A 55,792-nucleotide genomic window follows, 5' to 3' on the forward strand; every position below is an offset into this window, starting at 1 on the left:
GGACCACCGCCGAACACGCTCCCGCGGGGGAGTGAAACGGCACATACGCCGCCCCCGAGGGCGAGCGGAGCTTGCCGACCCCGTACTCTCGTCCCTTGTGAGTACGCGCGCGGCACAGGCACTTCGGCACGGTGACGATGTCGTGTGCGCGGTGCGCGGACTGACCAAGACCTATCCGGCGGTACGTGGCCGGCGCGGGGTTCCCGCGACCCCCGAGGTGCGTGCCACCGACGATGTGCGGCTCGACATCCGGCGCGGCGAGATCTTCGGACTCCTCGGGCCGAACGGCGCCGGCAAGTCCACCCTCGTACGGCAGCTCACCGGGCTGATGCGGCCCGACCGGGGCAGCGTCGAGATCCTCGGCCACGACATCGTGCGCCACCCGGAGCGGGCCGCGCGGATCCTCGCCTATCTCGGCCAGGAGTCCACCGCCCTGGACGAACTGACCGTCTCGCTCGCCGCCGAGACCACCGGGCGACTGCGCGGACTCGAGGCACGCGCCGCGCGGGCCGAGCGGGACGCCGTACTCGACGAACTGGGCCTCACCTCGCTCGCCGGACGGGCCATCAACAAGCTCTCCGGCGGTCAGCGGCGGCTGGCGTGCCTCGCCGCCGCGCTGGTCGGCGAGCGGCCGCTGCTGGTGCTCGACGAGCCGACCACCGCGATGGACCCCGTCGCGCGGCGGGCCGTCTGGTCCGCCGTGGACCGGCGGCGGGCCGAGCGCGGGACGACCGTACTACTCGTCACCCACAACGTCATCGAGGCCGAGACCGTCCTCGACCGGGTCGCCGTCCTGGACCAGGGCAGGGTGATCGCCTGCGACACCCCCGTCGGGCTCAAGGAGCAGGTCGCCGGGGAGGTCCGGGTCGACCTCGTATGGCGCGAGGCCGCTCCGCTGCACGTCCCCGAGGTCGCCGCGCTCCAGGACCGGGCCGTCGCCTCCGGGCGCCGCTGGACGCTGCGGCTCGCGCCCGAGGAGGCGCGGGCGGTCGTCGCGACGGTGACCGGGGGAGCGGCCTTCGCCGCCCTCGACGACTTCACCCTGGCCACGCCGAGCCTGGAGGACGTCTACCTGGCGCTCGGCGGGGCGGCGCAGCAGGGGCTGGTGAAGGCGTGAGCGCGATGCGGGACCTTGAGCCGGGCTTGAGTGCGCGGGCCGTAGCATCCGTACGGAACAGGACGAACGCCGGAGTGAACCCGTCTGTGAGAGGGAGCAGCGCCACGTGAGTGTCGTACCCGCCGAGGTTCTGCCGGGCAGCGCCCGGGCCGTCGAGGAGACGGTCCGCGGCGCGGCCGAGCTCGGGCCGCGTGCGCGGCTGTGGCCGTCGCTCGCGGCCGTGTACCGGGCGCAGCTGTCCCGTGCGCGGGTGGCGCGCATCCCGCTGCTGTTCGTGGCGACCTTCCAGTCGGTCGGGATCATGGTCCTCATGCGGGGGGTCGTGGACGGCGGGGCCGAGGCGCAGGCCGTCGTCGCGGGATCGTCGGTGCTCGTCGTGGCCTTCGTCGCGCTGAACCTGCTCGCGCAGTACTTCGGACAGCTGCGGGCCAGCGGCGGGCTCGACCACTACGCCACGCTGCCGGTGCCGCCGGCCGCCGTGGTGCTCGGGGCCGCGGGGGCGTACGCCTCCTTCACCGTGCCGGGGACCGTGGTGACCGCGGTGTTCGGGTGCGTGCTGTTCGGGCTGCCGCTGGCGCATCTGTGGGTGCTCCTCGCCGTGATCCCGCTGGCGGGAGCGGCCCTCGCCGGGCTCGGGGCGGCCTTCGGGCTGCTCGCGCCGCGGCCGGAACTGGCCACGGTGCTCGGGCAGTTGGGGATGTCCGCGGCGCTGCTGCTCGGCGTGCTGCCGGCCGACCGGATGCCGGAGGCGGTGCGGTTCCTGCGGGATCTGCTGCCGTCGACCTACGGCGTGGAGGCGTTCGCGCGGACGTTCGGACCGGATCCCGACTGGGCGTTCGTGGTCGGTGACCTCGCCGTGTGCGGGGTCGTGGGGGTTGTGTCGCTGGCCGTCGCCACCTGGGCGTACCGTCGGGCGGCCGTCCGGTGACGCGCCGCACAGGCGGGCCTGGCACGATGTCAGGGTGACCGCACCGTTGACTCCGCCCCCGCCGCCGCACGAACAGCCCCCGCACGCCGCGTGGCAGTCGCCTGCCGCCGGGTACAAGGCTCCCGCGTCCCACGAGGCCGCGTACGGCGGTCCCGGCATGGCGACCGAAGTACGCGAGGCCGTCGTCGTCGCCCTCGCCGTGGCGCTCGGCGGGGTGCTGCTCGGGGTGTTGTGGTGGTGGCTGGCGCCGCATGTGCCGCTGGTCGGGGACGTCGTCGACAAGAGCTGGGTCGTCTACCTCGGGGACACCGAGGGGGAGCAGGCGATCGGGGTCGACGGAACGTTCACTCTGCTGGGGCTGGCGTTCGGTCTCGTGAGCGCGCTCGTGGTGTTCCTGGTGCGGCGGCGCGGTGGTGTGCCGCTGGTCGTGGCGCTGGGTGTCGGGGGGCTCCTCGGGTCGCTGCTGGCCTGGCGGGTCGGGATCTGGCTGGGGCCCGCGCAGGATGTGATCGCCCATGCGAAGTCCGTGGGCAAGGGGGTCACCTTCTCGGCGCCGCTGAAGTTGTCGGCGAAGGGGGCGTGGCTGGCGTGGCCGTTCGGGGCGCTGGTGGTGCATCTGGGGCTCACGGCGCTGTTCGGGCCGCGGGATCCTGAGCCGTATCCGCCGCAGGGGCCGTACGGGCCTCATGGGGCGCCGTCGGTGTAGGGCTTCGGTGGGCGGTGGCCGCGGCGAGGGTTTCCTCGCCCCCGCCGCCCCTACCCGTCCCGTCCCTGGGGACTGCGCCCCCAGACCCCCGCTGCCGGCCCTGAACGGGCCTTGTCCTCAAACGCCGGACGGGCTGAGATTGCCTGGACCGGCGTCGAGAGGTGCACGTGACCGGAACGAGTGCTAGGCCGGTCGCCTGCCGTGGTTTGCTCGGCCCTTTTTCATGCGCCACTTTCGCTTTCGCGTTTTCTTCGACATGTCCCTCGTGCTTAGCCGAGGAAGTCAGCCGCGTCGAGAGGTCAGGCGCGGCCGATGGGGGCCAGGATCGCCTGGGTCAGTGCGGAGAGGGACTCGGGGGTGAGTTCGACCTCCAGGCCTCTGCGGCCCGCCGAGACGCAGATCGTGGGGTGGGCCGAGGCCGAGGCGTCCAGGACCGTCGGGAGCTTCTTGCGCTGGCCCAGCGGGGAGATACCGCCCCGGACGTAGCCCGTGGTGCGTTCGGCCAGAGCCGGGTCGGCCATGGCGGCGCGCTTGCCGCCGACCGCCGTGGCGAGCGCCTTCAGGTCCAGCTGGCCGGCGACCGGGACCACGGCCACCGTCAGGGCGCCGTCGACGTCGGCCACCAGGGTCTTGAAGACGCGCTCCGGGGAGACGCCCATCGCCTCGGCCGCCTCCTCGCCGTAGGAGGGGTGGGCGGGATCGTGGTCGTAGGCGTGGACCGTGTACTCCACGCCCGCCGCCGTCAGCGCCACCGTCGCGGGCGTGCCGCCCGACTGCTGCTTCTTCGACTTCTTCGCCATTCGGGGCCCCGGCTCAGTTCAGGCTCGTCGGACCGCGCGTCAGGTCCGACGCCGGCAACGACGGCAGGTTACGGATGATGGACGTCTCCGAGCGAAGGAGTTTCAGCTCGTCGCGCAGGCGGGACGCGGAGTCGGGAGCCTGGAGCAGGCGCTGCCTGGTCGGGGTGTCCAGCATCATCGCCGCGGCCACCAGGTAGGACACCACCGAGGGTTCGTCCGGCAGCTCCGAGCCCGTCGTGAGCGAGCGCTCGCGGGCGCCCGCCAGACGCTTCTGGTACTGCCGGAAGGCCCTGAGAACGCCCTCCGCCAGCGCGCCCGCCCCTTCGCCCGGCTCCTCCGGGAGCTCTTCCAGCTCCGCCGTCAGAAACGGACCCGAGGCGTCCACCGACAGCAGACGCACGCGCGTGGTGCCCGTCGCCAGCACCTCGAACGTGCCGTCCTCACGCTCCCGGATCGTCGCCGCGTCGGCCACGCAGCCGGTGCCGTGGAACGCCTTGAGCGGGTCCGTGCCGAAGCCCGCCGCGGGCCCGCGTTCGGGCAGGGCCGTCGGGTCGGGCATGCCGGGGGAGCTCACGGCGACCTCGAGGCCGTCGCGGATCGCCACGACGGCGAAGCGGCGCGATTCGTCCTCGGGGGTTTTGAGCAGTTCGCGCATCATGGCGCGATAGCGCTCCTCGAAGACGTTCAGCGGCAGCACCAGCCCCGGGAACAGAACCGAGTTCAGAGGGAAGAGGGGAAGACGGACGGTGGTCACGGCGCAGAAGCCTAATGGTCGCCGGGGTGTGCACGTTCCGTGTGCCCACTCCGTGGATGTCCGGAGGCCGCGTGCAGGCGGACCTCTTCGCGCAGTTCCAGGAACCGGCCCAGCGGATCGTCGGAGAGCCGGTCCCAGGGGAATGACGTGGCGTACGGGCCGATGAGCCTCACCTGCTCGAGCGCGTCCGTCCAGCGGCCCAGGCGGGACAGGACGTAGGCCAGCTTGTTCCGCATCTCCGCCGGCCAGGGGTCGGCCGCCGGGAAACGGGCCGACAGCGCGATCGCCCGGTCCGCCGCCGCGTCCAGCCGCTCGTGCGCCACGTCGGGTCCGCAACCGTCGGTCAGATAGGCGAGGGCGGCACGCGTCGGCAGCGCCTGGACGAGGGAGTCGGCGGGGGCGTCCTGCGCGGCCGTCTCGGCGAAATCGAAGCACTCTTGGTGGGAGCCGTGCCAGCTGTCGGCGAGGTAGCGCATGGCGGCGGCATGGCAGCCGTAGTGGTGCGGGGCGCGGCGGATCGCCGCCTCCCACAGCTCCTCGAAGTATTTGTGCCCGGCGTTCGAGCCGTGTGCGTGGTCCAGCGCTATCCGCCACGGCACCGGATCGCGGTCGTCGCCGCGCGCGGCGGCCGTGATCAGCGGGCTCACCTCGCGCAGCAGCTCCGCCCTGGCCGGCGACTGCCAGGCGCGGGCCACCGCGAGCTGGGCGCCGACCAGCAGCATGTCCGGGTCGTGCGGGGCGGCCGTACGCCAGTCCTCGAACCACTCGGCGCGCGACTGAGCGAAGGACGCCAGTCGTACGGCGTACCGGTCGCGGTTCTCCCACGCGGCGCCCTCGCGGGTCGCGGCGAGCAGCCGGGACGCGGTCTGCCAGGTGCCCTGCCCGGCGGCCACGAGGGCGGGGCCCAGGTGGTCGTCCGGCGCGTCGAGGAGCACCTCGTCGTCGGCGGGGAGCGCGACGGCGGGGTGCTGGACGGGGGTCCTGGCCGTCCTCGGGGAGCGGACGAAGGGGGGCAGCAGAGCCATGGTGTCGACCATTGAAAAGCCGCTGGTCCGGGATGCGCCAGAGGTTTCGAGCAAAGTGTGGAAAGTTGTACGACGGTAAGTCAAGAGTCGGTAAAGCGTTTACTGTTCAACAACTGTTCGCCCGCTGTGCCCGGCGGCCTAACTCCGCCGCAGCAGCCTCGTCGCCCCGGCCGCCACCGTCGTCGCCAGGATCCAGCCCAGCAGGATCATCACCGCGGCCAGCCACTGCCAGCCGCCCCTGAGCTGCCAGAAACCGACCTGGCCCAGGTCGATGACCGGCAGGAGCAGGTCGAGGGCGAACAGGGCCGGGTTCCAGTACGGCGCCTCGCCGCTCTTGATCGGCGGATGGTTCGCGTGCGCGAAGGCCAGCGAGGCCGCCGCCCACAGCACCGCCATCCACACCAGGGCCCGCCCCGGCCGGTACCCGTAGGCGACCGTCCAGTCCTGCGCGTACCCCCACAGCTTGGCGGCGGGCGGCAGCGTCTCGCGGCGCCGGCGCTGCTTGGCGAGCAGCACCTCGCGCGCGTCCTCGTCCTCGCCGCCGGACCGCAGCACGGTCGCCAGCCGCTCGTACGGCTCCGGGTTGTACTCGGCGGTCGCCGCGGTCACCCACTCCAGCCGCTCGGCCAGCGGGAACGGGCCCCTCGGCACCAGGTTCTCGTAGCTGAAGCCGCCCATGTGCAGCCGCCCCGGACCCGGCCAGCTGTCCGTGCGGTCCATCAGGTTCACCACTCGCGCCCCCGACAGCACGACCGTGCCGCGCGCCGGATGCTCCCCGAGGAAGCGCAGCTCGGGCGTCTGGATGCGGCGCAGCGACACCTCCTGGTCGTCGGTGAGCGTGAACCGCGCCCGCTCGAAGTCGAGGGCGTCCCCGAACCGCCCGTCGTCCAGGCGCAGTCCGCCCTCGCACGTGAACCGCTGGATACGCGTCCCGCGCGCCGGAGTCGCCCCGCTCAGCAGCGCGTTGCCGATGCCCGCCGGGGTCAGGTACATCGAGCGCTCGACGGTCAGCTGCGGCGCGTTCAGCGCGAGCCGTGTGTACGGGTTGGCCAGCTTCGCGCCGCGCAGGCTCAGCGAGACGCCGATCTTGGCGCTGCGCAGGCTCAGTTCGCCGTGCGACTCGAGGAGCTCGGCCTGGAGATCCTGTCCGACGGTCATGCCGTCGGCGGCGATCGAGCGGCCGCTGCGGTCCCGGTAGACGATCGCCTGGTTGAGCAGCAGGTCGGTGCCGATGTGGGCGTCGGTCAGCCGTACGCCGTTGTGGAAGCGGCAGCGGGGGAGGTGCAGGTCGCCCTCCGTGTGGATGCGGGCCGCCTCCAGGCGCGGCACCGAGCAGTCCACCATCCGCATGGTCGTGAAGCGGGCCTCCGGCATCAGGACGTCCCGCTCGAAACGGCAGCCCCGCATCTCCATGTACGGCACCACGATGCCGCCGGCCAGCTCCAGCATGCCGCTGATCTGCACCCCGCTCAGCTTCAGGGACGACACCCGGCCCGCGAGCGCGGGCGGCCCGTCCAGGAGCAGCCAGCACACGATGCGGGCCCGCACGGTCCGCTCGGGTCCCCACGGATGCCCGCCGTGCGGATCGTCGACGACCGAGTCGCCGCTGCTCAGGTCGTACACGCTGCCGTTGCGGAAGGCCTGCCACATCCCGGCCTCGGCGTCGGTCAGATCGCCCGGCAGGTCCCCGTCCCGGATGCCGGCCCCGTCGGTCACGGCTCTTCCGTCCCTCTCCGTCGCTCACTCGTTTCGCACAACTGTTCATGCTGGTCATGCCCGCTCGGTGACGCCCTGAACGCTAGACGTGAGGGGGATCTTCCAGGTTGCGTATCAGCCACTGGAATGCCCGAACGACGCCGAACCGCGGTCTGAGAGAATTGACCCCGTGATCTCCCGAATCGATCTGCGCGGCGACGCCCTCCCCGAGGGCCCCGCCCTGCGCGACCTGCTGCCCCGAGCCGACTTCGACGTCTCGGCCGCCCTCGAGAAGGTGCGTCCGATCTGTGAGGCCGTGCATCATCGGGGTGACGCGGCGCTGATCGACTTCGCCGAGAAGTTCGACGGCGTGCGGCTGGAATCCGTACGGGTCCCGGCCCAGGCGATCAGCGACGCGCTGGAATCCCTCGACCCGGCCGTGCGCGCGGCCCTCGAGGAATCCATCCGCCGCGCCCGTCTCGTCCACCGCGAGCAGCGTCGCAGCACCCACACGACCCAGGTCGTGCCCGGCGGTTCCGTCACCGAGAAGTGGGTGCCGGTCGACCGGGTCGGGCTGTACGCGCCCGGCGGGCGGGCCGTCTACCCGTCCTCCGTGATCATGAACGTCGTCCCGGCCCAGGAGGCCGGCGTCGAGTCCCTCGCCCTCGCCTCTCCGGCGCAGGCCGACTTCGGCGGCCTGCCGCACCCGACGATCCTCGCCGCGTGCGCGCTGCTCGGCGTCGACGAGGTGTACGCCGCCGGTGGCGCGACCGCCGTCGCGATGTTCGCGTACGGCACCGAGTCCTGCGCGCCCACCACCATGGTCACCGGCCCCGGCAACATCTGGGTGGCCGCGGCCAAGCGCTACTTCACCGGCAAGATCGGCATCGACTCCGAGGCCGGTCCGACCGAGATCGCGATCCTCGCGGACGACACCGCCGACCCGGTGCACGTCGCCTCCGACCTGATCAGCCAGGCCGAGCACGACCCGCTCGCGGCGGCCGTCCTGGTCACCGACTCCGTCGCGCTCGCGGACGCGGTCGAGAAGGAGCTGGAGCCGCAGGTCGCGGCCAGCAAGCACATCGACGAGCGGATCCGCCCGGCCCTGGAGGGCAAGCAGTCCGCGATCGTCCTCGTCGACGGCATCGACGAGGGCCTGCGGGTCGTCAACGCCTACGGCGCCGAGCACCTGGAGATCCAGACCGCCGACGCCACCGCGGTCGCCGAGCGGGTCCGCAACGCGGGCGCGATCTTCATCGGCCCCTGGGCACCCGTGTCGCTCGGCGACTACGCCGCCGGGTCCAACCACGTCCTGCCCACCGGCGGCTGCGCCTGCCACTCCTCCGGGCTGTCGGTGCAGTCCTTCCTCCGGGGCATCCACATCGTCGACTACACGAAGGACGCGCTGGCCGACGTGGCGCATCACGTGGTGACGCTGGCGGAGGCGGAAGACCTGCCCGCGCACGGCGCGGCGATCAAGGCACGGTTCGGGTGGAAGGTTCCTGAAGGCAAGTGACTGACATCGACGATCTCCCCGTACGGGACGAGCTGCGCGGCAAGTCCCCTTACGGCGCACCCCAGTTGGACGTCCCCGTACGGCTGAACACCAACGAGAACCCCTACCCCCTGCCCGAGCCGCTGGTCGAGCGCATCACCGAGCGGGTCCGTGAGGCCGCCCGGAACCTCAACCGCTACCCGGACCGGGACGCCGTGGAACTGCGCACGCAGCTCGCGAAGTACCTGACGGACACGTCCGGTCACGAGGTGGGCCTGGCCAACGTGTGGGCCGCGAACGGCTCCAACGAGGTCATCCAGCAGCTGCTGCAGACCTTCGGTGGACCGGGCCGTACGGCGATCGGCTTCGAGCCGTCGTACTCGATGCACGGGCTCATCTCGCGCGGCACCGGCACCGGCTGGATCTCCGGTCCGCGCAACGAGGACTTCACGATCGACCTCGCCGCCGCCGAGAAGGCGATCGCCGAGAACCGGCCGGACGTCGTCTTCGTCACCACCCCCAACAACCCCACCGGCACCGCGGTCCCGGCCGAGACGGTCCTCGCCCTGTACGAGGCCGCGCAGGCCGCCAAGCCCTCGCTGGTCGTGGTCGACGAGGCGTACATCGAGTTCAGCCACGGCGCCTCGCTGCTGCCGCTGATCGAAGGTCGGCCGAATCTCGTCGTCTCCCGGACGATGTCGAAGGCCTTCGGCGCGGCCGGCCTGCGCCTTGGCTACCTCGCCGCGCACCCGGCGGTCGTCGACGCCGTACAGCTCGTACGACTGCCCTACCACCTGTCGGCGATCACCCAGGCGACCGCCCTGGCCGCCCTGGAACACACCGACACGCTGCTGAAGTACGTCGAGCAGCTGAAGGCGGAGCGGGACCGGCTGGTCGCCGAGCTGCTGGCGGCCGGGTACGAGGTCACGGCGTCGGACGCCAACTTCGTGCAGTTCGGGCGGTTCGACGACTCCCACACCGTGTGGCAGAAGATCCTCGACCGGGGTGTCCTGGTCCGGGACAACGGAGTGCCGGGCTGGCTGCGGGTCACCGCCGGCACCCCCGAAGAGAACGACGCGTTCCTCGACGCGGTCCGTGAACTGAAGAAGGAGCAGAGCGCATGACTCGCGAAGGTCGCATCGGAAGAATCGAGCGGGTGACGAAGGAGACCTCGGTCCTCGTCGAGATCGACCTCGACGGGTCCGGCAAGGTCGATGTGTCGACAGGTGTCGGCTTCTACGACCACATGCTCGACCAGCTCGGCCGCCACGGTCTGTTCGACCTGACCGTGAAGACCGAGGGCGACCTGCACATCGACTCGCACCACACCATCGAGGACAGCGCCCTCGCCCTCGGCGCCGCCTTCAAGCAGGCGCTCGGCGACAAGGTCGGCATCTACCGCTTCGGCAACTGCACGGTCCCGCTGGACGAGTCCCTCGCCCAGGTCACCGTCGACCTGTCCGGCCGCCCCTACCTCGTGCACACCGAGCCCGAGAAGATGGCGCCGATGATCGGCGAGTACGACACCACGATGACCCGGCACATCCTGGAGTCCTTCGTCGCCCAGGCCCAGATCGCGCTGCACGTGCACGTGCCGTACGGTCGCAACGCGCACCACATCGTGGAGTGCCAGTTCAAGGCGCTGGCCCGGGCCCTGCGCTACGCCTGCGAGCGCGACCCGCGCGCGGCCGGCATCCTCCCGTCCACGAAGGGCGCGCTGTGAACGGGCTGTCGACCGTCCTGATCGTCGTCGGCCTCTTCCTGGCCGGCGGGATCTACTCCTTCGTCAAGCAGGGGATGCCGAAGCAGCTCATCGTGCTGCTCTCCATCGGCGCCGCGATGTGTCTCGTCGCCGGCGTCATGAGGCTGGAGGTGTGGAGTTGAGCGCGTCCGCCAAGAAGGTAGTCGTCTTCGACTACGGCTTCGGCAACGTCCGTTCCGCCGAACGGGCCCTCGCACGCACCGGGGCCGAGGTCGAGATAACGCGTGACTACGACAAGGCCATGAACGCCGACGGCCTGCTGGTGCCCGGCGTCGGCGCCTTCGCCAGCTGCATGAAGGGCCTCAAGGAGGCGCGCGGCGACTGGATCATCGACCGCCGGCTCTCCGGCGGGCGCCCGGTCATGGGCATCTGCGTCGGCATGCAGATCCTCTTCGCGCGCGGCATCGAACACGGCGTGGAGACCGAGGGCGTCGACGAGTGGCCCGGCTCGGTCGAGCCGCTCCAGGCCGACATCGTGCCCCACATGGGCTGGAACACCGTGGACGCGCCGGCCGGCTCCCAGCTGTTCGCCGGCCTGGACGCGGACGCCCGCTTCTACTTCGTGCACTCCTACGCCGTCCACGACTGGACCCTGGAGACCTCGAACCCGGCGATGCGGGCACCGCTCGTGACCTGGTCCACGCACGGCAAGCCCTTCGTGGCCGCCGTGGAGAACGGCGCCCTGTGGGCCACGCAGTTCCACCCCGAGAAGTCCGGCGACGCCGGTGCGCAGCTGCTGAACAACTGGATCGGAACCCTCTGATGCCTTCGAACCCCGCACGGCTCGAACTCCTTCCCGCCGTCGACGTCCGTGACGGCCAGGCCGTCCGTCTCGTGCATGGCGAGTCCGGCACGGAGACTTCGTACGGCTCCCCGCTGGAGGCCGCCCTCGCCTGGCAGCGGGCGGGCGCCGAGTGGCTGCACCTCGTCGACCTGGACGCCGCGTTCGGCACTGGCGACAACCGGGACCTGGTCCGCCAGGTCACCGAGGCCATGGACATCAAGGTGGAGCTGTCCGGCGGCATCCGCGACGACGCCTCCCTCGCGGCGGCCCTCGCCACCGGCTGCACCCGCGTGAACCTCGGCACCGCCGCACTGGAGACCCCCGAGTGGGTCGCCAGGATCATCGCCGAGCACGGCGACCGGATCGCGGTCGGCCTGGACGTACGCGGCACCACCCTCAAGGGCCGCGGCTGGACCCGCGACGGCGGCGACCTCTACGAGACGCTGGAGCGCCTCGACAAGGAGGGCTGCGCGCGGTACGTCGTCACGGACATCGCGAAGGACGGCACGCTGCAGGGCCCGAACCTGGAGCTGCTCCGCAACGTCTGCGCGGCCACCGACCGGCCGGTCGTGGCCTCCGGCGGGGTGTCGTCGCTGGACGACCTGCGGGCCATCGCCGAGCTGGTACCCCTCGGTGTCGAGGGCTCCATCGTCGGGAAGGCCCTGTACGCGAAGGCGTTCACCCTGGAAGAGGCACTGGAGGCGGTGGCCGAGTGAGCGATCTGCGACGCGTTTCGACCGGCGCGCCCTGGGAGGAGGCCTTCGGGTACTCCCGCGCGGTGGAGCTGCCCAACGGCCTGGTGCTGGTCTCCGGCTGCACGTCGATCGTGGACGGTGAGATCGCCGCGGGCGATCCGTACGAGCAGGCGGTCAACTCCTTCAAGGTCGCGTTCGCGGCGCTGGAGCAGTTGGGACTCGGCCCGGCGGACGTCGTGCGGACGCGCATGTACCTCACCCACGGCCGGGACGTGGAGGAGGTCGGACGCGCTCACAAGGAGCTGTTCGACGCCGTCCGGCCCGCCGCATCCATGATCATCGTCTCCGGCTTCGTGGACCCCAGCCTGGTCGTCGAGGTCGAGGTGGAGGCATTCCGCTCCGGCGGAGAACCCGGAGTGTCCGCATGACCCTCGCCGTACGAGTCATCCCCTGCCTGGACGTGGACAACGGCCGGGTCGTCAAGGGCGTCAATTTCCAGAACCTGCGCGACGCGGGCGACCCCGTCGAGATGGCCAAGGTGTACGACGCCGAGGGCGCCGACGAGCTGACGTTCCTGGACATCACCGCCTCGTCGGGCAACCGCGAGACCACGTACGACGTGGTGCGCCGCACCGCCGAGCAGGTCTTCATCCCGCTGACCGTCGGCGGCGGCGTGCGCACCGCCGAGGACGTGGACAAGCTGCTGCGGGCGGGCGCGGACAAGGTGGGCGTGAACACGGCCGCCATCGCGCGCCCCGAGCTGATCAAGGAGATCGCGGAGCGGTTCGGGCGCCAGGTCCTGGTGCTGTCGGTGGACGCGCGGCGCACTCCCGAGGGCACCTTCGAGGTCACCACCCACGGTGGCCGCAAGGGCACCGGCATCGACGCCGTCGAGTGGGCGCACCGGGCCGCCGAGCTGGGCGCGGGCGAGATCCTGCTCAACTCGATGGACGCGGACGGCACGAAGGACGGCTACGACCTGGAGATGATCGCCGCCGTCCGCAAGCACGTGACGGTTCCGGTGATCGCCTCCGGCGGTGCGGGCAAGCTCGCCGACTTCGCTCCGGCCATCGAGGCGGGGGCGGACGCGGTGCTGGCGGCTTCGGTCTTCCACTTCGGGGATCTGCGGATCGGCGAGGTGAAGGACGCGTTGCGAGGGGCCGGACACCCCGTGCGGTGACGTGTATGAGGCATTGAGGTAAGCCCCGGGCACCTGGTGGCCGGGGCTTACTTGTGGACAGATGCGAAAGAGAAGTTGCGCAAAATTCATTGCGCAACTTTTCTTTCGTATCTACCGTGGAGGCATGACAGGCAAGGAACGGGACCGGCGGATCACGGACGTGGGCACCCTCAAGGCGCTCGCGCACCCGTTGCGGATGAGGCTGTACCGGAATCTGACCCTGGCCCGGGTCGCCACCGCCTCGCAGCTGGCCGAGGCGGTCGACGAGGCCGTCTCGCTGGTCAGCTACCACCTGCGCAAGCTCGCCGAGCACGGCCTGATCGAAGAGGCCCGGCCGCAGAGCGCGGACGGCCGGGAGAGGTGGTGGCAGCCCGCCTCGGACGGCGTGAGCATCCGCGACGAGGACTTCCGCGACGCCCCCGAGGAAGCGGCCGCGCACACCGCGGCCAGCAGGCTCTTCGCCGAGCAGCGCATGGACATGTACCGCCGCTGGCTCGACGAACGCGCCCACTGGAGCCACGAGTGGAACCGGACAGCCGAGTCCTCCGAGGCCGCACTCCGCCTCACCGCGGACGAACTGGCCGAGCTGAACAAGGAGATGCTCGCGCTCCTGCACCAGTACGACGAGCGGGGCCGGGCCGCCGACGCCGCAGGCGACACCGAGGGTCGCGAGAACGTCGCGGTGCACACGTACGCGTTCCCCTTCCGCGCCTGAGAGGACCCGGTTCCGTGCCCGCCACGCTCATCTCCGCGCCCGACGTCACCCCCCGCCCCGCCCACCGCGACGCCAACGTCCTGCGCTGGCTCGCCGCCTACACCTCCTCGATGGTCGGCGACAGCGTGTACTACATCGCCCTGTCCTGGGCCGCCGTACAGGCCGGAAGCCCCTCGCAGGCCGGCCTCGTGATGTCGGCGAGCGCGCTGCCGCGGGCGGTCCTGATGCTGGGCGGGGGAGTGATCGCCGACCGGCTCGGACCGCGCAGGGTCGTCATCGGGAGCGACGTGGTGCGCTGCGCGGCGGTGCTGGCGGTGGCGGCGCTGCTGCTCCCCACCAGCCCGGGGCTGTGGCCGCTGGCCGTGCTCGCCCTGGTCTTCGGCGCCGTCGACGCGGTGTTCGTCCCGGCCGTCGGCGCCCTCCCCGCGCGCGTGACGTCACGCGACCAGCTCGCGCGCGTGCAGGGCATGCGAGGTCTCGGCATCCGCATCGCGAGCGTCGTCGGCGGACCGCTCGGCGGGCTCGGCGTGGCGGTCGGCGGCTCGGCGGCGGCGTTCGGCCTCGCGGGGCTGCTGATCGCCGTGTCCGTGCCGCTGCTGGTCTCCGTGCGCATACGGGAGGTGCCCGCCGGCGACGGGACGCCCGGGGCACGAGGCACCGCCTGGGGCGACCTGACGGCCGGCCTGCGCCACATCCGCGGCCACCGTGTCCTCGCCCCGCTGATGCTGGCCATCGCCCTCGGCGACCTCGGCTTCGTCGGCCCCCTCAACGTCGGTCTGACCCTCCTCGCCGACGAACGAGGCTGGGGCGCCGCGGGGATGGGCTGGATACTCGCCGGGTTCGGCGTCGGCGCGGGTGCCGCGGCCCTGCTGCTCACCGTCCGCGGGCGGCTGCCGCACGCGGGGCGGGTGGCGGCGGGCACGATCATCGCCGGGTCGGTCGCGATCGGGGCCCTCGCCCAGGCGCCGAGTATCGGCGTCGCCGTCGGCACGGCCCTGCTGGTCGGGCTGCTCGCCGGGCTCAGCGGCGCGATGTGCGGGGCCCTGCTGCAGACCCAGGCCGACCCCGCCTACCTGGGCCGGGTCACCGCCGTGGCCAGTCTGATGAGCCTGGGTTTCGCCCCGCTGAGCATGCCGCTGTCCGCCGCGGCCATCGGAACGTGGGGTACGGGCCCCGTGTTCGCCGTCAGCGCGGCGGTCTGCGGGCTCGGCGGGGTCGTGGCCCTGTGCGCCAGGGACCTGCGCCGCGCCGAGCTCCCGAAGTAGCGCCTAGATCCCCAGCTCCTTCGCCTCGTGCAGCTTGGCGATCGCGTCCTTGTCGCCGTCCAGCTCGACCTGCGCGGCGTTGTGCCGGCCGTACAGGAACAGCAGGAGCTCCGAGGGTTCGCCGGTCACCGTCACGACCGGGGCACCGCGGTGCGCCACCGCCGTCTGGCCGTCCGGGCGGCGCAGGACGAGGCCCGTGGGAGCGCTGCGGCCCATCAGGCGGGCGGTGCGCTCCAGACGCGTCCAGAGCGCGTCCTGGAAGACCGGGTCGAGCTCGCGCGGGGTCCAGTCGGGCTGGGCACGGCGGACGTCCTCGGTGTGGACGTAGAACTCGATCGTGTTGGACGCCTCGTCGATCTGCTTGAGGGAGAAGGGCGAGAAGCGCGGCGGGCCGGTACGGATCAGCTGGATCAGTTCCTCGTACGGCTTGGCCGTGAACTCCCCCATCGCCTTGTCCAGACGGGAGGCGAGCTGCTTGATGAGCAGACCCCCGGCGGCGTCGGGGCGGCGCTCGCGCACCGCCACGTGCGCCGCCAGGTCCCGGGTCTGCCAGCCCTCGCACAGGGTCGGTGCCTCGGGACCGGCGGTCTCCAGAAGATCGGCGAGCAGAAGTCGTTCACGCTTGGCGAAAGTCGACATGCCGTCAGCCTACGACCGCACACCGGGTCCGCACAGTGGACACCGCGCCAGACCTGTCGGTGGCGCGCGGCACAATGGCAACCATGACCAGCACGCCCCCTCCCAGCAACCTCGACCCCGAGATCGCCGACCGCCTCAAGCGCGCCGCCGACGGGCTCGTCCCCGCCATCGCCCAGCAGTACGACACCGGTGAGGTGCTGATGCTCGGCTGGATGGACGACGAGGCGCTGCACCGCACGCTGACCACCGGCCGCTGCACGTACTGGTCGCGCAGCCGCCAGGAGTACTGGGTCAAGGGCGACACCTCCGGCCACTTCCAGTGGGTCAAGTCGGTCGCGCTCGACTGCGACGCCGACACCGTGTTGGTCAAGGTCGACCAGGTCGGCGCCGCCTGCCACACCGGCGCACGCACCTGCTTCGACGTCGACGTGCTGCTCAAGGACGCCGATTCCGGCGTGTCCGCCCCGGATCAGTAAGGTCAGCCGCCATGGACCTCGAGACCTTCCGCAAGCTCGCCACCGACCGGCGCGTCATCCCGGTCACGCGCAAGCTCCTCGCCGACGGCGACACCCCGGTCGCCCTCTACCGCAAGCTCGCCGCCGAGCGCCCCGGCACCTTCCTGCTGGAGTCCGCGGAGAACGGCCGCACGGCTTTTCAATGGTCTCGCTACTCGTTCGTGGGCGTGCGCTCCGCCGCGACCCTCACATCGAGGGACGGTCAGGCCCACTGGCTCGGCGCCCCGCCCGTCGGCGTCCCCGTCGGCGGCGACCCCCTCGCCGCCCTGCGCGCCACCATCGAGGCCCTGCACACCCCCCACCAGGACGGCATGCCGCCCTTCACCGGCGGCATGGTCGGCTACCTCGGCTACGACATCGTGCGCCGCCTGGAGAAGATCGGCCCCGGCGAGCGCGACGACCTGGGACTGCCCGAGCTGACCATGCTCCTCACCAGCGACCTCGCGGTGATGGACCACTGGGAGGGCTCGGTCCTGCTGATCGCCAACGCGATCAACCACAACGACCTCGACACCGGCGTCGACGAGGCCTACACGGACGCCGTGGCCCGCCTGGACGCCATGCAGGCGGACCTGACCCGCCCGGTGGCCCAGCCGCCCGCCGTCCTCCCGCCCTCCGAGCTCCCCGAGTACACCGCCCTGTGGGGCGGCGAGGACTTCCGCGAGGCCGTCGAGGACATCAAGGAGCGCATCCGCGCGGGCGAGGCCTTCCAGGTCGTCCCCTCGCAGCGCTTCGAAACACCCTGCACGGCAAGCGCGCTGGACGTGTACCGGGTCCTGAGGGCCACCAACCCCTCCCCGTACATGTACCTGTTCCGCTTCGACGGCTTCGACGTCGTCGGCTCGTCCCCCGAAGCCCTCGTGAAGGTCGAGGACGGGCGGGCCATGGTCCACCCCATCGCCGGCACCCGGTGGCGCGGAGCCACCCCGCAGGAGGACCAGGCTCTCGCCGACGAACTGCTCGCCGACCCCAAGGAGCGCGCCGAGCACCTGATGCTGGTCGACCTGGGCCGCAACGACCTGGGGCGCGTCTGCGAGCCGGGCTCCGTGGAGGTCGTGGACTTCATGTCCATCGAGCGGTACTCGCACGTGATGCACATCGTCTCGACGGTGACCGGCAAGGTCGCCCCGGGCCGCACCGCCTTCGACGTCCTGACGGCATGCTTCCCGGCGGGCACCCTCTCCGGCGCCCCCAAGCCGCGCGCGATGCAGATCATCGACGAACTCGAACCGTCCCGGCGCGGGCTGTACGGCGGCTGCGTCGGCTACCTCGACTTCGCGGGCGACTCCGACACGGCCATCGCCATCCGCACGGCCCTCCTCCGCGACGGCACGGCCTACGTCCAGGCCGGCGCCGGAATCGTCGCCGACTCCGACCCGGTCGCCGAGGACCAGGAGTGCCGGAACAAGGCGGCCGCGGTGCTGCGCGCGGTGCACACGGCGAACCGACTCGGGCAATAGGGCGCTTCTCATACGAACCCCGGGTGACACTTCGCCCGGGGTTGGGGCGATAGTGGACTGGTGACTGCTGTTCCTCCCCCCCGTTCCGAAGCCGCCGGACCCGCCAGGGCCGGCCGGCTCAGCCTCGCCGTAGCCCTACTCTCCGGCGCGCTCGGCGCGGCCGTGGCGCTGCTCGCGACCCGTCAGCAGTGGTCGGAGGGCACCGCGACCGTCGCCGGCGGCGACTTCCCGCTCACCGCCAAGGGCAGCGACGTCACGGGCGTGCCCGCGGCCCTCGCCATAGTGGGCCTCGCCGCGCTCGTCGCCGTCTTCGCCGTCCGCAGGGCCGGCCGTTTCGCGGTCGCCGCGCTGCTCGCGCTCTCCGGCGCCGGGATCATCGCGGCGGCGCTCCTCGGTGTCGACGACGCGTCCGCGCTCGACGAGCAGGCCGCGAAGGCCTCCGGCGACGCGTCCGCGACGGTCGCCGCGCTGAGCCATACCGCCTGGCCGTATGTCGCCGCCGCCGGCGGGGCGTTGATTCTGCTGGCCGGGTTGCTCGCGCTGCGGTACGGGCGGCTGTGGCCCGCGATGTCCGGTCGCTACGAGCGCAGTGGTGGGCCGCGTCCGGTTCGCAGGCCGAAGGCGGCCGATCCTGACCGGCCCGAGGAGATGTGGAAGGCCCTGGACCGAGGGGAAGACCCCACCGGGGCGTAGCGGGGTTGACTTTCGGCTGCGCGCCGGTGGGGGCCGTCGCGCCCGCGCGGCGGAGCCGCATATTCGATGCAGCCCCGCGCCCCTTAGGTTGGTTGGACCACCCCCGATCACTTTGCGCGCGTGCGTGCGGAACAATGGCCCTGAGCGTCCGGCTCAGACACGTTTACAGCAACGAGGAGCAAGTCATGGCGGGCAGCAGCCACGGTCACACCCCGGCCGCCTGGACCGGTGTCACTATCGCCTTCATCGGTTTCTGCGTCGCGGGCGCCTTCATGGTGCTGGCCGAGCCGCTGGGATTCTGGGCGGGCATGGTGATCGTGGTCGCCGGCGGCATCATCGGCTGGATCATGAGCGCCATGGGTCTGGGCATGCCGAAGGACGCGCACAAGCCGCTCGTGACCTCGGCGCAGAGCGAGAGCTGATCGCCGTAGGGCAGTCACGTACGACGTCCCGAGGGGCGGCCCCGTGCCGCCCCTCACGCGTGTCCGGGCCCGGGCGAGGCACAATGCAAGGCGTGAACGCCGACAGCCACAGGGTGACGTCGTACGCGGCGAGGACGGGACGGCTGGCCGTGCCCGCGGGGGTCCTCGCGGCCGTCGCGGGGGCTTTCGCGTACGTCGCCGCCGTGGATCCCAACGAGCCGGGCCACTACCCCGTCTGTCCGCTGCTGCGCCTGACGGGCCTGTACTGCCCCGGCTGCGGGGGACTGCGCAGCGCGCACGCGTTCGTCCACGGGGACTTCCTGACCGCGCTCCAGGCCAACGCGCCCGCCGTGCTCGGCTATCTGGGCTTCGCCGTGCTGTGGACCGTCTGGGTGGTCCGTGCCGCGCGAGGGCGACCGCTGCGGCTCGATCTGCGGCCCGTGCACCTCTGGGTCGTCGGCGCATCGCTGCTGGTCTTCACGGTTGTCCGGAACCTGCCGTTCGGTGGCTGGCTGCACCCTTGATCAATTGGCGAACGTCCAGGTAGTGGGACCGGCGTCAACCGGATGCGAGGCCTACGCCTTCCTCCGGATACCATCGCAGTGACCACCTCTTTTCTCTGGTCGCTGGAACTGTCAACCGTCTGGAAGGGGGCCGCTCGCGTGAGTGTGCTCGACGAGATCATCGACGGAGTCCGTGCCGACCTCGCGGAGCGGCAGGCGCGCGTCAGCCTCGACGAGCTCAAGGAGCGCGCGGCGAAGGCTCCCGCGGCCAAGGACGGCGTGGCCGCACTGCGCGGCGACGGCGTCAAGGTCATCTGCGAGGTCAAGCGCTCCAGCCCCTCCAAGGGCGCGCTGGCCGCGATCGCCGACCCGGCCGGGCTCGCCGCGGACTACGAGGCGGGCGGCGCGGCCGTCATCTCCGTCCTCACCGAACAGCGCCGCTTCGGCGGCTCGCTGGACGACCTCGAGGCCGTCCGCGCGCGTGTGGACATCCCGGTCCTGCGCAAGGACTTCATCGTCACGTCGTACCAGCTGTGGGAGGCCCGCGCGTACGGCGCCGACCTGGCCCTGCTGATCGTGGCGGCCCTCGACCAGCCGGCCCTGGAGTCCCTCATCGAGCGCGCGGTGTCCATCGGACTCACCCCGATCGTCGAGGTCCACGACGAGGACGAGGTCGAGCGCGCGGTGGACGCCGGCGCCAAGGTCATCGGCGTCAACGCCCGCAACCTCAAGACCCTCGAGGTCGACCGCGGCACCTTCGAGCGCGTCGCCCCCGAGATCCCGGACCACATCGTCAAGATCGCCGAGTCCGGCGTCCGCGGCCCCCACGACCTCATCGCCTACGCCAACGCCGGCGCCGACGCGGTCCTGGTCGGCGAGTCCCTGGTCACCGGCAAGGACCCGAAGTCCGCGGTCTCGGACCTGGTCGCGGCGGGCGAACACCCGGCATTGCGGCACGGACGCAGCTGATCATTCGATAGGCTTGCCGACGATGACTCCGACCGCCTCTGCCGCTGCTACGGACCGCTACGCCCGCCTCGCGCGCGGCTGCCGTCCGCGCGGCTGCCGCGCCCCCGCACGCCGGGTGCACGGCCGCCGGGTGCGGTACGTGATCGGAGATGAGCCGGGGCAGGTAAACGGTATGCGATGGCAGCGCCCCGTCAGGGGCGCGGGGAACTGCGCGACCAGCCACTAACGGCCCGCAGTCGACTGACAACCCCACGCCCCACGGCGATCAGGTATTTCCCAAACTCACCGTGAGGTTTCCGCATGCCCAGCGAGTTCTTCATCCCCGACCCCGAGGGTCAAATCCCCAGCGCCGAAGGCTACTTCGGCGCGTTCGGCGGCAAGTTCATCCCGGAGGCCCTCGTCGCCGCCGTGGACGAGGTCGCCGTCGAGTACGACAAGGCCAAGCACGACCCCGAGTTCGCCCGCGAGCTCGACGACCTGCTGCTCAACTACACGGGCCGCCCGTCGTCGCTGACCGAGGTCCCCCGTTTCGCCGCGGAGGCGGGTGGCGCACGGATCTTCCTGAAGCGGGAAGACCTCAACCACACCGGCTCACACAAGATCAACAACGTGCTCGGCCAGGCCCTGCTCACCAAGCGCATGGGCAAGACCCGTGTCATCGCCGAGACCGGCGCCGGTCAGCACGGCGTGGCGACGGCGACGGCCTGCGCCCTGTTCGGCCTCGAGTGCACGATCTACATGGGTGAGATCGACACCCAGCGCCAGGCCCTCAACGTGGCCCGGATGCGCATGCTCGGCGCCGAGGTCATCGCCGTGAAGTCGGGATCGCGCACCCTCAAGGACGCGATCAACGAGGCGTTCCGCGACTGGGTCGCCAACGTCGACCGCACGCACTACCTCTTCGGCACGGTCGCGGGGCCGCACCCCTTCCCGGCCATGGTCCGTGACTTCCACCGGGTCATCGGCGTCGAGGCCCGCCGTCAGATCCTGGAGCGGGCCGGTCGGCTCCCCGACGCGGCCGTCGCCTGCGTCGGCGGCGGCTCCAACGCCATCGGACTCTTCCACGCCTTCATCCCGGACGCGGACGTACGCCTCATCGGCTGCGAGCCCGCCGGGCACGGCGTGGAGACCGGCGAGCACGCGGCGACCCTGACCGCGGGCGAGCCCGGCATCCTGCACGGTTCGCGCTCCTACGTCCTCCAGGACGAGGAGGGCCAGATCACCGAGCCGTACTCGATCTCGGCCGGTCTGGACTACCCGGGCATCGGCCCCGAGCACTCCTACCTCAAGGACAGCGGCCGCGGCGAGTACCGCGCGGTCACCGACGACGCGGCCATGCAGGCCCTGCGCCTGCTGTCGCGCACCGAGGGCATCATCCCGGCCATCGAGAGCGCCCACGCGCTGGCCGGCGCCCTGGAGGTCGGCAGGGAGCTGGGCAAGGACGGGCTGATCATCGTCAACCTGTCCGGCCGCGGCGACAAGGACATGGACACGGCCGCGCGCTACTTCGGCCTGTACGACACCGACGCCGAGGTCGCGGCGAACGCCGCCGACACCGCCGAGATCGAGGGGGACGCCAAGTGAGCGGGAACATCCAGCTGCTGACCGACACCCTCGCCGGTGCCAAGGCCGAGGGCCGCTCCGCCCTCATCGCCTACCTCCCGGCCGGGTTCCCGACCGTGGACGGCGGCATCGAGGCGGTCAAGGCCGCCTTCGACGGCGGTGCCGATGTCGTCGAGGTGGGTCTGCCGCACAGCGACCCCGTCCTCGACGGCCCGGTCATCCAGACCGCCGACGACATCGCCCTGCGCGGCGGCGTCAAGATCGCCGACGTCATGCGGACGGTGCGCGAGGCCTACGAGGCGACCGGGAAGCCGGTGCTCGTGATGACGTACTGGAACCCGATCGACCGCTACGGCGTCGAGCGCTTCACGGCCGAGCTCGCCGAGGCGGGCGGTGCCGGGTGCATCCTGCCCGACCTGCCCGTGCAGGAGTCGGCGCTGTGGAGGGAGCACGCGGAGAAGCACGGGCTCGCCACGGTCTTCGTGGTCGCGCCCAGCAGCAAGGACGCGCGGCTCGCCGAGATCACCGCGGCGGGCAGCGGGTTCGTGTACGCCGCCTCGCTCATGGGCGTCACCGGCACCCGTGCGTCGGTGGGCGCGCAGGCGCAGGAGCTGGTCGAGCGCACCCGTGCCACCGGCAGCGGCCTGGCCGTCTGTGTCGGGCTCGGGGTCTCCGACGCCGCGCAGGCCGCCGAGGTGGCCGGCTTCGCGGACGGGGTGATCGTCGGCTCGGCGTTCGTGAAGCGGATGCTGGACGCGCCGGACGACAAGGCCGGCGTCGAGGCCGTCCGCGAGCTCGCCGGTGAGCTGGCGAAGGGCGTACGCGGGCAGGCGTAGAACCGCTCGTGGATCCCGGCCGTGGTCGGGACATTTCGTACGGGTCACTCGAACGGGTGGACCTGGGACCGGGGAGGCGCGGTGCGCCTCCCCGGTTCGTTCTGCGGGTGTGAGCGAGAAGAACCGTGAGGGAAAGCGCACCGCCCGCGAGCGGCTGGCGGTCGAGCGAGAGAAGCAGAAGACCGCGGAGAAGCGACGGCGGACGCTGATCGTGGGTGCGAGCGTGGTCTGTGTCCTGGGCCTCGCGGCGGTGATCGGAGTGGTCGCCGCCAACGCGGGCAAGGACGACCCCGCCGACTCCGCGGACGGCCCGGTCGTGGCGCCCTCGGGGGCCAACGGCGACGACAACCTCGCCATTCCGGTCGGAAAGGCGAATGCCAGGTCCACGCTCACGATCTGGGAGGACTTCCGCTGCCCTGCCTGCAAGTCCTTCGAGGACGCCTACCGCTCGACGATCCATGAGCTGACGGGCTCCGGCGAGCTGAAGGTGCAGTACCACCTCGCGACGATCATCGACGGCAACATGGGCGGCTCCGGCTCCCGCAAGGCGGCCAACGCGGCGGCCTGCGCCCAGGACGCGGGCAAGTTCACCGCCTACCACGACGTGCTGTACGAGAACCAGCCGCAGGAGACCGACGACGCCTTCGCCAAGGACAGCAAGCTCATCGAGCTGGCGAAGAAGGTCGACGGCCTGGACACGACCACGTTCCGCACCTGTGTCGAGGACGGCACCCACGACACCTGGGTCACCAAGTCCGCGGCGGCCTTCAGCAAGGGCGGATTCTCCGGCACCCCGACCGTCCTCCTCGACGGCAAGAACATCTATCAGGACCAGACCATGACCCCGGCGAAGCTGAAGCAGCAGGTGCAGGAGGCGAACTAGGGCCTGCCCGGCGGATCAGGCCGGCTGCAAGGAACGGTGCAGGTCAGGCAACCCGAGCGGGGTCTGGTGCGTGCAGCTGCAAGGCGGAGGAGGGAGTCGACGCGGAGCGTCGGCGAGTGACGACAACGCGGCAGATGTGCGTGCCAGACCCCGCGACGCCGGCATGATCCGCCGGGCAGGCCCTAGGGGTAAGGGTCTTCCGGCCCTCCCGTTATGGACCCGTAGCCGGGCTGCCTGCCGTGGGCGGCGCCCGGCACGGTAGCGTCGGACCTGCCATGGAACTTGCCTACATTCCCAGCCCGTCGCACGGGGTTTACCACCTCGGCCCCATTCCGCTGCGCGGCTACGCGTTCTGCATCATCATCGGCGTCTTCGTCGCAGTCTGGCTCGGCAACAAGCGCTGGATCGCCCGGGGCGGACGGGTCGGCACGGTGGCCGACATCTCCGTCTGGGCCGTGCCCTTCGGTCTGCTCGGCGGCCGGCTCTACCACGTGATCACGGACTACGAGCTGTACTTCAGCGAGGGCCGCGACTGGGTGGACGCCTTCAAGATCTGGGAGGGCGGTCTCGGCATCTGGGGCGCGATCGCGCTCGGTGCCCTGGGCGCCTGGATCGGCTGCCGCCGCCGGGGCATCCCGCTGCCGGCCTACGCCGATGCCATCGCCCCCGCCATCGCCCTCGCCCAGGCGATCGGCCGCTGGGGCAACTGGTTCAACCAGGAGCTGTACGGGCGGGAGACGGACCTTCCGTGGGCCCTGCACATCACGTCCTCGACGGACGGCCGAGTGCCGGGTTACTACCACCCGACCTTCCTGTACGAGTCCCTGTGGTGCGTCGGCGTCGCCGTCCTGGTGATCTGGGCCGACCGCCGCTTCAAGCTCGGACACGGGCGGGCGTTCGCGCTGTACGTCGCCTCGTACTGCGTGGGCCGGTTCTGGATCGAGTACCTCCGCGTCGACGACGCCCACCACATCCTGGGTCTGCGCCTGAACAACTGGACCGCGCTGGTCGTGTTCCTGCTCGCGGTGGTCTACATCGTGGTGTCGGCGAAGAAGCGGCCGGGCCGGGAAGAGGTCGTGGAACCCGAGGCCGACGGTTCGGACGGTTCCGACGGAGAGACCGCGGCTGAGGAGAAGGCCGAGGACGCCGACTCCGCCGCGGCCGCGGAAGAGGCGAACGACGACGTCAAGGACGAGGCGGAGTCCGCGAAGAAGACCTGAGAATCCGTCGTACGACGGTGAGGGGCGCCCCAGGATCCTGGGGCGCCCCTCACCGTCGTACGGGATCAGATCCGGTGGGCCAGGGACAGGGTGCGTAGTGCCGTCGCCACCACCGCCGCGTCGATGAACCGGCCGTCGGGCAATGCCTGGGCGCCCCGTTCCACCGCGGCCGCCTTCACGACGGTTTCCGCCTGTTCGATCTCCCATGCCGTGGGGAGGTAGGCCTGCTCGATCACCGGGAGCTGGCGGGGGTGGATGGCGGCCCGGCCCAGGAAGCCCAGGGTGCGGCCGTGGGCGCAGGAGGCTGCCAGGCCCTCCAGGTCGCGGATGTCGGGGTGGACGGACTGGGGCGGGGGAGGCAGGGACGCCGCTCTGGCCGCCAGGATCACCCGGGAGCGGGACCAGTCGAGGCCCGGGTCGTCCCGTACGCCCAGGTCGGCCCGTAGGTCCGTCTCGCCCAGGGCGATGCCGCGCAGGGACGGGTGGGCGGCGGCGATCTCGTAGGCGCGCTCCACGCCGAGGGCTGTTTCGAGGAGGGCGTACAGGGCGCCGGCGGCGGGGGCCGTGTGTGCGGCGATGCGGGTGATCTGCTCCGGGGAGGTCACCTTGGGCAGCCGCAGGCCGGCCAGGCCGGGGAGGGCGGCCAGCGCTTTCAGGTCGGCGGCCGCGAGGGGACCGTCCAGGGCGTTGACCCGGACGTGGACGGGCAGCGGCTGCGGCTCGGCGAGGAGTTCCGCGGTGGCGTCACGGGCGTAGGCCTTGCGCTCGGGGGCCACCGCGTCCTCGAGGTCGATCACCACGACGTCGGCGCCGGCTGTCAGGGCCTTCGCCACCACAGGGGGACGGTCGCCCGGGACGTACAGCCAGGTGAGCGGTGTCATACCGCGCCCTCCTCCCGCAGCCTCGCCAACTCGCCCTCCGACAGGCCCAGTTCCGCCAGGACCTCCTGGGTGTCCGCGCCGTGCGGGCGGCCCGTCCAGCGGATCGCGCCGGGGGTGCCGGAGAGGCGGAAGAGGACGTTCTGCATACGGAGGGGGCCCAGCTCGGGGTCGGCGACGGTGGTGATGGTGTCCAGGGCCTCGTACTGGGGGTCCGTCATCACGTCCCGGACGTCCTGGATCGGGGCCACGGCCGCCTCCGCCTTCTCGAAGGCGGCCAGGACCTCCGTGCGGGTGCGCTCGGCGATCCAGCCGCCGACCGCCTCGTCGAGGACATCGGCGTGGCGGGCCCGGTCGGCGCCCGTGGCGAACCACGGCTCGGCGGTCAGGTCCTCGCGGCCCACCAGACGCAGCACGCGTTCCGCGACCGACTGGGCCGAGGTGGAGACGGCGACCCAACTGCCGTCCGCGGTGCGGTAGGTGTTGCGCGGGGCGTTGTTGGCGGAGCGGTTGCCGGAGCGTTCCTGGACGTAGCCCAGCTGGTCGTACCAGGTCGGCTGCGGGCCCAGGGCCATCAGGATCGGCTCGATGATCGCCATGTCCACGACCTGGCCCTCGCCCGTGCGCTCGCGGGCGGCGAGCGCCGTCATCACCGCGTACGCCGTCGCGAGGCCCGCGATGGAGTCGGCGAGGCCGAAGGGTGGGAGCGTCGGGGGTGCGTCCGGTTCGCCGGTGATCGCGGCGAAGCCGCTCATCGCCTCGGCGAGGGTGCCGAAGCCGGGGCGGTGGGCGTAGGGGCCGAACTGACCGAAGGCGGTCACGCGGGTGAGGATCAGACGGGGGTTGGCCGCGGAGAGTTCGTCCCAGCCCAGGTCCCACTTCTCCAGGGTGCCGGGGCGGAAGTTCTCGATGACGACGTCCGCGGTCGCGGCGAGGCGCATGAGGGTCGCCCGGCCGCCCGGCCTGGAGAGGTCCAGGGTGATCGTGCGCTTGTTGCGGCCGAGGACTTTCCACCACAGGCCGATGCCGTCCTTCGACGGGCCGTGGCCACGGGAGGGGTCGGGCTTGGAGGGGTGCTCGACCTTGATGACCTCCGCGCCGAAGTCGCCGAGCAGCGTGGCGGCGCCGGGGCCGGCGAAGAGGGTGGCGAGGTCGAGGACGCGGAGGCCGGTGAGGGGGGCGGTGCCCTGCGGGACCTTCATGCCGTGCACTGCTTGTCGATCTCGGGGCGATACGGCATCGACACCGAGGCACCCGCCCGCTGGACCGAGATGGCCGCCGCCGCGGCCGCCCACTTCAGGGCCTCGCGCATGGGCCGGCCCTCGCCGAGCGCCACCGCGAGGGCGCCGGCGAAGGTGTCGCCCGCGCCGGTCGAGTCCACGGCGGTGACCTGGGGGGCGGGGACGGTGAGGGGCTCGGCGTAGCGGGACACGTAGAGGCTGCCCGCGGAGCCCAGGGTGACGACCACCTCCGGTACCTCGTCGAGGAGGGCGATGGCCGCGGCGTGCGGGTCGGTGCGGCCGGTGAGGGTGGACGCCTCGTGCTCGTTGGGGATCAACAGGTCGGTGGCGGCGAGGAGTTCGATGGGCAGGGGCTGGGCGGGAGCCGGGGTGAGGATGGTACGGACGCGGTGGGCGCGGGCCGCCTCGGCGCCCGCGATGGCCGCGGCCAGCGGGATCTCCAGTTGGAGGAGCAGGGCGTCGGCGCTGGCGATGAGGCCGTCGTCGCCGGGGGCGAGGTGGTCGACCGTGCCGTTCGCGGCGGGGATCACGACGATCGCGTTGCCGCCCTCGTCGTCGACGACGATGTGGGCGGTGCCGGACGGGCCCTCGACGGTGCGGAGGTGGTCTGTGTCGACGCCGGAGTGTTCGAGGGTGGAGCGCAACTGGGTGCCGTAGGCGTCGTTGCCGACGGCACCGATCATCGAGACGGTGGCGCCCGCGCGGGCCGCGGCGATCGCCTGGTTGGCGCCCTTGCCGCCGGGGATCGTGCGGAACTCCCGTCCCGTCACGGTCTCTCCGCGCTGCGGGGCCTTCGCGACGTAGGCGACGAGGTCCATGTTCGTGCTGCCGAGTACGGCGATGTGCGTCATGGGCGGGAAGCCTCCAGGTGGGTGAGGTGGGCGAGGGCGTCGAAGCCGGTGCCGTCGAAGTCGGCGACCGAGGTGGCGAGGCGGTTCTTGAGAGGGGTGGTCCAGCGGTCGGGGAGTCGGTCGGGGGCGCCGGTGAGGAGGCCGGCGATGCTGCCCGCGGTGGCGCCGTTGGAGTCGGTGTCCCAACCGCCGCTCACCGCCCGGCAGATGGAGCCGGTGAAGTCGCCGTCGGCGTGGGTGAGGGCGGCGGCGATGAGGGCGGTGTTGGGGATGGCGTGGACCCAGTGGTGGGTGTCGGCGTAGGTGGCGTGGAGTTCGTCCACGACCTCGTCGAAGTCGTCGGTGTGCCGGGCCAGCCGGATCGCGTGGTGGACGGCCCGGGAGAGGCGGGAGGCCGGGGGGATCACGGTCAGGCCGGTGCGCAGGCAGGAGTGGATGTCGTGGCTGCCGGTGGACGCGGTGGCGATCGTGGCCGCCGTGAACATCGCCGCGTAGACGCCGTTGGCGGTGTGGGTGAGGGTGGCGTCCCGGTGGGCCTGTGCCGCCGCGGCTGCCGGGTCGCCGGGGTTGGTCCAGCCGTGGACGTCGGCTCGGATCAGGGCGCCGATCCATTCACGGAACGGGTTGCGGTGGCGGGCCGTGTGCGGGGGGTTCAGGCCGAGGAGGAGGTTGCGGTAGGCGATGCGTTCGGCGGTGAAGGTGCGGCCGGCGGGGAGTTCGTCCAGCCAGAGGCCGGCCACGTCCGTGGGGGTGAAGTCCCTGCCGTGGCGCTGGAGCAGGAGGAGGTTGAGGAGGGGGTAGTTGAGGTCGTCGTCCTCGGGCATGCCGTCGATGTTCTCGGCGAGCGAGGTGAGGGCCGAGCGGCGGTTCCAGGGGTGGGCCCGCAGGAGGTCGGAGGGGACTCCTCGGGCGGTGAAGTAGGTGTTCAGGGGCCAGTTGCCGGTGGACCTGGCCAGGTCGCGGATGGCTTCCAGGGGGAGCTTCTCGACGGGTTTGCCCAGAAGGCACCCGATGGCCCGTCCCAGCCAGGCGGCTTCGTAGCGGGAGCAGGGAACGAGGGGTACGGCGTCGGTGCCGGACGGCCAGTCGGGGCACAGTCGTCTGATCTTCGCCAGGTCCGTCGGTTCGTGGTCCTCCAGCCTGCTCGGCAGATCCGCGAGTTCGTCCAGCAGGTCCTTGGCCAGTTGCCGGAGATACCTGGACGGGGGCTCCGGGGAGGCGCCCGCCCGCAGCGGGGCCTCCTCGCCGCCCGCCGCCTTCCATCGCGCCGCGATCACCGAGGCCTCGCGGCCGTCCAGTGCCGCCTGGCGGAGTTCGTGGCCCAGGAGGTCCTCGGGCTGGACCCAGGTCAGTCGGAGCATCTCGGGCCTTCGATCGCGGTGAAGGCGGACTCGTGGGCGCGACGGCGGCGTACGTCCCGTTCGAAGATCTCCCGGGTCACCTCGGTGAGTGTGGTCGCCGGGTCCCAGAGGTCCAGGCGGCTGGCCTCCGCGACCTGCTTGGCCCAGTCGTCCGGGGGTGGTGAGCCGAGGGCGCCCGCGATCGCGCCCGCCATCGTCGCGGTCGAGTCGCAGTCGCGGCCGTAGTTCACCGCGCCCAGGACCGCGTGCCGGTAGTCGCCGCCGGCCACCAGCAACATGCCGAGTGCGACGGGGAGTTCCTCGATCGCGTGGAGGCGGGAGGGGCGGCGGGCGCCGAGGGAGGGGGCGCGGTAGTCGGGGCCCACCGTGTCGTACGGCGCGACCGCCTCCCTCAGCGGCTTCAGGGCCGACTCGACGTCCGTGTGGTCCTGGGCCGCCTCGCAGACCTTCAGGATCGCCGTCCGGGTGCCGTCCTTCGCCAGGGACAGACAGGCGGTCACGACCGACTCGGGGGTCGCGTCCGGGGCGCAGGCCGCCGCCACGGCCGCCGCGAAGACGCCCGCCGCCTCACGGCCGTACGACGACTGGTGGGCGCCCGCGATGTCCAGGGCCTCGGCGTAGGCGGTCCGTGGGTCGGCCGCGTTGACCAGGCCGACCGGGGCCATGTACATCGCGGCGCCGCAGTTGACGATGTTGCCCACGCCCGCCTCGCGGGGGTCGACATGGCCGTAGTGGAGGCGGGTCACCAGCCACTTCTCCGCCAGGAAGACGCGGTGGAGGGGGAGAGCCTCCTGTTCGAGCTCCGGGATCCAGCGCGGCGTTGTCATCAAGTCCGGGACCAGGTGGTCCGCGATCGCGTACGCGTCCAGGTGGTCGCGGACCTTGGCGTAGACCCTGACCAGGGCGTGCGTCATCAAGGTGTCGTCGGTGACGTGGCCGTCGCCCTTGTGGTACGGGGCGATCGGGCGGGCGGTGCGCCAGGCGTCGCCGCTCCAGGGACCGACGATGCCGTGGACGCGGCCGGCGTGCCGTTCGAGGATCTGGTCGGGGGAGTAGCCCTCCACCGGGCCGCCGAGGGCGTCGCCGACGGCCGCGCCCACGAGGGCGCCGGTGATCCGGTCCTCGAGGCTGGTTTCTGATTCTTTGGGCGTCATGCCCGAATCATCCTCCCGGTGTGGCCGGTTGCGTGGCTTCCAGGAGTTCGGCGAGTTCCACGAGGTCGGTGCCGGTGAGCCGGGGGAGGGCGCAGCCGGAGAGGGTGCGGCAGGCGTCCCGCCAGGTGGCGGGGATCGCTTGTCCACCGCCCAGTGCGCCGGTGAGGGCGCCGGTCAGGGCGGGGGCCGAGTCGGCGACCCGGGAGAGACAGGCCGCCGCCGGTACGGCTTCCGCGATCCGGCCGTCCGCCGCGGTGGCCAGGGCCAGGGCGACCGGGACCGTTTCGGCCGCGGCGATGCCGTAGCTGTAGACGTGGTCGACGATCTGGTGTTCCAGGAGGGGGATCAGGGCGAAGGCGCTCTCGGCGTCGTGGGCCAGCTTGAGGGCGTGGCGGGCGTTGCGGTCGATCTCGGTTCCCTCGGGGAGTTCGGTGAGGGCGGCCGCGGTGCAGGTGTGGATGTCGGCGCCGGTGAGGGCGAGGGAGAGGGCCGCGGCCATGGCTCTCGCGCCGTGCACGCCGTCGCCGTCCTGGGTGTAGCGGGCGTCGAACTCGGCCAGGTCCGCCGCGAGTCGGGGGTTGCCGGGGTGGGCCGCGGCGAGGACGCAGGCGCGGACGCAGGCCGCGTCGTCGAAGTAGTGGGGGTTGTCGTGGCCGGTGGCGGGCGGGCGCAGGCCGGTGGCGAGGTTGCCGAGGCCCGCTCTCACCGAGATGCGGGCGCGCAGGGGGAGGACGGCGGACTCGATCTCGGGGGCGCGGTTCGCCGCGGCGGCGACCTCGCTGGCGAGGGCGTTCCAGGTGAGGTCGATCGCGGCTCTCGCGCGGCGTTCTCGGCTGAGGTCGCCCAGGGCGGTGTCGTCGCCGGCGCGGAGCAGGGCCTCCGCGGTGAAAGCCGCCCATTCCGCGTCGTCCGATGGGCCCAGGCGGAGGGGCTCGGGGGGCTGGTTCAGGGCGATGGGGACGGGGAGGGTCGTCGTCGCGTTCTGTTCGGCGAAGGTGTCGAGTTCGCGGGTCAGGCGGCGGGTCCAGTCCGGCATGCGGGCGGCGCGGTGCCTGGCGGCGGGCCAGCCGGCGGCGTCGCCTGCGGCGAGCCCGAGGAGGAGGCCTTCGATACGCCGGTCCTGGGCTACGCCTTCGGCGCGGATGTTCCCGCCCGCACCACCCGTGCAGCTTTCGTGGCCGGGTCCGGGTGGCCCTTGCGGGGCTTGCTCGCCGTCGGCGGCTGCGGCTGTGCTTGTTCCTTCTCCCCATGGTCCCGGTGGTCTCATTCCGCCACCTCCGCCGCCAGCGTGAACGCCGTCGGGTCCGGGGGCGGCCAGGGGGTCTCGGGTGCGGGAGCGGCTCGTCGTACCGCCTCCGTCAGCCGGTCCGCCACGTCCAGTACGTGATGGCCTGCCATCGCCGGGAGGCAGCTGCCCCTCGCCGGGCCGATCGCCGCGGCCCAGTCCGCCGGGATCGCGGACGCGCCGTTCGTCGCGCCTGCCAGGGCCCCGGCCACCGCTGCCGTCGTGTCGGCGTCCCTGCCCATGTTCACGGCGGTCAGGACCGCGTCCACGAAGTCGCCGTCGGCTGCCGCGTACGCGCCGAAGGCCAGGGCGACCGCCTCGGGGGCCAGGTCGGTCCAGGGGTAGCCGCCGATCACCACGGCTGAGCGGACCGCGCGTTCGCCTCGGTGGGCGACCGCCACCGCACGGCGCAGCGATCTCGCCGTCCAGGAGTCGTCCGGGACCACCGCCAGCGCCGAGGCCACCACCGCGATCGTGGGGGCGCCCGCCATCGCCGCCGCGACGCCCGCCGCGACCGCCTGGCCGCCGTAGATGCCCTCGCCGTCGTGGCTCACCGAGCCGTCGATCGCCACCAGCCGTGCCGCCTCGGCCGGGCGCCCCGCCGCGAAGACGCCGAAGGGGGCCGCCCTCATGGCCAGGCCGTCGCTCCAGGCGTGGCGGTGCTGGGCCGAGATGGGCGCAGCCAGCCCTCTGCGGAGGTTCTCCAGGGTGCCGCGTTCGCTGAAACCGGCGCCCCGGAACGGGCCCTCCTCCCGGTCCGCGATCCACTCGTGCCACGCCGCCTCCACATGGGACGGCGTCAGCGCCGAGCCGTGGCGGGCCAGGAGCAGCCCCGAGAAGATCGCGTACTCCGTGTCGTCCGTGCCCGCCGGATTCTCGGCCACGTATCCCGTGATGCGGCCCCAGCGGGCCCGGATCTCCGAGGGCTTCATGTTCTCCGCAGGCGCGCCCAGGGCGTCGCCCACGGCCAGGCCCAGCAGTGCGCCGCGGGCCCGCTCGCGGAGTCCGGCGGCGTCCCCGGGTGCCGGGACCGAGGGAATGCAGGCGATGGATGCCATACGCGGCCTCTCCTACGGAGGCTCCGCACAGGGCGCGGGGCCTTTGCGGATGTGTCCCACCGGCACACGTCACCAGAGCATCAGGGGATCCAGCGTCACCCGGTCGACATCTGAGCGGACTGCCGATCGTATGCGCATTCGACGGTAAACCCGCAGGTTAGCCCAGCCTTTCCTTGCTGGCGGGCGGGAATTTCAGCGTCTAGAGTCTGGTTGTCGATAATTAGAATCAGTCCAAACTTAGCTTTGGCTCAGCTTCCTGGGGGATCCCGCATGGCCATCATCGAGACCGAGGCGCCACTGCACGAGGCGCACCGTGACAACCACACGCACCGGGATGTGAACGGGGGGTGGCTGCGGCCCGCCGTCTTCGGGGCGATGGACGGGCTCGTCTCGAACCTCGCCCTCATGACCGGTGTCGCCGGCGGAGCCGTCGGGCAGCAGGCCATCGTGCTGACGGGCCTTGCCGGGCTCGCCGCCGGCGCCTTCTCCATGGCCGCCGGTGAGTACACCTCCGTCGCCTCGCAGCGCGAGCTCGTCGAGGCCGAGCTGGATGTCGAGCGGCGCGAGCTCCGCAAGCATCCGCAGGACGAAGAGGCCGAGCTCGCGGCCCTCTACGAGGCCCGGGGTGTCGAGCCCCGGCTCGCCCGCGAGGTGGCCAGGCAGTTGTCGCGGGACCCCGAGCAGGCCCTGGAGATACACGCGCGCGAGGAGCTCGGGATCGATCCCGGGGATCTGCCGTCCCCGCTCGTCGCCGCCGTGTCCTCGTTCGCCGCGTTCGCGCTGGGAGCCCTGCTTCCCGTACTGCCTTATCTGCTGGGTGCCACCACGCTGTGGCCCGCTCTGCTGCTCGCGCTGGCCGGGCTCTTCGCCTGTGGTGCCGTGGTGGCCAAGGTGACCGCGCGGAGCTGGTGGTTCAGCGGACTGCGGCAGCTCGCGCTCGGTGGTGCCGCGGCCGGTGTGACGTGCGCCCTGGGCAGTGTCTTCGGAACGGCCGTAGGATAGGCCGACTGGAACTTATGCGTTGGGCCGCATAAGTAGCCGTTACTCACTGGTTTCGAATGCTTAACCACTGGGCATGAGCCGTAAGCGCTGTGGGCAATGACGCCTGCCGCGCACCCGCGAGGTGGGCGACGTCGCTCCCCCCGCCCCCTGGGCCGATGGACACCGATCTGTCCTGTTCGGTCCCACATACTTCGAGCCACGTCCGCGACACCCGCTTCGCGACCTCCGTGGCGTCCGCATGTTGGAACGGGGTATCCGGTTCCCGAGATCCGCTCCATCATGTAACCTGCACGAAATTTTGCGCACACGCAGAGGGCCAACGTCGTCCCTCGGCACGCAGATATGCCACTTGAGACGACGACGGGAGAGCCGATGCGTACGCCGCGCCAGCCGTCCCAGCACTCCGCGAATGGCCAGAAGTGGTCCTTCATGGATGCTCGCCCTGCTGCGCAGGGTATGTACGACCCCCGCAACGAAAAGGACGCCTGTGGCGTCGGTTTCGTGGCCACCCTCACCGGCGAGGCGAGCCATGCGCTGGTCGAGCAGGCGCTGACCGTTCTGCGCAACCTGGAGCACCGCGGTGCCACCGGCTCCGAGCCCGACTCGGGTGACGGCGCGGGCATCCTGACCCAGGTCCCGGACGCGTTCTTCCGCGAGGTGGCCGAGTTCGAGCTGCCCGAGGCCGGTGCGTACGCCGTCGGTATCGCCTTCCTGCCGGAGGACGGCACCGAGGACGCCACCGCGCAGATCGACGCCATCGCCGCCGAAGAGGGCCTCACCGTCCTCGGCTGGCGTGAGGTTCCCGTCGCGCCCGGACTCCTCGGCGCCACCGCGCGTTCGACGATGCCCGCCTTCCGCGAGCTCTTCGTCGCCGACGGCACCAGCACCGGCATCGACCTCGACCGCAAGGCGTTCGTGCTGCGCAAGCGCGCCGAGCGCGAGGTCGACGTCTACTTCCCCTCGCTCTCCGCGCGCACGATCGTCTACAAGGGCATGCTGACCACCGGCCAGCTCGAGCCCTTCTTCCCGGACCTGTCCGACCGCCGCTTCGCCTCGGCCATCGCGCTCGTCCACTCGCGCTTCTCCACGAACACCTTCCCGTCGTGGCCGCTCGCGCACCCCTACCGCTTCGTCGCGCACAACGGTGAGATCAACACCGTCAAGGGCAACCGCAACTGGATGGTCGCCCGCGAGTCGCAGCTCGTCTCCGACCTGTTCGGCAACGACGACAAGGCCCTCGAGCGCGTCTTCCCGGTGTGTACGCCGGACGCCTCCGACTCGGCGTCCTTCGACGAGGTGCTCGAACTGCTCCACCTCGGTGGGCGTTCGCTGCCGCACTCCGTGCTGATGATGATCCCGGAGGCGTGGGAGAACCACGACTCCATGGACCCGGCCCGGCGCGCGTTCTACCAGTTCCACGCCACGATGATGGAGCCGTGGGACGGCCCGGCCTGTGTCACCTTCACCGACGGCGTCCAGGTCGGCGCGGTGCTCGACCGCAACGGTCTGCGCCCCGGCCGCTACTGGGTCACCGACGACGGCCTCGTCGTCCTCGGCTCCGAGGTCGGCGTCCTCGACATCGACCCCGCCAAGGTCGTCCGCAAGGGCCGCCTCCAGCCCGGCAGGATGTTCCTCGTCGACACCGCCGAGCACCGCATCATCGAGGACGACGAGATCAAGGCGCAGCTCGCCGCCGAGGCCCCCTACGCGGAGTGGCTGGAGGCCGGCGAAATCGAGCTCTCCGACCTGCCCGAGCGCGAGCACATCGTGCACACCCACGCCTCGGTCACCCGCCGCCAGCAGACCTTCGGCTACACCGAGGAAGAGCTGCGCATCATCATCGCGCCGATGGCCAAGACCGCCGGCGAGCCGCTCGGTTCGATGGGTACGGACTCGCCGATCGCCGCGCTGAGCGAGCGTCCGCGTCTCCTCTTCGACTACTTCACCCAGCTGTTCGCGCAGGTCACCAACCCGCCGCTGGACGCCATCCGCGAGGAGCTCGTCACCTCGCTGCGTTCCTCGCTGGGCCCGCAGGGCAACCTGCTGGAGCCGACCGCCGCGTCCTGCCGGACCGTCACCCTGCCCTTCCCGGTCATCGACAACGACGAGCTGGCCAAGCTCATACACATCAACGCCGACGGCGACATGCCCGGCATGAAGGCCGCTACGCTCTCCGGCCTCTACCGGGTCTCCGGCGGCGGTGACTCCCTCGCCGCACGCATCGACGAGATCTGCGCCGAGGCCGACGCCGCCATCGACAACGGCGCCCGGCTGATCGTCCTGTCGGACCGGCACTCCGACGCCGAGCACGCGCCGATCCCGTCGCTGCTGCTCACCGCGGCCGTCCACCATCACCTCATCCGCACCAAGCAGCGCACCGAGGTGGGTCTGCTGGTCGAGGCCGGTGACGTCCGCGAGGTCCACCACGTCGCCCTGCTGATCGGCTTCGGCGCCGCGGCCGTGAACCCGTACCTGGCGATGGAGTCCGTCGAGGACCTCGTCCGCGCCGGCACCTTCCTCTCCGACATCGAGCCCGAGCAGGCCATCCGCAACCTGATCTACGCGCTGGGCAAGGGCGTTCTGAAGGTCATGTCCAAGATGGGCATCTCGACCGTCGCCTCCTACCGCGGCGCCCAGGTCTTCGAGGCCGTCGGTCTCGACTCGGCCTTCGTCGAGAAGTACTTCAACGGCACGGCCACCAAGATCGGCGGCGTCGGCATCGACGTCATCGCCAAGGAGGTCGCCGCCCGGCACGCCAAGGCGTACCCGGCGTCCGGCATCGCGCCGGCCCACCGCGCCCTGGACATAGGCGGCGAGTACCAGTGGCGCCGCGAGGGCGAGCCGCACCTGTTCGACCCGGAGACGGTCTTCCGCCTCCAGCACTCGACGCGCACCAACCGCTACGACATCTTCAAGAAGTACACGGACCGCGTGAACGAGCAGTCCGAGCGGCTGATGACGCTCCGCGGCCTGTTCGGCTTCAAGTCGGACCGCCAGCCGATCTCCGTCGACGAGGTCGAGCCGGTCTCCGAGATCGTCAAGCGCTTCTCCACCGGCGCCATGTCGTACGGCTCCATCTCCAAGGAGGCGCACGAGACCCTCGCCATCGCCATGAACCAGCTGGGCGGCAAGTCCAACACCGGTGAGGGCGGCGAGGACGCGGACCGGCTGTACGACCCGGCGCGGCGGTCCAGCATCAAGCAGGTCGCCTCCGGCCGCTTCGGTGTGACCTCCGAGTACCTGGTCAACGCGGACGACATCCAGATCAAGATGGCCCAGGGCGCCAAGCCCGGTGAGGGCGGTCAGCTGCCCGGTCACAAGGTCTACCCGTGGGTCGCCAAGACGCGTCACTCGACGCCGGGCGTGGGCCTCATCTCCCCGCCGCCGCACCACGACATCTACTCCATCGAGGACCTGGCCCAGCTGATCCACGACCTGAAGAACGCGAACCCGCAGGCGCGGATCCACGTGAAGCTGGTCTCCGAGGTCGGTGTCGGCACGGTCGCGGCGGGTGTGTCCAAGGCCCATGCGGACGTCGTGCTCATCTCGGGTCACGACGGTGGCACCGGTGCCTCCCCGCTGACCTCCCTGAAGCACGCGGGCGGTCCCTGGGAGCTCGGTCTCGCCGAGACCCAGCAGACCCTGCTGCTCAACGGACTGCGCGACCGCATCGTCGTCCAGACCGACGGCCAGCTCAAGACCGGCCGTGACGTCGTCATCGCCGCGCTGCTCGGTGCCGAGGAGTTCGGTTTCGCGACCGCGCCGCTCGTCGTTTCCGGCTGCGTCATGATGCGCGTCTGCCACCTGGACACCTGCCCGGTCGGCATCGCCACCCAGAACCCGACGCTCCGCGACCGGTTCACGGGCAAGGCCGAGTACGTCGTGAACTTCTTCCAGTTCATCGCCGAAGAGGTCCGCGAGATCCTCGCCGAGCTGGGCTTCCGCTCCATCGAGGAAGCCGTCGGCCACGCCGAGACCCTCGACGTGGAGCGGGCCGTCAACCACTGGAAGGCGCAGGGCCTGGACCTGTCCCCGCTCTTCTACGTGCCCGAACTGCCCGAGGGCACCCCGCTGCACCAGGTCATCGAGCAGGACCACGGCCTGGAGAAGGCGCTCGACAACGAGCTCATCAAGCTCGCCGCCGACGCCTTGGCCGCGTCCAGCGCCACCGACGCCCAGCCGGTGCGCGCCCAGGTCGCGATCCGCAACATCAACCGCACGGTCGGCACCATGCTCGGCCACGAGGTGACGAAGAAGTTCGGCGGTGCGGGCCTGCCCGAGGACACCATCGACATCACCTTCACCGGGTCCGCGGGCCAGTCCTTCGGCGCCTTCCTGCCGCGCGGTGTCACGCTGCGCCTGGAGGGCGACGCCAACGACTACGTCGGCAAGGGCCTCTCCGGTGGCCGGGTCGTCGTCCGTCCCGACCGGGGCGCCGACCACCTCGCCGAGTTCTCGACGATCGCGGGCAACACCATCGCCTACGGCGCGACCGGCGGCGAGCTGTTCCTGCGCGGTCGTACCGGTGAGCGCTTCTGCGTCCGCAACTCCGGTGCGCTGGTGGTCTCGGAGGGCGTGGGCGACCACGGCTGCGAGTACATGACCGGCGGCCACGCGGTGGTCCTGGGCGAGACGGGCCGTAACTTCGCGGCCGGTATGTCCGGCGGGATCGCGTACGTCATCGACCTGGACCGCGACAACGTCAACGCCGGCAACGTGAACGCCGTCGAAGCGCTGGACGAGGCCGACAAGCAGTGGCTGCACGACGTGGTGCGCCGCCACGCCGAGGAGACGGGCTCCACGGTCGCCGAGAAGCTGCTCGTCGACTGGGACACCTCCGTGGAGCGCTTCAGCAAGATCATCCCCAGCACGTACAAGGCAGTGCTCGCCGCCAAGGCCGCCGCCGAGCAGGCCGGTCTCTCCGAGACCGAGATCACCGAGAAGATGATGGAGGCGGCGATCAATGGCTGACCCGAAGGGCTTCCTGAACCACGGGCGCGAGGTCGCCAAGTCCCGCCCCGTCGACGTACGTCTGAAGGACTGGAACGAGGTCTACGTCCCCGGCTCCCTGCTGCCGATCATCAGCAAGCAGGCCAGCCGCTGCATGGACTGCGGTATCCCGTTCTGTCACAACGGCTGTCCGCTCGGGAACCTCATCCCCGAGTGGAACGACTTCGCCTACCGCGAGGACTGGTCCGCCGCCTCGGAGCGTCTGCACGCGACCAACAACTTCCCGGAGTTCACCGGTCGCCTGTGCCCGGCTCCCTGCGAGTCGGCGTGTGTGCTCGGCATCAACCAGCCGGCCGTGACCATCAAGAACGTCGAGGTCTCGATCATCGACAAGGCGTGGGACAGCGGTGACGTCGAGCCGCAGGCCCCGGAGCGGCTGTCGGGCAAGACCGTCGCGGTCATCGGCTCGGGCCCCGCGGGCCTGGCCGCCGCCCAGCAGCTCACGCGGGCCGGCCACACCGTCGCCGTCTACGAGCGCGCCGACCGCGTCGGCGGCCTGCTGCGCTACGGCATCCCCGAGTTCAAGATGGAGAAGCGGCACATCAACCGCCGCATCGAGCAGATGCGCGCGGAGGGCACCCGCTTCCGTACCGGTATCGAGATCGGCCGCGACCTCAAGGCGACCGACCTGCGCAAGCGGTACGACGCCGTCGTCATCGCCGCCGGTGCGACGACCGCCCGTGACCTCCCGGTCCCCGGCCGCGAGCTCAAGGGCGTCCACCAGGCGATGGAGTACCTGCCGCTGGCCAACAAGGTGCAGGAGGGCGACTTCGTGGCGCCTCCCATCACCGCCGAGGGCAAGCACGTCGTGGTCATCGGCGGTGGCGACACCGGCGCCGACTGCGTGGGCACCGCCCACCGCCAGGGCGCGGCCTCCGTCACGCAGCTGGAGATCATGCCCCGCCCCGGCGAGGACCGGGCGCCGAACCAGCCCTGGCCGACCTTCCCGATGCTCTACAAGGTCACGTCCGCGCACGAGGAGGGCGGCGAGCGGGTCTACTCCGTCTCCACCACCCACTTCGAGGGCGACGAGGACGGCAACGTCCAGTGGCTGCACCTCAGCGAGGTCGAGTTCATCGACGGCAAGCTGACCTCGAAGCCGGGCACGGAGCGCAAGATCCCCGCCCAGTTGGTCACGCTCGCGATGGGCTTCACCGGCACCGACCGGGAGAACGGTCTGGTCGAGCAGTTCGGCCTGGAGCTCGACGAGCGCGGCAACATCGCCCGCGACGCCGACTTCCAGACCAACGTCCCCGGCGTGTACGTCGCCGGTGACGCGGGCCGCGGCCAGTCCCTCATCGTGTGGGCGATCGCGGAGGGCCGCTCGGCCGCCCGCGGTGTCGACCGCTTCCTGACCGGCGCCAGCGAACTGCCGGCCCCGATCCGTCCGACGGACCGCTCCCTGATGGTCTGACGGTTCGTCAAAAGGCCTTGACCGGCCTCGGAGAACGTCCCGTACAAAGGCGTACGGAACACTGACGGCGCCTGCCTTCCCAGTCCCCGACCGGACGGACGGCAGGCGCCGTCGCATGCTCAGGAGGCCTCGAGCCCCTCGAACTCGACCGTGGCGTCCTCGGTGTAGGCGCCCACCCGGCCCTGGAGATAAGGGCGTTCGGCGTCGGTGAAGTTCACGAGCTGCTGTCCGTCCACCTCCACGGTGAGCACCGGACCCTTCTGCTCCACCCGCACCGAGGACCACTCGCCCACCGGGAACTCCTCGTGCCCCGTGGCCAGGAACCGCTGCCCGCCCGGATACGCCGGGTCCCGTTTGCCGAGCTCCCAGCCGTTCGGCTTGAGGGTGATGTAGTAGAAGTGCTCCGGGTCCGTGTACGCCCAGACCAGCCAGGGCACTTCCCACGGGTTGGGGTGCGGGGTGCGCAGCTGCTCGACCGTGCGCATCCGTGCCTCGAAGCCCAGGTCGTCGTAGGACGCGGTGCTGACGACGAGCCCGGCATGGGTGGTGCCGGGGTCCTCGGCGGGCATCGGGGACAGCGTCAGGGAGTCGTCGTCGCCGGTGTTGGTGCCGTGGCCGTTGAACACGGAGGTCCAGCGGCCGTGGGTGGAGCCGTCGGACCAGGGGGCGGTCTGTCGTGGCTCGGGGTCCGCGCCGCACTGGCTCACCATGACGGACAGTCCGATCGCCAGCGTGAGAGCCAGTGCGACTCCGGTGCCGAACGGCTCGCGGTGGGCACCGAACTCGCCGGGGTCTGCGGCGACACCGAGGCCTGGACCAGGGTCGTCGACACCGCCCGCGACCACTACGACGGCTCCCTGACCTACGCCGCCAACTACGACGAGTACCGCAAGATCCGCTTCTGGAAGGAGCTCGACCTCATCGGCGTCGACGCCTACTGGCCGCTGTCCGGCAGACCCACCGCGGACACCGCACGCCTGCGCCGCGCCTGGCAGCCGATCGCCGAGGAGCTCGCCGCGTTCGCCCGGCGCCAGGACCGGCGGATCCTGTTCACCGAGGCCGGCTACGTCAGCCAGCGCGGCTCCACCACCGCGCCGTACGCCTGGGACCTCAGCGACCGCGGCGGGGAGGCCGAACAGGCCGCCGCCTACCGGGCGTTGCTGGAGACGTTCACCGGCCGCGACTGGTGGGCCGGGGTCTGCTGGTGGATGTGGGACGACTGGCCGGACAGCGGCGAGACCCCCGCGAAGCTGGCGTACACCCCGCACGGCAAACCGGCGGAGCGGGTACTGCGGGAGACGTGGGGCGCGTCCCGGGACGTCCCCGAGGAGACCTCCTCTTAAGGCACCTTGAAGGTCTCCCCGTACACCTGCCACGTCAGCGGCGTATCCAGGTCCAGCTTCCCGTCGTACAGGAACCGCCGTTGCGCGGTGTCGACGCGGGAGGTGTCGATGTCCCCGTGCCTGGTGCGCATGGCCTGCTCGCGGATGTCGAGGAAGATGTCGAGGTAGGCCTTCTCGGAGCCGCCCTCGGAGGGCGGGTCGGCCTCGTGGATCGCGCGTTCGCGCAGGCCGTAGAAGCTGGTGGCGTTGGTGCCGGGGCCGTGGAAGACCATGGCGTCGTAGTAGACGAACTGGCCCAGCGTCCCCAGTCCGTCCAGCTTGGCGAGGCGGACCGCGGGGTCGAAGTAGACGCGGTCGCGTTCCTCGTCCTGGGCCTGCCGGAAGGCCGCCACCTCGGCCTCCGCCTTCCAGGCCTTCGTGAAGCCGGGGTCCAGGCCCTCGTGGGAGTCCGTGCCGTCGACCTCGCGCAGAGCGGGCAGATAGCGGGCCAGACCGTTGTCCGGGTGGGCCTTCGTGTAGCGCTCGACCAGGGTGAGCAGGTCGTGGGTCCCGGTGCAGAAACCGATGATGCCGGCCGTGTAGCCCTGGCCGTCCCCGATGTCCTCGATGTAGCCGTAGGCGGAACGCCAGTCGAGGGTGGAGTTCTCGGCGCTCGCCACGAGCTGCTGGGCCAGCTCCTTCTTGGCGGGTGCGGACAGCCCGGCCGGCAGGGCGGCGATCGCCTCGTCGTCCGCCGCCTGTTCCTCCTCGGCACGGCTCTTGGCCTCCTCGAGCGCCCGCTGCGAGGCGGACACCGACGGCTGTCCCGGGGTGTCGGCGGAGTCCGTGGGGGCGAGCAGGTAGGCCGCCGCCGTGATGACGACGGGTACGGCCGCGAACAGCACAACGGTCCTTGCTCGTTTCACCGGGTCAGCTCCGAGACTTTCACGATCGACAGGACCACGAGCAGCGCCAGCAGCGCCACACAGGCGACCGTCTGGATCAACCCGCGCTGTGGTCCGCGGGGAGCATACGCGTACGCCAGGGTCACGGCGCCGCCCGTGAGCAGGCCGCCGAGGTGGCCCTCCCACGAGGTGAAGGCCGCGGAGGCCGCGAGCCACACGAGCAGGAAGACCATGAGGCGGTTGACCGCCCCCATGTCCGCGCCCACGCGGCGGGCCAGGACGTAGTACGCCGCCCCCAGGCCGAAGATCGCCCCCGAGGCGCCCACGGCACCCTCCCCCGGGTCGGCGATCAGCAGCACCGCGACCGAACCGCCGACCGTCGACAGCAGGTACAGCGCCAGATAGCGGACCCGGCCCAGCATCGGCTCCACGACCCGGCCGAGCTGCCACAGCGACCACATGTTCATCACGATGTGCATCAGGCCGAACGTTCCCTCGGTCGGCTCCAGATGCAGGAAGCCGCTGGTCAGCAGCCGCTCCCACTGCCCTGCCACCACGCCCTCCGCGTGGAAGTCCGACGGGTAGGAGGACTGGTAGACGTAGTGGCCGCCGTCCGGGCCCACCAGACCGGCGGTCAGCATCGAGAAACGGTCCACGATCCCCGGGCGGATCACCTCGCCGAGATACGCCAGGACATTGAGCCCGATCAGGACGTACGTCACCAGCGGCACCGCCGACACCCGTCCGCCGACGACCGTACGGGCCTGGCGGACGGACCGCGCGCCCTCCTTCACGCACTCCACGCACTGGTGGCCGACGGCCGCCTCGCGCATGCAGTCCGGGCAGATGTACCGCTCGCAGCGGGTGCAGCGGACATGGGACTCCACCTTGGGATGGCGGTAACAGGTGGTGACGGCGGACTCGGGTTCCACGGCCGGCTCCTAGGGACAAGGGACGATCGATGAGCCGGTTGGTGCGGCGGCGAACAAAATAGCGAACGCCTGGGGACAGGGCGAGCGGCGGGCCTCCCGTGACGTACGCTCGGCACGTCCAAAGGGGCGGCAAGGGGGAGCTCGGATGTCCGCGATCAGTCTCACCAAGGTGGAGGAGACCGCGCCCGCGCTGGTCAGCCTCTACAAGAGCGCAGGGGTCTCGCTGCGCAAGCACGGGCTGGACGGGCTGCGGGCCGCGGTCTACCTCGTCGTCGACTACTCCGGGTCCATGAAGCCGTACTACAAGGACGGCAGTGTGCAGGCGCTCGCCGACCGGGTGCTCGGACTGTCCGCGCACCTCGACGACGACGGCACCGTGCCGGTGGTGTTCTTCTCCACCGAGGTCGACGCCGAGACCGAGATCGCGCTCGCCGACCACCAGGGGCGGATCGAACGGATCGTGGCCGGGCTCGGGCACATGGGCAAGACCAGCTACCACCTGGCCATGGACGCGGTCATCGACCACTACCTCGACAGCGGCTCGCGGGCACCCGCCCTCGTCGTCTTCCAGACCGACGGCGGCCCGATCAACAAGCTCGCCGCCGAACGGTACCTGTGCAAGGCGGCGAAGCTCCCGCTGTTCTGGCAGTTCATCGGGTTCGGGGACACCAGGAGCAAGCAGTTCGACTATCTGCGCAAGCTCGACGACCTGTCCGTCCCGGACAAGCGGGTCGTCGACAACGCCGGGTTCTTCCACGCCGGCGCGGAGCCGCGGAAGGTGTCCGACACCGAGCTGTACGACCAGATCGTCGGTGAGTTCCCGAAGTGGCTGGTGGCCGCGCGAGCGCAGGGGATCATCCCGCCGGGCGCCTGAACCGGACACCGTCCGGGGCGAGTTCGCGGGAGTCCCTCGCGAGGCTGCGCCCGCCGTTGGCTTGGCCGTGTCGTCGTGCCACTCTGAAAGGTGCTCCGACGAGAGAGGCGACGGCCTATGGACGGCGCACGATCGGTGGACGAGGCGCGGGGACGGACCCCCGCCAAGGGCGAGAGGATCGCCGACTGGGCGGACGGGCGGCTCGGCCTGTACGGGCTGGCCAAGGCCAACATGCGCAAGGTCTTTCCCGACCACTGGTCCTTCATGCTCGGCGAGATCTGCCTCTACAGCTTCCTCGTCATCATCCTCACCGGCATCTATCTCACCCTGTTCTTCGAGCCCAGCGGCGTCGAAGTCGTCTATCACGGCTCGTACGAGCCCCTCAACGGCATCGTGATGACCCGGGCGTTCGAGTCCACGCTGGACATCAGCTTCGATGTGCGCGGCGGGCTGCTGATCCGGCAGATCCACCACTGGGCGGCGCTGGTCTTCGTCACCGGGATGCTCGTGCACATGATGCGGGTGTTCTTCACCGGCGCGTTCCGCAAGCCCCGCGAACTCAACTGGGTGTTCGGCTGGACCCTGTTGATGCTCGGCATCCTCACCGGACTGACCGGCTACTCCCTCCCCGACGACCTGCTGTCCGGCACCGGCATCCGCTTCGCGCAGGGCGCGATCCTGTCGGTCCCCGTCATCGGGACGTATCTGTCCTTCTTCCTGTTCGGCGGGGAGTTCCCGGGCCACGACATCATCCCGAGACTCTTCCCGATCCATGTCCTGCTGCTGCCGGGGATCATGCTGGGCCTGGTGGTCGCGCATCTGATCCTGGTCTTCTACCACAAGCACACGCAGTATCCGGGGCCCGGCCGTGACGAGAGGACGGTCGTGGGGATGCCGTTGCTGCCGGTGTACACGGCCAAGGCGGGCGGCTTCTTCTTCCTCGTCTTCGGGGTGCTGGCGCTCATGGGCGGCCTCGCCCAGATCAACCCCGTGTGGGCGTTCGGCCCCTACCGTCCCGACCTGGTCACCACCGGCGCCCAGCCCGACTGGTACCTCGGCTTCTCCGAGGGCCTGATCCGGGTGATGCCGGGATGGGAGATCAGCGCCTGGGGCCACTCCCTGGTGCTGGGTGTCTTCATCCCCTTCTCGCTCTTCCCGCTGATCCTGCTCGCCATCGGCGTCTATCCCTTCGTCGAGGCCTGGATCACCGGCGACAAACGCGAGCACCACATCCTGGACCGGCCGCGCAACGTCCCCGTGCGCACCGGCCTTGGCGTGGCCTGGTTGAGCCTGTACGTCGTCCTGCTGATCGGCGGCGGCAACGACGTCGTGGCCACGCATCTGCATCTGTCCATCAACGCGATCACCTGGTTCGTGCGGATCTCCGTCTTCGTCGCGCCGGTACTCGCGTTCATCGTGACGAAGCGGGTCTGTCTGGGGCTTCAGCGCCGGGACCGGGACAAGGTGCTGCACGGCCGGGAGTCGGGCGTCATCAAGCGGCTGCCGCATGGGGAGTACGTCGAGCTCCACGAACCCCTCGCGCAGGGCCGGCTGCACACCCTCACCCAGCACGAGCAGAACCCGCCGTACGAGATCGGACCGCTCGTCGACGCGAACGGTGTGCGGCGGCCGGTCACGGTCTCCCAGCGGGTGCGGGCGCGGCTGGCGTATGTGATGTTCGGGCCCGAGACGCGGATTCCCAAGCCGACGGCGGAGGAGTACCGGCAGATCAGCAGCGGCGACCACCACTGAGGACGGCGGCCCGGCACTCGTCCGGGCCGCCCCACGCGGTCCGCAGGGCGCGGGCCTTGGTCAGCCACAGCGACAGGTCGTACTCCGCCGTGTACCCGATCGCGCCGTGCAGCTGGAGCGCGGTACGGGCGGTGGTGTACGCCGCCTCGCACGCGGTGACCTTCGCGGCGGCGACATCCTCCGGGGCCATGGTCAGGGCGGCGCCCAGGAGCAGGGGGCGGGCGAACTCCAGGGCGACCTCGGCGTCGGCGAGGCGATGCTTCACGGCTTGGAACGAGCCTATGGGGGTGCCGAACTGGGTGCGTTGCCCGACGTAGGAGACGGTCCTGTCGAGGAGCGCGAGGCCGACGCCGAGAGCTTGGGCGGCGGTGGTGAGGCGGGCCAGCAGCAGGGCGGGGGCGAGGGACCCCGGGTCGGTGGCGAGGAGTTCACCGTGGTGGGGGTCGGCCGGGAAGAGGCGGCGGGCCGGGTCGAGGGAGCGGAGCGGGGGGCCGGGCGGGGGAGCGAGGCGGAGTTCGGTGGGGGCGACCGCGGCAGGACCGCTGAGGGACGAGGAGATCGTCAGCCGTAGGCCGGCCATGTCCGCGTCCAGTGCGTACGGCCCCGTGGTCAGGGTCGCCGCCGATTCGCCCGAGGCCAGCGCGGGCAGCCAGCGTTTCGCCGGGCCCTGGTCGTCCAGCCCCGCCAGCAGTGCCGCCGCCGCGACCGTCTCCACCAGCGGGCCGGGCACCGCATGCCGGCCCAACTCGACGAAGGCGAGCGTGAGTTCCACGGGCCGCATTCCCAGCCCCTCGTACGCCTCCGGAACCGCCAGCGCGAAGACCCCCGCCTTTGCGACTCGCGACCACAGCGCGCGTCCCCTCGCGTGGTCGCCCCGGCTCCAGTCCCGTATCACCGCCGGGGTGTCCGCGGCGGTCAGCATCGCGTCCAGCGAGGCGCCGAAGGCACGCTGCTCGGCGTCCACGAGGAACCTCATCACCGGCGTCCCTTCGGCAGGCCGAGCAGGCGCTCGGCGATGATGTCGCGCTGGATCTCGTTGGTGCCCGCGTAGATGGGGCCCGCGAGGGAGAAGACGTAGCGCTCGGACCAGTCGGTGTCCGCCAACTCGCCCTCAGGGCCGAGGAGATCCAGGGCCGTCTCCGTCAGCGCGATGTCGTACTCCGACCAGAAGACCTTGTTGAGGCTGGACTCCGGGCCCAGTGACGCGCCGTCCAGGACGCGGGAGGCCGCCGCGAAGGTGAAGAGCCGGTAGGCGCGGGCTCCGATCAACGCGTCCGCCACCCGGTCGCCGGCCCACGCCGGGCTGCCCTGGGCCTCCCACAGACGGTGCAGGCGGTCCGCGGCGGCCAGAAAACGGCCGGGGGAGCGGAGCTTGAGCCCCCGTTCGTTGCCCGCCGTCGACATCGCGATCCGCCAGCCCTGCCCCGGCTCCCCGATCACGTCCTCGTCCGGCACGAACACCTCGTCGAGGAAGAGTTCCGCGAAGGCCGGCTTGCCGTCCAGGCGGGCTATCGGCCGGACCGTGACGCCCGGCGCACGCAGATCGAACATCAGATACGTCAGACCCTGGTGCGGCTTCGGGGCGTCCGGGTCGCTGCGGAACAGGCCGAACGCACGGTCCGCGAAGGCCGCCCGCGACGACCACGTCTTCTGCCCGCTCACACGCCAGCCGCCCGCCGTACGGACCGCCTTGGATCGCAGGGACGCCAGGTCCGAACCGGCCTCCGGCTCCGACCACGCCTGCGCCCAGACCACCTCGCCACCGGCCATCGACGGCAGCACACGCGCGCGTTGCTCCCGCGTGCCGTGGTCGAAGAGGGTCGGTGCGAGCAGGCTGACGCCGTTCTGGCTGACGCGTCCGGGGGCGCCCGCCGCGTAGTACTCCTCCTCGAACAGCAGCCAGCGGACCAGCCCCGCGTCCCGGCCGCCGTACGCCGTCGGCCAGTCGACCACCGACCAGCGGTCCGCGGCCAGTTCGGCCTCCCACGCGCGGTGCGCCGCGAAACCCTCCGCCGTCTCCAGGGAGGGCAGCGGCTCGGACGGCACATGGGCGGTCAGCCACGCGCGGGCCTCGGCCCGGAAGGCCTCCTCTTCCTGCGTGAAGGCGAGGTCCATCGGCAACAGCCCTTCGACGGCGCTTCCCTAACAAGTGTTTGGTAGGTTAGCGTGGCCCTATGACAGGCGTCGAGACTCCGGCGTACGAGCCAGGGCACGCACTGCTGAGCGGGCGCACCGCCGTCATCACCGCGGCGGCCGGCGCCGGCATCGGCGGCGCCACCGCGCGGCGGTTCCTGGAGGAAGGCGCGCGGGTGCTGATCAGCGACGCGCACACGCGGCGGCTCAAGGAGTACGAGGCCGAGCTCGGGCGGGACTTCCCGGGCGCGGTGACGGCCCTGCCCTGCGATGTCACCGACGAGTCCCAGGTGCGGGCCCTGTTCGACACCGCCGTGGCGGAACACGGACGGCTGGACGTCGTCGTCAACAACGCCGGGCTCGGCGGGACCGCACCTCTCGTCGACATGTCCGACGACCAGTGGTCCCGCGTCCTGGACGTCACGCTGACCGGCACCTTCCGCTGCACCCGGGCCGCGCTGCGGCTGATGCGGGACTCCGGCACCGGCGTCATCGTCAACAACGCCTCCGTCGTCGGCTGGCGAGCCCAGGCCGGGCAGGCGCACTACGCCGCCGCGAAGGCGGGCGTGATGGCGCTGACCCGGTGTGCGGCCCTGGAGGCCGCCGAGTTCGGGGTGCGCGTCAACGCGGTGGCGCCGAGCCTCGCGATGCACCCGCACCTCGCGAAGGTGACCACACCGGAGCTGCTGGAGGAGCTGACCGCGCGGGAGGCGTTCGGGCGGTACGCCGAACCCTGGGAGGTGGCCAACGTGATCGTGTTCCTGGCGTCCGGCTACTCCTCGTACATGACGGGCGAAGTCGTCGCCGTCAGCAGCCAGCACGCCTGACGAGCGGAGCGTCCACAATTGATGTCGTGCCGACCAAGAAGAAGCCGCAGGTGACCCCCGCCGCGCCCGCCCGTCGCCGGGAACTCCTCGACACCGCCGCCGAGGTCTTCGCCGAGCAGGGCTACAACGCCACCACCGTCCGCAAGATCGCGGACCACGCGGGCATGCTCGCGGGCAGCCTCTACTACCACTTCGACTCCAAGGAGTCGATGCTCGAGGAGATCCTGCGGACCTTCCTCGACGAGCTCTGGGACGGCTACGACACCGTCCTGGCCGCCGAACTCGGGCCCCGCGAGACGCTGGAGGCTCTGGTCACCGAGTCCTTCCGGGAGATCGACCGGCACCGCGCCGCCGTCGCGATCTACCAGAAGGAGAGCAGACAGCTGATCGCGCAGGAGCGGTTCGTCTTCCTCGCCGAGTCGCAGCGCAAGTTCGAGAAGGCGTGGCTGTCCACGCTGGAGCGCGGGGTCGCGGCCGAGGTGTTCCGCGCCGACCTCGACGTCCGGCTCACCTACCGGTTCGTGCGCGACACCGTCTGGGTCGCCGCGTCCTGGTACCGGCCCGGCGGACAGCACAGCCCGGAGGAGATCGCCCGGCAGTACCTGTCGATGGTGCTGGACGGGATCGCCGTACGTACGTGACTCATTGGGGATTCTGAGGAGTCTGGGGAGTTGCCATGGCCGAGGCCTACATCGTCGAAGCGGTCCGGACGCCTGTCGGGCGGCGAAAGGGAGGGCTCAGCGGAGTCCATCCCGCCGACCTGGGCGCGCATGTGCTGAAGGAACTGGTGGCGCGGGCCGGGGTGGATCCCGGCGCCGTCGAGGACGTCGTCTTCGGCTGTCTGGACGCGGTGGGGCCGCAGGCCGGGGACATCGCGCGGACCTGCTGGCTGGCGGCCGGGCTGCCCGAGGAGGTGCCGGGGGTGACCGTGGACCGGCAGTGCGGCTCCTCCCAGCAGGCGGTGCACTTCGCGGCGCAGGGCGTGCTGTCGGGAACGCAGGATCTGGTGGTCGCGGGCGGGGTGCAGAACATGTCCCTGATCCCCATCGCCTTCGCCACCCGGCAGGCCGCCGAGCCGCTCGGGCTCACGCAGGGTCCCTTCGCGGGCAGTGAGGGCTGGCAGGCGCGGTACGGGGGCAAGCCGGTGAACCAGTTCGTCGGCGCCGAGATGATCGCCGCGAAGTGGGGGATCAGCCGGCAGGACCAGGAGGAGTTCGCGCTGCGCTCGCACCAGCGGGCGGTGCGGGCGATCGACGAGGGGCGCTTCGCGCGGGAGACCGTCGCCTACGGGGACGTATCCGTCGACGAGGGCCCGCGCCGGGACACCTCGCTGGAGAAGATGGCCGGGCTGAAGCCGGTCGTCGAGGGCGGCACGGTCACCGCCGCGTGCTCCTCGCAGGTCTCGGACGGGGCGGCGGCCATGCTGCTGGCCTCGGAGCAGGCGGTACGCGAACACGGGCTGACGCCACGCGCCCGCGTGCACCACCTCTCGGTGCGCGGCGAGGACCCGATCCGCATGCTGACGGCACCGATACCCGCCACCGCCCACGCCCTCAAGAAGACCGGCCTCTCCATCCACGACATCGACCTCGTCGAGATCAACGAGGCCTTCGCCCCGGTCGTGCTGGCCTGGCTGAAGGAGACCGGAGCGGACCCGGAGAAGGTCAACGCCAACGGCGGAGCCATCGCCCTCGGCCATCCCCTGGGCGCGACGGGCGTCAAACTGATGACGACCCTGCTGCACGAACTGGAGCGCACCGGCGGCCGGTTCGGACTCCAGACGATGTGCGAGGGCGGCGGCCAGGCGAACGTGACGATCATCGAGCGGTTGTGATGGCGACGACGGCGAGACCGCCCCACTTCGGCGGACGGAGTCCGGCGCAGGCTCCCGAAGCCTGCGAGGCCCCCCAGGGCCGAGCAGTGCGAGGGGGCCGTCGGGGACGGGGCCGATGTGCGAGGGCGGCGGCCAGGCGAACGTGACGATCATCGAGAGGCTCTGAGCGGTTGACGCGCGGGACCGCGCCCCGTAAGGGGCGCGGGGAACTGCGAGATCACCCACAGCCGACCGGCACTCGCCGAACAGCATCAGCCTCCCGAGCCGCCGGCCGCCCTGCGCGCCCCGCCCGCTGACAGCGCCCCCACGACCTCCGCAGCCTCCGCCATCACCCGGTCCACCAGCTCCGCACACGACGGCAGATCGTCGATCACCCCGGCGACCTGCCCGGAAGCCATCACGCCGAGATCCGTACGGCCGTCCACCATCGCCGATCTGAGCAGCATCGGCGTGTTCGCGGCGAGGAGGACCTGGCTCCAGGTGAGGTCCTTGCCGTGCTTCAGGGAGAGGCCGTCGCGGATCATCTGCCGCCAGGTGAGTCCGGACAGGCGGCGGAAACCGCTCGCGTGGCGGACCGCCCGCGCAAGGGCCTTCGCGCGGCCGGAGTCCTCCAACCCGGTCACCAGGTCCGTGCGCAGCATCCGGTGCGGCAGGCCGTCGACCGCCCGCGTCACCGTCACGTCCTTCACCGTCGCCGCCAGATAGCGTGCCTTCACCGCGTCCGGCACCGTCGAGTCCGACGTGAGCAGGAACCGGGTGCCCATCGCGACACCCGCCGCCCCGTACGCCAGCGCCGCGACCAGCCCCCGCCCGTCGAAGAACCCCCCGGCCGCCACGACCGGGATGTCCACCGCGTCCACCACCTGCGGCAGCAGCACGGTCGTCGCCACCTCACCGGTGTGTCCGCCGCCCTCCCCGCCCTGCACGATCACTGCGTCCGCCCCCCACGCCGCCACCTTCTCGGCATGCCGACGGGCACCGACGGACGGGACGACGACGATCCCCGCCTCCTTGAGCTCGGCGATCAGCTCGGCGGAGGGCGCGAGAGCGAAGGAAGCGACCCGCACCCCCTCGTCGATCATCAGCCGCACCCGGTCGCCCGCGTCCGCCGCGTCGGCACGGAGGTTGACCCCGAAGGGCGCGTCCGTACGGGACTTGACCTCCCGCACCGCCTCGCGCAGCCCGTCGAGTGTCATCGTCGCCGAGGCCAGGATGCCCAGCGCGCCCGCGTTCGCCGTGGCCGACACCAGGCGGGGGCCCGCCACCCAGCCCATCCCGGTCTGCACGATCGGATGGCGGACCCCGACCAGCCGGGTGAGTGCCGTGTCCATCAGACGGCGACCTCCCGCGAGCGGACGCCGGCCGGGTCGAGCACCTCGCGGATCAACTCCAGTTCGTCCGCCGTCGGTTCACGGGTGTACGGCACCTCGTCCGGGATGTTCAGGGCGAACCCCGTGGCCTCGGCGACCTGCTCGACGCTCACCCCGGGGTGCAGCGAGGCCAGCCGCATCGAGTGGTCCGGCGTCGCGAAGTCGAAGACACCGAGGTCGGAGACGACGCGCGGGATGCGATGGAAGCGGGCGCCGGCAGCGTGGTCGTAGCCCACCCCGCACACCAGGTCGACCTTCTCGACGAAGACCCGCCGCGAGTGCCGGGGCACCCAGTAACTCGTCGGATTGTTCAGGGTGTTGACCGGCGCTCCGCGCACCCCGAGCAACTGCCGCTTCGGCTGCGCCCAGTCGCCGATGCAGGAGATGTTCTGGTTGCCGTACCGGTCGATCTGGCTCGCGCCCATCATCACGTGCCGCCGCCCGCCCGTGACCAGGGCCAGATGCTGCCGGTACGGCAGCCAGCCCTCGACGGTGCCGTCCGGGCGGACCAGCATCGCCTCGCCGTCCGTCAGCAGCAGATCCGGGGCGAAGGTGAGCCGCGCGAGACGGGCCCCGACGGAGGGGATCAGGCCCATGGGGCTCGCCAGGATCTCACCGCCGTCCCGCCAGGCCTCGGCACAGGCGATCACGCAGTACTCGGCGCGGGTGGGCGGCACAGGCGAGGCGTTCACGATCCCTCCTTCAGATATCCTGCCGCGAACTCCGGCCAGGGCGTGGTCGCATAGGCCTTCTGCCAGGCCTCGTCCCGCCCGTAGTCCGGCGCGCAGGACGTGAAGTGCGCTCCGTTCGGGGCCTCGACGACTCCGGTCACCACATGCCGCTTGACCAGCAGCGACTGCGGCGCCGCCGCCTTCGTCAACTCGGCCGTGTCGACGACCCGTTCGCACGACACGTACGCGGTGTCCGCCGCCTCGCAGAAGAGGTCGTCGAAGTAGGGGTCCGGTCCCAGACACTGCCCGTTGCCCAGCCGGTCGGCGCGGTTGACGTGGACCAGGGCCGCGTCCAGACGCAGGGCGGGCACGGCCACGAACGTCTCGCCGTCGTCGTACGGCGAAGTCACCGTCCGCAGCCCGGGGTTGACCCGCATCACGTCCGAGCCGACGCCCGCCCGCACGGGCAGGAAGGGCAGGCGGTTGGCCGCCGCGTGCAGCCCCCACATGAACATCGCCTCGTCGATCTCCATCAGCTCGAAGGCGCCGCGCTCGCGGGCCGCGCGGTAGTGCGGTTCGAGGGGGATCGAGTCGAGGGTGACGAAGGCGGCCACCAGCTTGCGGATCCGTCCGGCCGCGGCGAGCATGCCGACGTCCGGGCCGCCGTACGAGACGATCGTGAGGTCGGTGACTTCCGACCGGAGCAGCGCCCTGACCAGGGCCATCGGTTTGCGGCGCGAGCCCCAGCCGCCGATGCCGAGGGTCATGCCGCTGCGCAGCCGGGCCACGGCCTCGTCCGCGGTCATGGTCTTGTCGCTCACCTATCGGCCTCCTTCCCGAACCTGTCACGGATGCGGTCGGCCACCCCGGCGGTGCTCGCCTCGAAGGTGAAGCCCTGCTCGAAGCGGTAACTGCGGTGCACGTCGACCGGGTCGATACCGTTGATCGCGGCCTTGGCGAGCCGGAGCAGCTCCCCGTCCTTGGCGGCGATCTCGCCCGCCAACTCCAGGGCCGCTTCCAGGAGTTCGGCGCGCGGCACCACCTGCCACACCGAACCGTGCGCGTGCAGCTCGGCCGCGGTCGCCGTACGGGAGGTGAAGTACAGGGCACGCATGAGGTGCTGGGGGACCAGCCGGGCCAGATGCGTGGCCGCGCCCAACGCGCCCCGGTCCAGCTCGGGCAGTCCGAAGGTGGCGTCCTCGCTCGCCACGATCGCGTCCGCGTTGCCGACGAGGCCGACACCGCCGCCCAGGCAGAAGCCCTGCACGGCCGCCACCACCGGCACCTCGCAGTCGTACACCGCCGAAAAGGCCTCGTAGCAGCCGCGGTTGGCGCCGACGAGAGCCGAAGGGCCCTGTGCCTGGATCTCCTTGATGTCCACGCCCGCGTTGAACCCCCGGCCCTCGGCGGCCAGCACCACGCACCGCACCCGCGGATCGCGGCCCGCCCCGCGCACCGCGTCGGCGAGCGCGAACCAGCCGTCCACCGGCAGGGCGTTCACCGGGGGGAAGTCGACCGTGACGACCGCGACGCCGTCCTTTCCGTGCCCCGATTCCTGGGACGAGGTGGAGACACCCATGGAAGCATCAGCTACCTTTCCACCAAACGTTTGTTAGGTGAAGGGTAGCGGCGAATGGAGCTGAAGGGGAGGGTCGTGGTCGTCACCGGCGGCACGCGGGGAGTCGGTGCCGGGATCGCGCGGGCGTTCGTCAGCGCGGGCGCGGACGTCGTGGTGTGTGCGCGACGGCCACCCGAAGTGCCCCTGGAGGGCACCGAGTTCGTGTCCCTGGATGTGCGGGACCCGGACGCGGTACACGCGTTCTTCGGCGCGCTGCCCCGCCTCGACGTCCTCGTCAACAACGCGGGCGGCGGCCCGTTCCGGCTGCTCGCGGACGCGGACGCCGAGCGGCACACACGGGTGATCGAGCTGAACCTGCTCGCCCCGCTCACGGCCTCCCTCGCGGCCCACGAGCACCTGAAACGGTCGAAGGGCTCGGTCGTCATGATCGGCAGCGTCAGCGGCAGCCGCCCCTCGCCCGGATCGGCGGCGTACGGGGCGGCCAAGGCCGGACTGGAGAACCTCGCGCGGTCGATGGCGGTGGAGTGGGCGCCGGACGTACGGGTGAACACGCTGGTCGTCGGCATGGTGCGCACCGAGCTGGCCCACCTCCACTACGGAGACGAGGACGGCATCGACGCCGTCTCCCGCACCGTCCCGCTCGGCAGACTGGCCGAGCCTGCCGAGATCGGCGCCGCGGCCGTCTTCCTCGCCTCGGACGCCGCCGCGTACATCACCGGGGCATCGCTGCTGGTCCACGGGGGCGGAGAGCGGCCGCTGTTCTTGGACGCGGCAACTGCCAACAAGGAGACCTGAGATGAGCGGAATCTGCGACGGCCGGGTCGTCGTCGTCACCGGGGCCGGCCGCGGACTCGGCCGGGCGCACGCGCTGGCCTTCGCCGCCGAAGGGGCCCGTGTCGTCGTCAACGACCTCGGCGTCGGCCTCGACGGGGCGCCCGACGCGGACAGCCCGGCCGCACAGGTCGTCGCGGAGATCCGTGCGGCGGGCGGCGAGGCCGTCGCCCACGGCGGCGACATCGCGACGACCCAAGGGGCGAGCTCCCTGATCACCGCCGCACTGGAGACGTACGGCCGCCTCGACACCCTCGTCAACAACGCCGGGTTCCTGCGCGACCGGATGCTCGTCAACCTCGACGAGGACGACTGGGACGCGGTGATGCGCGTCCACCTCAAGGGCCACTTCCTGCCGCTCAAGCACGCCGCCGCACACTGGCGGGCGCAGGCGAAGGCGGGACGCACGCCGGTCGCCCGGGTCGTCAACACCAGCAGCGGGGCCGGGTTGCTGGGCTCGGTCGGACAGGGGAACTACAGCGCGGCGAAGGCCGGGATCGTGGGCCTCACCCTCGTCGCCTCGGCGGAACTCGCACGCTACGGCGTCCAGGTCAACGCGATCGCGCCGGCGGCACGGACGCGCATGACGGAGCACACCTTCGCCGACACCATGGCGGCACCGGGCGAGGGCTTCGACGCGATGGCCCCGGAGAACGTCTCCCCGCTGGTGGTGTGGCTGGGCTCGGCGGCGAGCGCGGGGGTGAGCGGCCGGGTGTTCGAGGTGGAGGCCGGCCGGATCACGGTGATGGAGGGGTGGCGGGCAGGGCCGAGCACGGACAAGGGGGCGAGGTGGACGCCGGCGGAGGCGGGAGAGACGGCGCAGAAACTGCTCGGCGAGGCGGAGACCCCGGGACAGGTCTACGGGGCGTAGGGCAACCCACCCG

Annotated in this window: 57 protein-coding genes (1 of these 57 cut by a window edge); 36 read left to right on the top strand and 21 right to left on the bottom strand. The window is 71.5% G+C overall.

Annotation, left to right across the window (positions count from 1 at the left end; genetic code table 11):
- The 4 genes from QF037_RS34455 to QF037_RS34470 all read left to right on the top strand — a co-directional run.
- Nucleotides 1-35 carry the 3' portion of an NYN domain-containing protein gene (locus QF037_RS34455; RefSeq protein ID WP_307032043.1) on the top strand. 1,177 nt of this gene lie to the left of the window's left edge, so 35 of the gene's 1,212 nt are visible here — the last part of the coding sequence; the start codon falls outside the window, past its left edge; the stop codon is at nt 33-35.
- Nucleotides 36-142: 107 nt separating this feature from the next.
- Nucleotides 143-1,117, top strand: coding sequence for an ABC transporter ATP-binding protein (locus QF037_RS34460; RefSeq protein ID WP_307037517.1), 975 nt, complete (start codon nt 143-145; stop codon nt 1,115-1,117).
- A gap of 106 nt (nt 1,118-1,223) precedes the next feature.
- Nucleotides 1,224-2,045 carry an ABC transporter permease gene (locus QF037_RS34465; protein ID WP_307032044.1) on the top strand — a complete coding sequence of 274 codons (822 nt, stop codon included), beginning with the start codon at nt 1,224-1,226 and terminating at the stop codon, nt 2,043-2,045.
- Between the two features lie 34 nt (nt 2,046-2,079).
- Nucleotides 2,080-2,751 carry an AAA family ATPase gene (locus tag QF037_RS34470; protein WP_307032045.1) on the top strand — a complete coding sequence of 224 codons (672 nt, stop codon included), beginning with the start codon at nt 2,080-2,082 and terminating at the stop codon, nt 2,749-2,751.
- Between the two features lie 299 nt (nt 2,752-3,050).
- Here the strand turns inward: QF037_RS34470 and ybaK are convergent, their stop codons facing one another.
- From ybaK to QF037_RS34490, 4 genes are all read right to left on the bottom strand, one after another.
- Entirely contained in the window at nt 3,051-3,551 is a 501-nt protein-coding gene (gene ybaK, locus QF037_RS34475) for a Cys-tRNA(Pro) deacylase (protein ID WP_307032046.1), read from the bottom strand.
- Nucleotides 3,552-3,564: 13 nt separating this feature from the next.
- Nucleotides 3,565-4,305 carry an LON peptidase substrate-binding domain-containing protein gene (locus QF037_RS34480; protein WP_307032047.1) on the bottom strand — a complete coding sequence of 247 codons (741 nt, stop codon included), beginning with the start codon at nt 4,303-4,305 and terminating at the stop codon, nt 3,565-3,567.
- Nucleotides 4,306-4,316: 11 nt separating this feature from the next.
- The gene (locus QF037_RS34485) at nt 4,317-5,342 is read right to left on the bottom strand and encodes a hypothetical protein (protein WP_307032048.1); all 1,026 of its coding nucleotides are present in this window, start codon (nt 5,340-5,342) and stop codon (nt 4,317-4,319) included.
- Nucleotides 5,343-5,468: 126 nt separating this feature from the next.
- On the bottom strand, nt 5,469-7,046 hold the full coding sequence (locus tag QF037_RS34490) for an oxidoreductase (RefSeq protein WP_307032049.1): 1,578 nt from the start codon (nt 7,044-7,046) through the stop codon (nt 5,469-5,471).
- A gap of 169 nt (nt 7,047-7,215) precedes the next feature.
- On the opposite strand from QF037_RS34490, the gene hisD reads away from it, so the two are divergent.
- The 10 genes from hisD (at nt 7,216) to QF037_RS34540 (ending at nt 14,921) form a co-directional block, all read left to right on the top strand.
- Entirely contained in the window at nt 7,216-8,541 is a 1,326-nt protein-coding gene (gene hisD, locus QF037_RS34495; protein WP_307032050.1) for a histidinol dehydrogenase, read from the top strand.
- Nucleotides 8,538-9,644, top strand: coding sequence for a histidinol-phosphate transaminase (locus QF037_RS34500; RefSeq protein ID WP_307032051.1), 1,107 nt, complete (start codon nt 8,538-8,540; stop codon nt 9,642-9,644). Before hisD ends, QF037_RS34500 begins: the two co-directional genes overlap by 4 nt.
- Nucleotides 9,641-10,243, top strand: a complete 603-nt coding sequence (gene hisB / locus QF037_RS34505; protein ID WP_307032052.1) for an imidazoleglycerol-phosphate dehydratase HisB — start codon at nt 9,641-9,643, stop codon at nt 10,241-10,243. Before QF037_RS34500 ends, hisB begins: the two co-directional genes overlap by 4 nt.
- Complete coding sequence (locus QF037_RS34510) at nt 10,240-10,404, top strand: hypothetical protein (protein WP_307032053.1); 165 nt, start codon at nt 10,240-10,242, stop codon at nt 10,402-10,404. Before hisB ends, QF037_RS34510 begins: the two co-directional genes overlap by 4 nt.
- Nucleotides 10,395-11,045, top strand: coding sequence for an imidazole glycerol phosphate synthase subunit HisH (gene hisH, locus QF037_RS34515; RefSeq protein ID WP_307032054.1), 651 nt, complete (start codon nt 10,395-10,397; stop codon nt 11,043-11,045). Before QF037_RS34510 ends, hisH begins: the two co-directional genes overlap by 10 nt.
- Nucleotides 11,045-11,782: a bifunctional 1-(5-phosphoribosyl)-5-((5-phosphoribosylamino)methylideneamino)imidazole-4-carboxamide isomerase/phosphoribosylanthranilate isomerase PriA gene (gene priA, locus QF037_RS34520; RefSeq protein ID WP_307032055.1), complete on the top strand. Its 738-nt coding sequence runs from the start codon at nt 11,045-11,047 to the stop codon at nt 11,780-11,782. The genes hisH and priA overlap by 1 nt, the downstream gene beginning before the upstream one ends.
- Nucleotides 11,779-12,189, top strand: coding sequence for a RidA family protein (locus tag QF037_RS34525; protein ID WP_307032056.1), 411 nt, complete (start codon nt 11,779-11,781; stop codon nt 12,187-12,189). The genes priA and QF037_RS34525 overlap by 4 nt, the downstream gene beginning before the upstream one ends.
- Nucleotides 12,186-12,941, top strand: coding sequence for an imidazole glycerol phosphate synthase subunit HisF (hisF, locus tag QF037_RS34530; protein ID WP_307032057.1), 756 nt, complete (start codon nt 12,186-12,188; stop codon nt 12,939-12,941). The genes QF037_RS34525 and hisF overlap by 4 nt, the downstream gene beginning before the upstream one ends.
- Nucleotides 12,942-13,065: 124 nt before the next feature.
- A complete protein-coding gene (locus QF037_RS34535) occupies nt 13,066-13,656 on the top strand; it encodes an ArsR/SmtB family transcription factor (RefSeq protein ID WP_307032058.1) in 591 nt (196 codons plus the stop codon).
- A gap of 14 nt (nt 13,657-13,670) precedes the next feature.
- Nucleotides 13,671-14,921, top strand: coding sequence for an MFS transporter (locus QF037_RS34540; protein ID WP_307032059.1), 1,251 nt, complete (start codon nt 13,671-13,673; stop codon nt 14,919-14,921).
- Between the two features lie 3 nt (nt 14,922-14,924).
- On the opposite strand, the gene QF037_RS34545 is transcribed toward QF037_RS34540, so the two are convergent.
- The gene (locus QF037_RS34545; protein ID WP_307032060.1) at nt 14,925-15,560 is read right to left on the bottom strand and encodes a TIGR03085 family metal-binding protein; all 636 of its coding nucleotides are present in this window, start codon (nt 15,558-15,560) and stop codon (nt 14,925-14,927) included.
- An 83-nt stretch (nt 15,561-15,643) separates the two neighbouring features.
- Here QF037_RS34545 and hisI point away from each other — a divergent pair, with 83 nt between their 5' ends.
- The 11 genes from hisI (at nt 15,644) to lgt (ending at nt 24,624) form a co-directional block, all read left to right on the top strand.
- Nucleotides 15,644-16,036 (top strand): phosphoribosyl-AMP cyclohydrolase, encoded by a 393-nt coding sequence (gene hisI, locus QF037_RS34550; RefSeq protein WP_307032061.1) that lies wholly within the window; start codon nt 15,644-15,646, stop codon nt 16,034-16,036.
- Nucleotides 16,037-16,047: 11 nt separating this feature from the next.
- Nucleotides 16,048-17,535 carry an anthranilate synthase component I gene (locus QF037_RS34555; RefSeq protein ID WP_307032062.1) on the top strand — a complete coding sequence of 496 codons (1,488 nt, stop codon included), beginning with the start codon at nt 16,048-16,050 and terminating at the stop codon, nt 17,533-17,535.
- Nucleotides 17,536-17,595: 60 nt separating this feature from the next.
- On the top strand, nt 17,596-18,228 hold the full coding sequence (locus tag QF037_RS34560) for a TIGR02234 family membrane protein (protein ID WP_307032063.1): 633 nt from the start codon (nt 17,596-17,598) through the stop codon (nt 18,226-18,228).
- A gap of 185 nt (nt 18,229-18,413) precedes the next feature.
- Nucleotides 18,414-18,650: an HGxxPAAW family protein gene (locus tag QF037_RS34565; RefSeq protein ID WP_307032064.1), complete on the top strand. Its 237-nt coding sequence runs from the start codon at nt 18,414-18,416 to the stop codon at nt 18,648-18,650.
- Between the two features lie 83 nt (nt 18,651-18,733).
- Nucleotides 18,734-19,174 (top strand): DUF2752 domain-containing protein, encoded by a 441-nt coding sequence (locus tag QF037_RS34570; RefSeq protein ID WP_307032065.1) that lies wholly within the window; start codon nt 18,734-18,736, stop codon nt 19,172-19,174.
- 138 nt (nt 19,175-19,312) lie between these two features.
- On the top strand, nt 19,313-20,122 hold the full coding sequence (gene trpC, locus QF037_RS34575; RefSeq protein ID WP_307032066.1) for an indole-3-glycerol phosphate synthase TrpC: 810 nt from the start codon (nt 19,313-19,315) through the stop codon (nt 20,120-20,122).
- Nucleotides 20,123-20,144: 22 nt separating this feature from the next.
- Nucleotides 20,145-20,348, top strand: coding sequence for a tryptophan biosynthesis modulator TrpM (gene trpM, locus QF037_RS51095; protein ID WP_373463854.1), 204 nt, complete (start codon nt 20,145-20,147; stop codon nt 20,346-20,348).
- Between the two features lie 74 nt (nt 20,349-20,422).
- Nucleotides 20,423-21,706, top strand: coding sequence for a tryptophan synthase subunit beta (trpB, locus tag QF037_RS34580; RefSeq protein WP_307032067.1), 1,284 nt, complete (start codon nt 20,423-20,425; stop codon nt 21,704-21,706).
- On the top strand, nt 21,703-22,521 hold the full coding sequence (trpA, locus tag QF037_RS34585; RefSeq protein WP_307032068.1) for a tryptophan synthase subunit alpha: 819 nt from the start codon (nt 21,703-21,705) through the stop codon (nt 22,519-22,521). The genes trpB and trpA overlap by 4 nt, the downstream gene beginning before the upstream one ends.
- A gap of 109 nt (nt 22,522-22,630) precedes the next feature.
- Nucleotides 22,631-23,404: a DsbA family protein gene (locus QF037_RS34590; RefSeq protein ID WP_307032069.1), complete on the top strand. Its 774-nt coding sequence runs from the start codon at nt 22,631-22,633 to the stop codon at nt 23,402-23,404.
- Between the two features lie 275 nt (nt 23,405-23,679).
- Nucleotides 23,680-24,624 (top strand): prolipoprotein diacylglyceryl transferase, encoded by a 945-nt coding sequence (lgt, locus tag QF037_RS34595; protein WP_307032070.1) that lies wholly within the window; start codon nt 23,680-23,682, stop codon nt 24,622-24,624.
- Nucleotides 24,625-24,689: 65 nt separating this feature from the next.
- Here the strand turns inward: lgt and QF037_RS34600 are convergent, their stop codons facing one another.
- The 7 genes from QF037_RS34600 to QF037_RS34630 are packed head-to-tail and all read right to left on the bottom strand — an operon-like array spanning nt 24,690 to nt 32,452.
- On the bottom strand, nt 24,690-25,505 hold the full coding sequence (locus tag QF037_RS34600) for an HpcH/HpaI aldolase/citrate lyase family protein (protein ID WP_307032071.1): 816 nt from the start codon (nt 25,503-25,505) through the stop codon (nt 24,690-24,692).
- The gene (locus QF037_RS34605) at nt 25,502-26,704 is read right to left on the bottom strand and encodes a CaiB/BaiF CoA transferase family protein (RefSeq protein WP_307032072.1); all 1,203 of its coding nucleotides are present in this window, start codon (nt 26,702-26,704) and stop codon (nt 25,502-25,504) included. The genes QF037_RS34600 and QF037_RS34605 overlap by 4 nt, the downstream gene beginning before the upstream one ends.
- Nucleotides 26,701-27,594 (bottom strand): ribokinase, encoded by an 894-nt coding sequence (gene rbsK / locus QF037_RS34610; protein WP_307032073.1) that lies wholly within the window; start codon nt 27,592-27,594, stop codon nt 26,701-26,703. The genes QF037_RS34605 and rbsK overlap by 4 nt, the downstream gene beginning before the upstream one ends.
- Nucleotides 27,591-28,955 (bottom strand): ADP-ribosylglycohydrolase family protein, encoded by a 1,365-nt coding sequence (locus QF037_RS34615; protein ID WP_307032074.1) that lies wholly within the window; start codon nt 28,953-28,955, stop codon nt 27,591-27,593. The genes rbsK and QF037_RS34615 overlap by 4 nt, the downstream gene beginning before the upstream one ends.
- On the bottom strand, nt 28,943-30,109 hold the full coding sequence (locus QF037_RS34620) for an ADP-ribosylglycohydrolase family protein (RefSeq protein ID WP_307032075.1): 1,167 nt from the start codon (nt 30,107-30,109) through the stop codon (nt 28,943-28,945). The genes QF037_RS34615 and QF037_RS34620 overlap by 13 nt, the downstream gene beginning before the upstream one ends.
- Nucleotides 30,110-30,116: 7 nt before the next feature.
- The gene (locus QF037_RS34625; RefSeq protein ID WP_307032076.1) at nt 30,117-31,376 is read right to left on the bottom strand and encodes an ADP-ribosylglycohydrolase family protein; all 1,260 of its coding nucleotides are present in this window, start codon (nt 31,374-31,376) and stop codon (nt 30,117-30,119) included.
- Nucleotides 31,373-32,452: an ADP-ribosylglycohydrolase family protein gene (locus QF037_RS34630; protein WP_307032077.1), complete on the bottom strand. Its 1,080-nt coding sequence runs from the start codon at nt 32,450-32,452 to the stop codon at nt 31,373-31,375. Before QF037_RS34630 ends, QF037_RS34625 begins: the two co-directional genes overlap by 4 nt.
- A gap of 270 nt (nt 32,453-32,722) precedes the next feature.
- On the opposite strand from QF037_RS34630, the gene QF037_RS34635 reads away from it, so the two are divergent.
- From QF037_RS34635 to QF037_RS34645, 3 genes are all read left to right on the top strand, one after another.
- On the top strand, nt 32,723-33,454 hold the full coding sequence (locus tag QF037_RS34635) for a VIT1/CCC1 transporter family protein (RefSeq protein ID WP_307032078.1): 732 nt from the start codon (nt 32,723-32,725) through the stop codon (nt 33,452-33,454).
- A gap of 372 nt (nt 33,455-33,826) precedes the next feature.
- Nucleotides 33,827-38,425: a glutamate synthase large subunit gene (gltB, locus tag QF037_RS34640; RefSeq protein ID WP_307032079.1), complete on the top strand. Its 4,599-nt coding sequence runs from the start codon at nt 33,827-33,829 to the stop codon at nt 38,423-38,425.
- Nucleotides 38,418-39,878, top strand: coding sequence for a glutamate synthase subunit beta (locus QF037_RS34645; RefSeq protein WP_307032080.1), 1,461 nt, complete (start codon nt 38,418-38,420; stop codon nt 39,876-39,878). Before gltB ends, QF037_RS34645 begins: the two co-directional genes overlap by 8 nt.
- Nucleotides 39,879-39,997: 119 nt before the next feature.
- On the opposite strand, the gene QF037_RS34650 is transcribed toward QF037_RS34645, so the two are convergent.
- A complete protein-coding gene (locus tag QF037_RS34650; protein WP_307032081.1) occupies nt 39,998-40,588 on the bottom strand; it encodes a family 16 glycoside hydrolase in 591 nt (196 codons plus the stop codon).
- A gap of 60 nt (nt 40,589-40,648) precedes the next feature.
- On the opposite strand from QF037_RS34650, the gene QF037_RS34655 reads away from it, so the two are divergent.
- Nucleotides 40,649-41,221 (top strand): glycoside hydrolase family 113, encoded by a 573-nt coding sequence (locus QF037_RS34655; protein WP_307032082.1) that lies wholly within the window; start codon nt 40,649-40,651, stop codon nt 41,219-41,221.
- On the opposite strand, the gene QF037_RS34660 is transcribed toward QF037_RS34655, so the two are convergent.
- Nucleotides 41,218-42,126: a chitosanase gene (locus QF037_RS34660; RefSeq protein WP_307032083.1), complete on the bottom strand. Its 909-nt coding sequence runs from the start codon at nt 42,124-42,126 to the stop codon at nt 41,218-41,220. The two genes, QF037_RS34655 and QF037_RS34660, sit on opposite strands and share 4 nt — an antisense overlap.
- Nucleotides 42,123-43,037, bottom strand: coding sequence for a rhomboid family intramembrane serine protease (locus QF037_RS34665; RefSeq protein ID WP_307032084.1), 915 nt, complete (start codon nt 43,035-43,037; stop codon nt 42,123-42,125). The genes QF037_RS34660 and QF037_RS34665 overlap by 4 nt, the downstream gene beginning before the upstream one ends.
- A gap of 145 nt (nt 43,038-43,182) precedes the next feature.
- Between QF037_RS34665 and QF037_RS34670 the strand changes: the two genes are divergently transcribed.
- Together QF037_RS34670 and qcrB are read left to right on the top strand one after the other, a co-directional pair.
- A complete protein-coding gene (locus QF037_RS34670; protein ID WP_307032085.1) occupies nt 43,183-43,911 on the top strand; it encodes a vWA domain-containing protein in 729 nt (242 codons plus the stop codon).
- Between the two features lie 117 nt (nt 43,912-44,028).
- On the top strand, nt 44,029-45,663 hold the full coding sequence (gene qcrB / locus QF037_RS34675; RefSeq protein WP_307032086.1) for a cytochrome bc1 complex cytochrome b subunit: 1,635 nt from the start codon (nt 44,029-44,031) through the stop codon (nt 45,661-45,663).
- On the opposite strand, the gene QF037_RS34680 is transcribed toward qcrB, so the two are convergent.
- Nucleotides 45,641-46,639, bottom strand: coding sequence for an acyl-CoA dehydrogenase family protein (locus tag QF037_RS34680; RefSeq protein WP_307032087.1), 999 nt, complete (start codon nt 46,637-46,639; stop codon nt 45,641-45,643). The two genes, qcrB and QF037_RS34680, sit on opposite strands and share 23 nt — an antisense overlap.
- Nucleotides 46,639-47,778 (bottom strand): acyl-CoA dehydrogenase family protein, encoded by a 1,140-nt coding sequence (locus tag QF037_RS34685; RefSeq protein ID WP_307032088.1) that lies wholly within the window; start codon nt 47,776-47,778, stop codon nt 46,639-46,641. The genes QF037_RS34680 and QF037_RS34685 overlap by 1 nt, the downstream gene beginning before the upstream one ends.
- Nucleotides 47,779-47,837: 59 nt before the next feature.
- Between QF037_RS34685 and QF037_RS34690 the strand changes: the two genes are divergently transcribed.
- Genes QF037_RS34690 through QF037_RS34700 form a run of 3 tightly spaced genes read left to right on the top strand, consistent with a single transcriptional unit; the run spans nt 47,838 to nt 50,457 of the window.
- A complete protein-coding gene (locus QF037_RS34690) occupies nt 47,838-48,623 on the top strand; it encodes an SDR family oxidoreductase (protein WP_307032089.1) in 786 nt (261 codons plus the stop codon).
- A gap of 26 nt (nt 48,624-48,649) precedes the next feature.
- The gene (locus QF037_RS34695) at nt 48,650-49,264 is read left to right on the top strand and encodes a TetR/AcrR family transcriptional regulator (RefSeq protein WP_307032090.1); all 615 of its coding nucleotides are present in this window, start codon (nt 48,650-48,652) and stop codon (nt 49,262-49,264) included.
- A 35-nt stretch (nt 49,265-49,299) separates the two neighbouring features.
- The gene (locus QF037_RS34700) at nt 49,300-50,457 is read left to right on the top strand and encodes an acetyl-CoA C-acetyltransferase (RefSeq protein ID WP_307032091.1); all 1,158 of its coding nucleotides are present in this window, start codon (nt 49,300-49,302) and stop codon (nt 50,455-50,457) included.
- Between the two features lie 251 nt (nt 50,458-50,708).
- Here QF037_RS34700 and QF037_RS34705 read toward each other — a convergent pair whose 3' ends face one another.
- Genes QF037_RS34705 through QF037_RS34720 form a run of 4 tightly spaced genes read right to left on the bottom strand, consistent with a single transcriptional unit; the run spans nt 50,709 to nt 54,077 of the window.
- Nucleotides 50,709-51,788 carry an NAD(P)H-dependent flavin oxidoreductase gene (locus tag QF037_RS34705; RefSeq protein WP_307032092.1) on the bottom strand — a complete coding sequence of 360 codons (1,080 nt, stop codon included), beginning with the start codon at nt 51,786-51,788 and terminating at the stop codon, nt 50,709-50,711.
- Nucleotides 51,788-52,504: a CoA-transferase subunit beta gene (locus QF037_RS34710; RefSeq protein ID WP_307037519.1), complete on the bottom strand. Its 717-nt coding sequence runs from the start codon at nt 52,502-52,504 to the stop codon at nt 51,788-51,790. Before QF037_RS34710 ends, QF037_RS34705 begins: the two co-directional genes overlap by 1 nt.
- Before the next feature lie 11 nt (nt 52,505-52,515).
- The gene (locus QF037_RS34715; protein WP_307032093.1) at nt 52,516-53,319 is read right to left on the bottom strand and encodes a CoA transferase subunit A; all 804 of its coding nucleotides are present in this window, start codon (nt 53,317-53,319) and stop codon (nt 52,516-52,518) included.
- A complete protein-coding gene (locus QF037_RS34720; protein ID WP_307032094.1) occupies nt 53,316-54,077 on the bottom strand; it encodes an enoyl-CoA hydratase family protein in 762 nt (253 codons plus the stop codon). The genes QF037_RS34715 and QF037_RS34720 overlap by 4 nt, the downstream gene beginning before the upstream one ends.
- Before the next feature lie 54 nt (nt 54,078-54,131).
- On the opposite strand from QF037_RS34720, the gene QF037_RS34725 reads away from it, so the two are divergent.
- Together QF037_RS34725 and QF037_RS34730 are read left to right on the top strand one after the other, a co-directional pair.
- Nucleotides 54,132-54,872, top strand: coding sequence for an SDR family oxidoreductase (locus tag QF037_RS34725; protein WP_307032095.1), 741 nt, complete (start codon nt 54,132-54,134; stop codon nt 54,870-54,872).
- Between the two features lies 1 nt (nt 54,873).
- The gene (locus tag QF037_RS34730) at nt 54,874-55,779 is read left to right on the top strand and encodes an SDR family oxidoreductase (RefSeq protein ID WP_307032096.1); all 906 of its coding nucleotides are present in this window, start codon (nt 54,874-54,876) and stop codon (nt 55,777-55,779) included.
- The last annotated feature ends 13 nt before the right edge of the window (nt 55,780-55,792 follow it).

It is taken from the genome of Streptomyces canus, assembly GCF_030815415.1.
In the GTDB taxonomy this organism is placed as follows: Bacteria; Actinomycetota; Actinomycetes; order Streptomycetales; family Streptomycetaceae; genus Streptomyces; species Streptomyces canus_F.

Coding starts and splice junctions, on each gene's coding strand:
- QF037_RS34485 (WP_307032048.1), bottom strand. CDS start 5,342: ATGGTCGACACCATGGCTCTGCTGCCCCCCTTCGTCCGCTCCCCGAGG.
- QF037_RS34630 (WP_307032077.1), bottom strand. CDS start 32,452: ATGGCATCCATCGCCTGCATTCCCTCGGTCCCGGCACCCGGGGACGCC.
- QF037_RS34555 (WP_307032062.1), top strand. CDS start 16,048: ATGGACCTCGAGACCTTCCGCAAGCTCGCCACCGACCGGCGCGTCATC.
- hisI (WP_307032061.1), top strand. CDS start 15,644: ATGACCAGCACGCCCCCTCCCAGCAACCTCGACCCCGAGATCGCCGAC.
- hisF (WP_307032057.1), top strand. CDS start 12,186: ATGACCCTCGCCGTACGAGTCATCCCCTGCCTGGACGTGGACAACGGC.
- QF037_RS34645 (WP_307032080.1), top strand. CDS start 38,418: ATGGCTGACCCGAAGGGCTTCCTGAACCACGGGCGCGAGGTCGCCAAG.
- QF037_RS34690 (WP_307032089.1), top strand. CDS start 47,838: ATGACAGGCGTCGAGACTCCGGCGTACGAGCCAGGGCACGCACTGCTG.
- trpM (WP_373463854.1), top strand. CDS start 20,145: ATGACTCCGACCGCCTCTGCCGCTGCTACGGACCGCTACGCCCGCCTC.
- QF037_RS34705 (WP_307032092.1), bottom strand. CDS start 51,788: ATGGACACGGCACTCACCCGGCTGGTCGGGGTCCGCCATCCGATCGTG.
- QF037_RS34620 (WP_307032075.1), bottom strand. CDS start 30,109: ATGACGCCCAAAGAATCAGAAACCAGCCTCGAGGACCGGATCACCGGC.
- ybaK (WP_307032046.1), bottom strand. CDS start 3,551: ATGGCGAAGAAGTCGAAGAAGCAGCAGTCGGGCGGCACGCCCGCGACG.
- QF037_RS34685 (WP_307032088.1), bottom strand. CDS start 47,778: ATGGACCTCGCCTTCACGCAGGAAGAGGAGGCCTTCCGGGCCGAGGCC.
- QF037_RS34725 (WP_307032095.1), top strand. CDS start 54,132: ATGGAGCTGAAGGGGAGGGTCGTGGTCGTCACCGGCGGCACGCGGGGA.
- QF037_RS34535 (WP_307032058.1), top strand. CDS start 13,066: ATGACAGGCAAGGAACGGGACCGGCGGATCACGGACGTGGGCACCCTC.
- QF037_RS34730 (WP_307032096.1), top strand. CDS start 54,874: ATGAGCGGAATCTGCGACGGCCGGGTCGTCGTCGTCACCGGGGCCGGC.
- QF037_RS34545 (WP_307032060.1), bottom strand. CDS start 15,560: ATGTCGACTTTCGCCAAGCGTGAACGACTTCTGCTCGCCGATCTTCTG.
- QF037_RS34670 (WP_307032085.1), top strand. CDS start 43,183: ATGTCCGCGATCAGTCTCACCAAGGTGGAGGAGACCGCGCCCGCGCTG.
- hisB (WP_307032052.1), top strand. CDS start 9,641: ATGACTCGCGAAGGTCGCATCGGAAGAATCGAGCGGGTGACGAAGGAG.
- QF037_RS34625 (WP_307032076.1), bottom strand. CDS start 31,376: ATGAGACCACCGGGACCATGGGGAGAAGGAACAAGCACAGCCGCAGCC.
- gltB (WP_307032079.1), top strand. CDS start 33,827: ATGCGTACGCCGCGCCAGCCGTCCCAGCACTCCGCGAATGGCCAGAAG.
- qcrB (WP_307032086.1), top strand. CDS start 44,029: ATGGACGGCGCACGATCGGTGGACGAGGCGCGGGGACGGACCCCCGCC.
- QF037_RS34635 (WP_307032078.1), top strand. CDS start 32,723: ATGGCCATCATCGAGACCGAGGCGCCACTGCACGAGGCGCACCGTGAC.
- QF037_RS34680 (WP_307032087.1), bottom strand. CDS start 46,639: ATGAGGTTCCTCGTGGACGCCGAGCAGCGTGCCTTCGGCGCCTCGCTG.
- rbsK (WP_307032073.1), bottom strand. CDS start 27,594: ATGACGCACATCGCCGTACTCGGCAGCACGAACATGGACCTCGTCGCC.
- priA (WP_307032055.1), top strand. CDS start 11,045: ATGCCTTCGAACCCCGCACGGCTCGAACTCCTTCCCGCCGTCGACGTC.
- QF037_RS34615 (WP_307032074.1), bottom strand. CDS start 28,955: ATGCTCCGACTGACCTGGGTCCAGCCCGAGGACCTCCTGGGCCACGAA.
- trpB (WP_307032067.1), top strand. CDS start 20,423: ATGCCCAGCGAGTTCTTCATCCCCGACCCCGAGGGTCAAATCCCCAGC.
- QF037_RS34605 (WP_307032072.1), bottom strand. CDS start 26,704: ATGAAGGTCCCGCAGGGCACCGCCCCCCTCACCGGCCTCCGCGTCCTC.
- QF037_RS34570 (WP_307032065.1), top strand. CDS start 18,734: ATGCAAGGCGTGAACGCCGACAGCCACAGGGTGACGTCGTACGCGGCG.
- QF037_RS34720 (WP_307032094.1), bottom strand. CDS start 54,077: ATGGGTGTCTCCACCTCGTCCCAGGAATCGGGGCACGGAAAGGACGGC.
- QF037_RS34700 (WP_307032091.1), top strand. CDS start 49,300: ATGGCCGAGGCCTACATCGTCGAAGCGGTCCGGACGCCTGTCGGGCGG.
- QF037_RS34565 (WP_307032064.1), top strand. CDS start 18,414: ATGGCGGGCAGCAGCCACGGTCACACCCCGGCCGCCTGGACCGGTGTC.
- QF037_RS34600 (WP_307032071.1), bottom strand. CDS start 25,505: ATGACACCGCTCACCTGGCTGTACGTCCCGGGCGACCGTCCCCCTGTG.
- QF037_RS34650 (WP_307032081.1), bottom strand. CDS start 40,588: ATGGTGAGCCAGTGCGGCGCGGACCCCGAGCCACGACAGACCGCCCCC.
- lgt (WP_307032070.1), top strand. CDS start 23,680: ATGGAACTTGCCTACATTCCCAGCCCGTCGCACGGGGTTTACCACCTC.